Source organism: Pseudomonas fluorescens (assembly GCF_002022275.1).
Taxonomy (GTDB): domain Bacteria; phylum Pseudomonadota; class Gammaproteobacteria; order Pseudomonadales; family Pseudomonadaceae; genus Aquipseudomonas; species Aquipseudomonas fluorescens_AJ.
In genome coordinates this window covers 6,367-50,032 of the sequence record NZ_MSDF01000064.1, presented here as the reverse complement: position 1 = coordinate 50,032, position 43,666 = coordinate 6,367, and the positions used below count along the sequence as shown (strand labels likewise).

Genomic DNA, 43,666 nt, shown 5'->3' with positions numbered 1-43,666 from the left:
TGGATGGCGCGTGGCGGCGGCCCCCCAAATCAATGTCGGATTACGGGCACACCGAAGCGTGAGCGAGGTGCCGAGTGTTGGGGCAAGAGCCCTTTGGTTACTTTGGGGCTCTTTTCCAAAGTGACCCGCCGTAAGGGCGGAACCATACGAAGCCATCACCCAAACAACGGATCTACCCCCCGAGAATCTCAAAAAGACATTACACATATGAATAAAACAACCAAAAAATAATGAATTCCAAGAATATTAGCTTATGCCCAAATAGCATTATATTTTTAAAATCCATTCCGTTATGTTTGATCGCAACAGCCTACCCCTGACCTCGGATGGTACCAATCGTGATTCGGATTCTGCGCTGCACCACCGGGTAACCACCCCGCAGCAGAATCGTTGGAAGGGAGTTCAACGTATGTTGCCAATTCAAACCCCGCACTCGCCCCACACCTAGCTCCAAATCGCCGACACACCCCCCGAAAAAACGAGCACCGCGCCCGCCCGCGTGACTGCCCGACTTCGCGATTTGGAACGTTTGGAGTGGCTATGAAGCAAGTCTTGCAACCCACCGCCGCACTGGCGCTGGCCCTGCTGGCAAACACTGCCCAGGCCCAGGACGACAGCACCCTGTCCACCGTGGTGGTCACCGGCAACCGTGGCGCCGAACAACGCACCGTCACCAGCAGCCCGGTGCCGATCGATGTGGTCAGCGCCAAGCAATTGCAAAGCACCGGCAAGCCCGGTCTGATGGAAGCCCTGAGCGCCGTAATCCCCTCACTGAGCCTGCCGGAAAAAACCGGTTGGGACGCCAGCGGCATTGCCCGGGCGCCGAACCTGCGCGGTTTGAGTGCTGCCGAAGTGCTGGTGCTGGTCAACGGCAAACGCCGCCACACCAGCGCCACCCTGAACATCAATGGCATCAACACCGGCGCAGCGCCGGCTGACCTTGATCTGATCCCGATCAGCGCCATCGACCACGTCGAAGTCCTGCGCGACGGCGCCGCCGCTCAATACGGCTCCGATGCCATCGCTGGCGTGATCAACGTGATCCTCAAGGCTGACACCAGTGGCACCGCAGTCACCAACATCGGCCAGGGCTATGACGGCAAGAAACAGACCGTGCAGCAAAGCCTCAACAAAGGGTTCGAAATCGGCAACGGCGGCATCGTGCAACTGGCCCTCGATGCGCGCAGCCAGAATGACGACAACAAGGCTAGCGCCAATGGCTACAGCTATGCACAAGCCTTCGATCAAGCGGGCCGAGCGACCTATGGCGGTTATGGCACCCCGAAGACCAACCTGCTGACCCTGGGCTATAACGCCGAGTTGCCGGTCGACGACAGCTTCAGCCTGTACTCCTTCACCACTTACTCACGGCGCAAGGCCGAGCAGGGGCAGAACTTCCGCCTGCCGACCATCACCAACACCATCACCACCGGGCCAAATGGTTACCCGGCCGGCTACACGCCGACCTGGTACATCGACGAGGACGATTTCCAGGCCGCGTTCGGCGGCAAAGGCACGGTCGGCGAATGGGACTGGGACCTGTCCACCACTTACGGGCGCAACGAGGCGGAGCAGGGCACCACCCACAACCAGAACCCGTCCCTTGGCGAATACACGCCGAACAGCTTCACCTCCGGCACCTGGATTTCCACCGAGCTGACCACCAACCTCGACTTCAAGCGCGGCTTCGACATCGGCCTGCAAAAGCCGCTGGACCTGTCCTACGGTTTCGAGCACCGGCGCGACACCTATGAAGTGCAGGCCGGGGACTACGCGTCCTACGCCAACGGCGGCTACTGCGTGGCGCCGGGCAATTGCGCGTCGTCCGGGGCCCAGGTCACCAACGGCATCTCGCCGGACGAAGAAAGCAGCGCCTCGCGCAACAGCTTGGCGAGTTACGTCGACGTGGGCTTCAACCCGCTTCCGGATTGGTACGTCGGCACCGCGTTGCGCTATGAGCATTACAACGAAGGCGTCGGCGCCACCCGCAGCGGCAAGCTGACCACCCGCTACGACTTCACCCCACAATTCGCCGTGCGCGCCACCGTCAGCAATGGCTTTCGTGCGCCGTCTCTGGCCAACAGCCTGTTCAGCGCGCGCTCCACCACCTATGGCGTGGTGGACGGTGTGTATCAGTCGATCAACTACGGCGTGCTGCCGGTCAGTTCGGCAGCGGCCAAGGCCCTTGGCGCGCAGGATTTGAAACCCGAACGCTCGACCAACTTCAGCCTCGGTTTCACCCTCACGCCCACCGATCGCCTGAACTTCACCGCCGACGCCTACGTGATCAACCTGCGCGACCGCATCACCCTCACCGGCACCTTGCTCGGCCCTGAAATCACCCAGGTGTTGCAGAACAGCGGCATCAACTCCACCTCCGGCGGCCAGTACTTTCTCAACGGTGCCGACACCCGCACCAAGGGCGTGGACCTGGTCAGCAACTACAACCAGGACATCGGTCAGTACGGTTCACTGAAGTGGACGGCGGCGTTCAACTGGAACCAGACCAAGATCCTCAATTACAAGGAATCCACCACCATCCTCGGTACTTCCTATGACTTGATGGACCGCCAGGCCCGAGGCTTGATCACCGACGTGCAGCCCAAGACCAAGCTGATCCTGGGCGGCGACTGGAGCATCGACCGCTTCAACCTCAACCTGGCCCTGACGCGCTACGGCTCGTACAAAGAGGTCAACGTCTCCGCCGACCGCAGCCTGGACCGGGTCTACAGCGCCAAATGGATCACCGACCTGGACCTTGGCTACAACCTCACCAAAGACCTCAACATCGCCATCGGCGCCAAGAACCTGTTCGACCAATACCCCAAGAAACAAGGCGTTCCGAGCAGCACCATGGTCGCGAGCTACGGCACCTATTCGCCCTACGGTTTTACCGGCGGGTACTACTACACCCGCTTGACCTATGCCTTCTGAGGCCGAGGAATAAAACATGCCCATTGTCGCCAAATCCTATGACCTGATTGATCAGCCCGGTGTGGCTCGCCAGGCGCGTGTCTCCACACCGATCAAGACCCTGCAAGTCGTGCCCGCGCGGCATCCGTGGCGCTGGGCCGGGTCGATCTTTGCCGCGCTGGTGCTGTTGGCTATCGCCCATTCCCTGGCCACCAACCCGCGTTGGGAGTGGGGCGTATTCGGCCAGTGGTTTTTCTCGCCGTCGGTGCTGCGCGGCCTGGGCCAGACGCTGTTGCTGACGCTGCTCAGCACCGTATTCAGCGCCATCCTCGGCACTGCGCTGGCCTTGGCGCGGTTGTCGGGTTCACCTCTGCTGGCGGCATTGGCCTGGGGCTATATCTGGTTCTTTCGCTCGATGCCGGCGTTGCTGGTGTTGATCATCCTTTACAACTTTGCCTACCTGTATGACCACATCGTGCTGGGCATTCCGTTCACCGAAGTGGTGTTCGCCGAGTGGTCCACCGTGGACGTACTCAGCCAGTTCACCGTAGCCGTATTGGGCCTGAGCCTGATGCAGGCGGCGTACGCGGCAGAGATCATTCGCGGCGGCCTGATCGGCGTGGACGCCGGCCAGCATGAAGCGGCGGCGGCGCTGGGTTTGCCGGCCTCGCGACGGATCTTCCGGATCATCCTGCCACAGGCGCTGCGCTCGATTCTGCCCTCGGGCTTCAACGAAATCATCGGCCTGGTCAAAGGCACGTCCATTGTCTACGTGCTGGCGCTGCCGGAGCTGTTCTACACCGTGCAGGTCATCTACAACCGCACCCAGGCGGTGATCCCGCTGCTGATTGTGGCGACCGTCTGGTACTTGATCATCACCACCGTGCTGACCAGTGCCCAGTACTACGTCGAGCGCCATTTCGCCCGTGGCACTGCGCGGGTGTTGCCGCCCACGCCGCTGCAACGCGTACGCCGCTGGCTCAAGGAGCACACCCATGAGTGAAGCCCGCGCCGGCCGTATCCAGATCCAGGGCGTGGGCAAGCGCTTTGGCAACCAGCAGGTGTTGAAAGACATCGACCTGACTATTGATCCGGGCAAGGTCACAGTGATTCTCGGGCCATCGGGCTCGGGCAAATCCACCCTGCTGCGCACCATCAATCACCTGGAGAAAATCGACAGCGGGCACATCACCATCGACGGTGAATACGTTGGCTACCGACGCCAGGGCGACCTGCTCTACGAACTCAAGGAGCGCGAGATTCTCAAGCGCCGCATCGACGTCGGTTTTGTGTTCCAGAACTTCAACCTGTTCCCGCACCTCACCGCCTGGGAAAACATCGCCGAGGCACCGCTGGCCCACAAGCGCTGGAGCAAGGCCGACGCGCAGGCCAAGGCCTCCGAACTGCTGGCCAAGGTTGGCCTGGCAGACAAGGTCGACGCCTACCCGCGCCAGCTCTCCGGCGGCCAGCAACAGCGCGTCGCCATTGCCCGCGCGTTGGCGCTGGACCCCAAAGTGCTCCTGTTCGATGAACCCACCTCGGCCCTCGACCCGGAGCTGGTGGGCGAAGTCCTCGACGTGATCAAGGGCCTGACCCAATTGGGCGTGACCCTGGTGATCGTCACTCACGAGATCGGCTTTGCCCGCGAGGTGGCCGACCACGTGGTGTTTCTCTGCGACGGCCAACTGATCGAAGAAGGCCCGCCCGAACAGATTTTTCGCCAACCCCGACACCCCCGCACCGCGGCCTTTCTCGGCAAGGTGCTTTAGTTCAAGGAGTGACTGCCATGTTTATCTCTACTGCCCGCGTGGCCTTGCTGACGCTCGCCGTCAGCACCGCGCAAACCGCGTTCGCCGTGCAACAGGTCGACCTCAGCCCAGATCGCCCGCGTATTCATGCACCGCGCAATGACGCGGCCATTGCGCAGATCCCGCCGGGCTTCAAGTTCGCCCAACCCGGCAAGTTCACCGTGGCCGTGTCCGGCGTGGCCGGGCCACCTTTGGCGCTGCTGGCCAACGACGACAAGACCACCATCGGCAGCGAAGCCGACACCGCGCAGTTGGTGGCCGACAGTCTGGGCCTGCAACTCAACGTGGTGCAGACCAGCTGGGAAGACTGGCCGCTGGGCGTTAGCTCGGGCAAATACGACGCGGTGATCAGCAACGTCACCGTGACCGAAGCGCGCAAGAAGCGTTTTGACTTCGCCACCTATCGCCAGGATGTGCTGGGGTTTTATGTCAAGACCAGCAGCAAGATCAGCGAGATCAAACAAGCCTCGGACATCGCCGGGCTGAAGATCATCGTTGGCTCCGGCACCAACCAGGAAAAGGTCCTGCTGGCCTGGAACGAGGCGAATGAAAAAGCCGGGATCAAGCCTGCGCTGTTGCAGTACTTCGACGACCAGGCCGCCGGGCAACTGGCGGTGCAATCCGGTCGCAGCGATGCGCTGTTCGGGCCCAACTCGGTGTACGCCTATTCCGCCGCGATCACCGGCGGCATCAAGCTCGTCGGCACGGTGAACGGTGGCTGGCCATTGAAGGCGGATATCGCCGTGACCACGCGCAAGGACAACGGCCTGGTTCAGCCGATCCACACCGCGCTGCAAGGCGCGATTGCCGGCGGCCAATACGAGCAGGTGCTGCAACGCTGGGGCCTGGATATCGAGCGCGTCGACACGTCGCTGATCAACCCACCCGGCCTGCCGGATTAAGGAGTCGCGATTATGGGACTGACACGACGTGAAGCGCTGTCGAGCATCGCCGCGGTGGGCGGTGAAAAGGCCGTCAAGGATGCGCTGGCGGTATTGGGTTTGGGGCCGTCGTCACACCGCCGCCCGCAGCCATTGAAACTCAAGGAAGGCCTGGGGCAGGGCACCCGCGTGCTGGTGCTGGGCGCCGGGATTGCCGGGCTGGTCACCGCGCTGGAGCTGACCCGCGCCGGGTTCACGGTGCAAGTGCTGGAGGCCCGTGACCGCGTGGGCGGGCGTACCTGGACGCTGCGCAATGGCGACCGCGTGGACTACAAGGATGGTCGTACGCAAACCGTGGCATTCGATAAAGGCCACTATTTCAACGCAGGCCCGGCAAGGATTCCCAGCCAGCACCGGACGATTCTCGACTATTGCAGCGAACTGGGGGTGCCGCTGGAAGTGCTGGTCAACAGCAGCCATGGCGCCCAGGTACGCCCGGACGTGCAGCAACCGGCGTTCACCGTTGGCCAGGCGATCAACGATGCGCGCGGTCATCTGTCGGGCTTGCTGGCCAAAGCCGTGCAGCGCGACGCCCTTGATGACGTGTTGAGCAGCGAAGAGCGCACGCGCTTGCTGGCGTTTTTGCAGGTCTATGGCGACCTGTCGCAAGAGCTGGCGTTTGAGGGCAGCCTGCGTTCCGGTCACCTGGAGTCGCCTGCGCATCCGGGCGCATTGCCGCCCAGCGCCAGGCCGATCAGCCTGGAGCGTTTGCTGCACCCGGAACTGTGGGGCGCGTTGTTGCACACCGAGTTTCCGGAGTTTTCCGCGACCATGTTTCAACCGGTCGGCGGCATGGACCGCATCACCGATGCGTTCTACGGGCGCGTGCGTGAGCACGTGCAACTGGGCGCCCAAGTGCGCCGGATCCGCCAGCGGGAAGATGGTGTGGCGGTGACTTATCACGACAATCACACCGGGCGTGAACAGGTAGTACGCGCTGATTACTTGATCTCCACGCTGCCATTGCCGCTGCTGGCCAAGCTCGACACCGACTTCAGTGACCCGATCAAGGCCGCGCTGCTCAGTACGCGCAGCGACCAGGCGACCAAAGTGGCGTGGCAGTCCCCGCGCTTCTGGGAAACCGACTACCGCACCTACGGCGGCCTGTCGTGGATCGAACACCCGGCGCACCTGTTGTGGTACCCGAGCAACGACCTCAACACCCGCGACGGCGTGCTGGTGGCGGGGTACGTGACCGGGGAGGGCGCCGACGTGTTTGGCGCCCAAGCGTTCGACCAGCAGTACGCCACGTCCAGGGAAGCCGTGGAGCTGCTGCACCCCGGCTATTCAAAGCACCTGCGCAACCCGCTGGCGGTGTCCTGGGAACAGATCCCCTACAGCGAAGGCCCGTGGCTGCAACGCGAACACTTCCCGGCCGACGCCAGCGCCTTGCTCGAAGCAGGCCACGGCCGCGTGTACTTCGCCGGAGACGGCCTGGTGCAAAGCGGCGTGGGCATCTGGCAGGAATCGGCCGCCAACTCGGCGCGCCACGTAGTCGGGCAACTGGCTGAACGCGTTCGCCAGCAACGGCACAGTGCGGCACATGCCGTGTCCTAGGCCACAAAGGGGTTTGCAGTTTTTGAAAGTTGTTTAGAAACCCATACATCATTAAGGAGATACACCATGAGCGACAGTATTCAACGCACCAGCGTCGGCGACTTTCCGATCTCGCAGACCGTCACCGTCCCGGCCTCGGCCAGCCTGATCTTTGTCAGCGGCACCTTGCCAGACCTGCACGACGCAAACGCCCCGGCAGGCACGCCCGCAGCCTATGGCGATACCGAGGTGCAGACGGTTTCGGTGTTCAACAAACTGCGCAAGATTCTTCAACAGCAAGACCTGGACCTGGGCGATATCGTGCAGTTACGCGTGTTTCTGGTCGGCGCCGAAGAGACCGGCGGCAAACTGGATTTCGCCGGGTTGCAGCGGGGTTATACGCAGTTCTTTGGCACGCCGGAGCAGCCGAACAAGCCGGCGCGTACGGCGTTGCAGGTGGTGGCGCTGCCTTTGCCCGGTGCGTTGGTGGAAGTTGAAGCCGTCGCCGCCCGCCCAGCCTGAGTCACGCGATAAAAACTGTGGTAGCGGGCTTGCTCGCGAATGCGGTGGATCAGCCACTGAATTTATCAACTGACCCACCGCATTCGCGAGCACGCCCGCCATCGCCATAGAGTACTTAATCGCCTGTTCCACCTAAGACCTGGAAAGGGCTGGCAGTAAGAGCAAAACCCATCTGGACAGTGGCTTAATCCGTCGCACATTCAAGGCGCACACACCAGCGCCTGGCGCTCATAGTTCAACGCCTTGTTCTGCGGCGCCAACGCATATTTCGCCGTGCACTGCTGCTCGCCCCATTTGATGATCAACGTGCCTTGGTCCTGCTCCACCAACGCCAGCGCATTGCCATTCGGATCAGCGATCGCCAGTTGCTTGCCGGCGGCGTCTTCCAGCGAGGCACCAAACGATAACGGCTGGTGCTGCGCGTCATACAACTCGAACAGCACACGTCGCCCGGTGGTCCCGCTGTAGTGTGCGACCACAATGGCGCCACGGCGCGGGACCAGTTGTTGGGAGGCGTTGGTGATTTCTACATCGCCGCCCAGGTCGCGGGTGTCCAGGCTGATCCAGTTGACCCGATACGGCTGCGCTGTGGGGATTACGGCATAGCCGTTGTAGCCGGTCTCGACCCCGCTGTAGCTGCTGATCTTCGCCCCGGAAATACCCGGCACTTCGGCCAGTGCGAAGGTCTCGCTGACCGTCTGCCCCAGGTTGATGCCCCCCGCGTGCGCCACCACGGAACCGGCGAGGTTGAGGTTTTGCGAGTTGTAGCCCTGACCCTGGCTGTAGCCGAGGCTGACATCCGCCACGGAGGTGCGGCTGTTGATATTCACCGAGCCCGAGTCGCCACTGGTGTCGCTGTGACCGGCTTGCACCGAGTAGAACGTGTCGCTGGTATCGGCCACGTAGCCGTTGATCCCGGCTTGGGTGGTGGTGTCGCCATGGGTGCTGCTGGTGGTGACAAACGCCCGTGGCGCGCGGGCCTGGCTGCCCAGCGGGAACGAAATGGACAGGTTGACCTGGGTGTCGCTGCTTGGCTCGCCCCAGGTGACGATTTGCTTGGTGCGCGTCACGCCCAGGTTGTAGCTCAAGTCGCCCCAGTTGCTGGTGTAGCCGGCGGAAAAACTCTGCGAGCCGCCACGGTTCCAGTAGCGCTGATCGCTGGCGTTCATGTACAGGCTGCCGAATTCACGGTTGCGCCCGATACTCTGGTTGATGGTCAGGTCGGTGCGGGTTTTTGAGTTGCCGGTGCGCACGCGGGCGCCTTCGCTGATGTCTTCGACATGGTCGGTGAGGCTGCGGTAGCCCTCAGTGGAATAGCGGTAGGCGGCCAGGGTGAAGTTGGTGTCGGTGCCGGCAAACGTCTTGGCGTACAGCGCGCGCACGCTATTGCCTTGCGTGGTTTGCCCGCGCGCCTTGCTCGAAGAATGAGTGACATCCAGCGACACCGCGCCCAGCGAGGTGTTTCTGCCGGCACCCAGCGACAGCGCGTTGTAATCCTCGCTCGCTTGTACGCCGACGATGCCGCTGAGGTTGCTGGTCAAACCATAAGCCACGGTGCTGCTGATAAAGCGCGGCGTGGCCAAGCCGTCGGCGTTGCTGTTGAAGGTACCCGCCGAGACGCTGTACTTGATCTGGCCTTCACGCACCATGATCGGCAGGCTGGAAAACGCCTGCATCGTCACGCGGCGGCTGCCGTCGGCTTCGATCACGGTGATTTGCAGGTCGCCGTTGGAGCCGCTGGGGTAGATATCGTTGATCTCGAACGGGCCCGGCGCCACGTTGGCGGTGTAGAGGATGTAGTCGTTCTGGCGGATCTCCACCGTCGCGTTGGTCTGCGCCACGCCACGAATCACCGGCGCATAACCGCGCTCGCTGTCGGCCCGCATGCCTTCGTCGGAGGCCAGTTTCAGACCGCGATAGCGCACGCTGTCGAACAGGTCAGTGTCGGAGAAAATCTCACCGGCGCTGAACTGGCCCTTGATCGCCGTCACGTCGTGTTGCAGGTACGTGCGGTTGCTGGTGAAGGTGTTCGGGCGCCCGGTGCCGCTGCTCAGGTTGGACTCGTTGCGCAGCCGCCAGGCACCCAGGTTGATGCCGTTGCGCAGGCCCAGGTTGTTGTTGATTCGCGTCTTGTAGTCGCCGGCAGTGCGGCTGCTGTTGAGCTGGTAGTTGATGAACGCAGCTGGCACGCCTTCGTCCCACAGCTGTGGGTCGACATAGCCGCGCAGGCCCCGTTGCATGGCCGCTTGCGGGATGCTCGCCATCAAGCGCAGGCGGCTGCTGTCGTAGCGCACGCTGGCGTCTTTGATCATGTCCGCCAGGGGGTAGCATTCCAGCGGGTGCTGCGGGTCGACGTGGCCTTCGGTCTGCAAGCGGGTCATATCAACACCCAGCTGTTTAAGCAGGTCGAGGGTCAGGCAGGCTTCCACCCGGCCGTTTTGCGGGTTGCGCTTGAAGTCGATATCACGCCGCCCCACCAGCACTTCGTTGCTGTACAGGTCGACGCGGTAATTACCCGGCAGCACGCTGTTGGCAGAGAGCAATTGCTGCAAGTCGACGGGTGACTGCGAACCCTGCAAAAACGTGGTGTTGAAGGTTTCCGCAGCGTCATCGGCCAGCGCCAGCGCCGGCAGGCTGGCGGCCATCGCCAGCGACAGCGTCTTCAACTTCAGTGCGCAACGTGCGGGCCGGGTGCTGGAAAGAAAAGACATGCGAAGACCTGTGGCATCCCTGTTCAGCGCACAGCCGGGCACGCAAGCGCGCCCGCGAAGTAGGCCTGAGGGTGAGCGGAAATTCTTAAGGGTTCAGACGTGACTCAGTCGCGTAGACGGCGGCCGATACGCCGCGGGTCAGGCGTGCGCTGTACTGATTTTGCGCACCGTAGTCATTGATGCTGAAAAACGACAGCTGTACCGGGCCATTGTCGGGCAGGGCGCCGAGCGGAAACTGCTTTTGCTCGCCGGGCGCGATCATCGTGGAGTCACTGGCCAGTTGCGCCTGCACCTTCACGTCGGCCATCGACACGTGGTACAGCGTCGGGTTTTTCACTTGCAACAGCGTCTGCGCGCCGTGATGCACCAGCGTCCACTCCAGCTGCGCCGGGGCCTGCAACGCCGTACCGGGCAAGCCGGCAGGCCGGTAAAAGATCTTGATGCGTTGGCGGATCGCCAACTGCAAGGTGTTCTCAGCCGCACTGGCCTTGGGGATTTCCTGCACGTTGAGCCACACCACCGACTCGCGGTCCGTGGGCATACCTGTGCCTTCGTACAGAATGCGCAGCAGTTGTTGTTCCTTGGCAAACACACGTGCCAATGGAGGGGTTACGGCAAACGGCGCGCGGCTGCCGCTGGCGTCGTTCATGTCGACCCAGGACTGCACCAAGACCTCCTGATTGCCGTTACGCACGGTGATATTGGCTTCCTTGTGGTCACCATCAAACACGATTCGGGTGGCATTCAATGAAATGCTGGCGCCTGCCGGGGTCGCCAGAAGCAGGCCCAGCAGCCCCAGGCACGCGGCAAAAGAACGAGGCAGCATGAGGTTTATCCGGTGAAGTCAAAAGAAATGGCGAGGCCGCAGGGCCTCGCGCGTTCGGTGCCCAGGCGCCGAGTTATTCGTATTGCAGGATGAACGGCAGGGTAGCATCACCGCGACCTGCGACGGCCGAACCGGCAGCACCGGTGGTCACGTAGGCGGCTGCGAAGCTCAGGGTGGCGTCGCCGCCCTCGGTGCCTTGGCCGTGCATGGTGCTTTCAATGCGTGCGGTGGTTGGCGAGCTGAGGTTGATCAGGCCACCGTTGCTGTCGAGCAGGGCGATACCGACGTTTTTAGCCGACGCAGAACCGGCGTTCAGGGCCAGTACGTTCTTGCCGGTCACCAGGCCCGAACCGCCATTGTTGGCATCAAAAATCATCGCGACTTTGGTGCCTTGGTTGCAGTTGACGTTCAGGTTGAAGTCTTTGGCAGTCACGCGGCCGGCGGTCGGGTTTTCTGCGGTGCCCATGTCCTTGATCGAGACGTTGCCCATGTCGACCGAAATGCTGCGATCGGAGTTGGCGCCGTCTACCGAGCATGCGTCGTTATTGATGATGCCGGTGAAGGTGATTTTACCGCTGCCACCCAGGGTCGGAGCAGGCGCTGTTTCTTCGGCAAACGCACTGCCGGAAGCCGCGATAATGGCCGAGGCGATAACAGCCAGGGAAAACTTCTTCATGATGATGTCCGTAAGTGTTAGTTGAAAAAATGCTGTTGTTGAACTGCCAGGAAAGAGTAAGCGACAGAGGCGGGCAGGCGAATAAGACGATTCTTATAAGCCGCGGAGCAGAGGGCTCGAAGGGCCCTGGACTGCGATGAATCCGGGGCAAAGCCATTGCTGGGGAATGGCTTGCGAAGGGTGTGTCAGTTGAAAATATTGCGTGCCAGACAATAGGCCAGCAGGTCCTGATCACTGCTGACTTCCAGTTTGCGCATGGCCGAAATTTTCTGCGCGCTGATGGTTTTCGAACTGCGGTTCTGGCTGCGCGCAATGTCACTCACGCTCATGCCGGAGATAAACAAGCGCAGGATTTCAAACTCTTTGGGCGACAGCGTGGAAAAGCGTTCGTCGATGGCCGTGAGTGTCTCGATCACTGAGGTTTTCGCCGGCTCCAGGCTGCGATAGACACCCTGTAGCGCAATCGCTTTGAGGGCGAGTTGAATTTCGGTGTGCAGCTGGCTCTTCTGGATGATGCCGACCACGCCCAACTCCTGCAGACGGGTGAGGATCAGGTGGTTGGAGATCATCGTCAGGATCAGAATCTGCACCTGTGGAAAGTGCCGTTTCAGGTACTCCACCAGCTTCAGCCCATCGCCATAAGGCGAGTCGCCCGGCATGTTGTAGTCGGTGATCACAATGTCGGCGCCCTGACGCTGCAACAGCTCGATCAGGCCCGCCGAGCAGACGGCCTCACCCACGACCTGAAAGCGCGTATCACGCTCCACCAGTTCGCGTACCCCGAGCAGCACGATCGGGTGATCGTCCGCGATAACCACGTTGAATGTTTTCATAAAGGCCGTCCGTAATGCCGGTTCAAGTGAGGGAAGCGTTCCCGGGCTGAAGGTCAGTGCGCAGTCGTCACGTGAGTGTCTCCAGAACGGCCGACAGGCGTTGTGTCAGCGCCTTGACCTTGAGCCCCAGCGCGGTGTCCAGGCTGCCACGGTTGAGGGCGTTTTCCAGCTCGATGCAGGCTTGGGCCAGGCTCAGTGCCTGCACTGCGCCGAGTGCGCCGGCGGTGGCGTGCAGCAATTGGCCGAGGACGTGCGCATTGCGTTGCTCCAGCGCCTCATCGATGCGTTGCAGGTCGTGCCTCAGGCTGCTGATGAACAACGGTCGCATCCTGTCTGACATCTGCACGTTGTCGTCGAACTGCTCGGCCGGCGGCTCTACCGGTAGCCTGATTTTGCACAACTTGATCAGATGAGCGCGCAAGGTTTGCAGGCTCAAGGGTTTGACGATCCACGCATTCATGCCCACGGCCAGGCAACGCACACCTTCCTCACGCATCGCGTTGGCGGTGACGCCAATGATCGGCAGTTGCGGGTCATGCTCGCGCAGCGTTCTGGCGAGTTCATAGCCGTTCATCAACGGCATGTTCACGTCGGTCAACACCAGGTCAAAGGCCTGCGGTTGCCAGCGCTGCAGCGCCTGCTCGCCATTGGCGGCCAGGGTGACCGAGCAGCCAAGCGCCTGCAGTTGTTCCTTGATCACCGCCTGGTTGACCGGGTTGTCCTCGGCCACCAGGATACGCAGGCCCAATTGCCCCGCGCTTTGTGGCCGGGCGGTAGGCGGTGGCTCATGCCGGCCATGTTGTGCCAGTGACACGGTGGCGGCAATTGCACGCACGTCGTGCAGATCCACCACCCAACCCCGTTCAGTGCGCAGGGGCGGGCTGTGTGCACCCGGCACGCACAAAACGCGCTGGCCTGCCCATGGGCGGGCGCGATCGCCGGGCAATATGTCCACCAGCACGCCGTGCTCTCGGTGCTGATCCTGTGCAGGCGCGGCGAGGGCCGCGGCCACGCCCAGGCGGTTGAGCCAGTCACACAGCGATTGTGCCAGCTCTGGCACCGGCGCCTGCACACACACCGGCGTCGCGCTGGGTTCCATCAGGGGAATGTTCGGCAATACGCCTGCGCACAACGGCAAACGCATTTTGAGGGTGAAGCTGCTGCCCAGGCCGGGCTCACTGACCACCCGGATTTCGCCGTCCATCATTTGCGCCAGCCACCGGCAAATCGGCAGGCCCAGGCCGGCACCGCCTTCACTGGCGGTGTCGGGAGCCTGATAAAACAGGTCGAACAGCTTGGCTTGTTGCGCTTCGGGGATGCCCACGCCGGAGTCGGTCACTTGCCATTCCAGCTCGACGCTCCCCGTGTCGCGTGCAGTCACCCGGGCCCGCAGCACCACGCGCCCGACGTCGGTGAACTTGAGCGCGTTGCTCACCAGGTTGTTGAGGATCTGGCGGATGCGCATCGGGTCGCCCATGACACAGTCCGGCAACTGCGAGTCGATACAACTATAAAGTTGCAGGCCCTTGCGCTGGGCGAATGCAGCATAGGTGTGCAAGGTGTCTTCGAGCATGTCCAGCGGGCAGAACTCCACGGCCTCGATTGCCATCTGCCCGGACTCGATTTTTGACACGTCGAGCACATCGCTGATCAGCTGGAACAGCGTCGCCGACGAGCGCTGGATGGTGTGCAGATAAGCGTTCTGCTGCGGGTCCAGTTCGGTCAGGCCAAGCAGTTCAAGGGTGCCGAGCACGCCATACAGCGGTGTGCGGATTTCGTGGCTCATGGTCGCCAGGAACAGCGTCTTGGCTTCGTTGGCGGCATCGGCGGCGCGGCGCGCATCTTCCAGGGCGGAGGCGTCGTCAACGTGCCGGGTGATGTCATTGAATGCATACAGGCGCACGTCTTCGGATTGATAGCGCGTGGACACAAAACCGATCTGCAGGTGCCGGCCTTCGATTTCGAGGTGGGTCTCGCCGCTGTCGGCGCTGTCGTGCACACCGGCCAGGGCCGCCACCAGGCGCTCGCTACCCGGCCACTGCTGGGCGCGCTGGTTTTCGATCAGCACGTTGTTGTCGCTGCGCCGGACCACGCACAACCCGGTGGGCGCGGTGTCGATGATCACGCGGCTGAACGCCACGCTCTCGGCAATGCGCTCGTGCGCCAGGCGGGCAGGCGTTATTACCTGGCGCCGGTACCAGCGGCTACCGGCCCAGCCCAGGGCAATCAGGCTGGCAAACAGCAGGGCCAGGCTGCTCAGCGGCCACAAGGCGTAGTGGAAAAAATGCGCGTAACTGAGCGCATAAACCGCACTCCAGGGTTGCTCACTGGCCTGGGTAATCTTGAATTCGAAGCCGTTCGCCTTGAAGTGCACGCCGTCGCTTTGGGCAGTCTCCAACGCTTGCGTGCTGTTAAAGGTCGTGCCGTCGGGGGCAATCAGGGTGAAGCGGTCGAACGCCGAACGGTCCAGCGCGCGCTGTATGTCATCGACTTGTGCCAGGTCGAGCAGGGTGCCAACCACCGCCTGGCTCTTGCCGTCGAGGGGCAGGCCGATGTACGCCAACAAGTGTTCGGGTGCCGGGCCCGCCTGCCAATACACGCGGTCCTGTTCCAGCACCCGGGGCGTCTGCGCGAGGGTTTCCTGAACTGCGTTGACCAACCCCGCCGGGTTGTCGGCGTCTGTCGGACTGTCGCCGTGGCGGTAGCCCACCGACGGAATCGTGAGGGTGTAGTGGGCTTGGCGATTGAACACAAACGTCTGTGGCGCCTCGAAGGGCGACGACGACCAGAACGCACTGTAGTAGCTGGTGAGGTGCGCGCCGAGGGCAAAAATCTGCGGTCGGGCGGCGATATCCACGAGCTGTTCATCGAACTTGATGCTGAACGGCACCGAGAACGAGTATTTCTGGCCTTCGTACAACGTGCGGCGGGTGTCGATCATGCGGCTTTTCAGGCTGACCTGAACATGGGTTTCCCGCAGCAGCTCAGCCTGAATGCCCGGGTGCGCCAGGGTTTTGAGGTACGTCTCCTGCTGCTGGAGGTTGTCCATCAGGCGCACGAAATGAAAGCGTATCGCGCCGTAACGGATATCCACCGCCCGTTGCAGCGACCAGATATTCGTAAGGCCGAGCAGCAACACGAGCCCGAGCATCACCATCAGGCCTTTGTTCAGGCGCGAGGAGCTGCGGGTAAAGGCTTCGAGAATCGCGTTGTTGTGCTTCATCAGGGGGTTCCGCAGGCGCAGGAAAAATCGGCACAGGATGGAGCTTACTCCTTAAATCGGGCAGATAATCCATGGCCGGCTGCTAGTGAGATGTCGCGGGGCCATCATTGTTCAGCAATTGCTGAAATTGTTCTGAAGAGACTGCGTGAGAGATCAGAAAACCCTGCACTTGATTGCAGTCGATCTTGCGCAACAGCGCCAGTTGCTGGGGCGTCTCGACCCCTTCGGCAACCACGGTCAACCCCAGTTTGCGACCCAGCGCGATGATGCTCGCCAGCGCCTGGGCGATGCCTTCGTTGTCGTGGCTGCCCTGGACCAGTGCCTGGTCGATCTTGAGTTCGGTAAACGGCGTGGACACCAGGTTGAGGTAGGAGCTGTAGCCTTTGCCGAAGTCGTCCTGGGACAACCCGAAACCCTTGATGCGCAAGCGACAGGCGCCGGCGTAGAAGTTGCTGATGTCCTGCGGTACCGAACACTCCATCAGTTCAAAGCAGATCATCCCCGGGATGCCGTCGTAGTGCAGCACGAATTCCAGCAGGCGGTCGGCCAGGTCATGGCTGTTGAGCAGGTGCGTGGGCAGGTTGATCGACACCGGAATTTCATACCCGCGCAGGCGCCAGCGTTCCTGGGCATGGATGGCCTGTTTGAGCACCAGCCACAACAGGCGCTCTTCCAGTTCGAAGGCCTTGATGGCCGGCAGGAACGCAGCGGGGAGCATCACGCCTTGCTCGGGGTGCATCCAGCGCACCAGGGCTTCGGCGGCGACGATGCGCCCGTTGGCCAGGGATTTTTTCGGTTGGAACCACGCGTGAAACTGGCCGTTGCTCATGGCCTGCACCAACGTGTGGCGGTCGATATCCAGGTGTTCGGACGCGCTGGGGGAAGGTTTGCGCGCGGTGTTTTTGAGCTGGTCCACCACACTGCGCAACGCGTCGGCAGCGACCGGCTTGGAGATCAGTCCGATCACTTCCACGTCAAGGTTCTTGGCCACCAGGCTGGCCGCCATCAGCATGCGCCGCGACGCGGCGCTCATGATCGCCAGGGCCGGCTTGCAGCGCAGGTTTGCCAGGCACTGGATAAACTGCACGCCGTCCATGCCGGGCATCAGCAGGTCGGTCAGTACCAGGTCGAAATCCCGTTGGCGCAAACGCGCCAGCGCTTCCTTGCCATCCTGGGCGGTTTCGAGCATGAAATCCCCCAATTCACCCAGCAGGTGCTGCAGGTAGATGTGCTGCAGGGGATGGTCCTCGACAATCAAAATACTAAGAGGCTTCATGGGTGATCCGTGCATAAGGCGCCAGGGAGTTGAATAGAGCTCGCAACGCAAAGGGTTTGACCAGGCAATGGTTCATCCCGGCGGCCAGGCACAGGTCGGCCTCGCCGCGCATGGCGTTGGCGGTGGCCCCGATAATCGGCAACGGGCATCCCTGGCGGCGCAGTTCGCGCGCCAGTTCATAGCCGTTGATGTGGGGCATGTTGACGTCCGTCAGGACCACGTCGAAATGGCCGGCGGTGAAGAGCTGCAGCGCTTCCTGACCATCGGCCGCGAGCTCCACGGTGCAGCCGAGTTCCTCGAGTTGGTCACGCAATATCAGCTGGTTGATGATGTTGTCTTCGGCCACCAGCAGATGCAGGTTGAGCTTTTGCAGATCCCGCGGGTGCGTCGGCTCATCATTGCGGGCCACCCACAACCCTTGGGCCTGGCTGACTGCCTGGTGAATCGCACCCAAGTGGTTGAGGTTGACGTGCCACGCGCCCGCGTCAGCCTCCGGGGTGTTGCAAGCGTTGCCGCTCACGTGGATCACCGGGCCGGGCCAGTTCGGCGCCAGCAACGGGTCGACGCTGCCGGGGTGCAATTGCAGCAACAGGTGATTGTCTGGCAACGTCGGCAGGCCGCTCTGCGCGCGAGCGCCCCAGCGGCGCAGCCAGCCGCTGATGGCGTGGGCCAGCTCCGGGATCGGAGAGGCGACGTAAATGGTCTCGGCCAGCAACGGTGTCATCGGCGCGGTGGGCGCTTCTTCCAGTGGCAGAGTCAGGCTGAAACTGCTGCCCAGTCCCAGTTCGCTGACCATGCGCAGAGTGCCATTCATGAGTTCGGTCAGGCGCTGACAAATCGGCAAGCCCAAACCGGTACCGGCCACCACATGGGTGTTGCCTTCGCTCTGGTAGAACGGCTCGAAAATCAGCGCCTGGTCTTCCTGGGTGATGCCTTTGCCGGTGTCCGAGACTTGCCACAACAGGCTTGAGCGCTCGCCGTCGCGGCCGAGTACTTTGACTCGTAGCACCACACGCCCGTAATCGGTGAACTTCACCGCATTGTTGAGCAGGTTGTTGAGAATCTGACGAATACGCGTGACGTCGCCCATCAGCCGCTCCGGCAGCTTGGGATCAAAGCAGGCGTAAAGTTGCAGGCCTTTGCCCTGGGCGGCTGCGGCGTGGCCCTGGATGATTTCGTGCACCAGGTCCAGCGGCGAGAACTCGCTCAACTCCAGGGCCAGTTGCCCGGCCTCGATTTTTGACACGTCGAGGACGTCGCAGATCAATTGCAGCAAGGTCGAAGATGAACCCTCGATAGCGTGCAGGTAGTCTTTTTGCTGGGCATCCAGCTGCGTGCGGGCCAACAATTCGAGGGTGCCGAGCACGCCATACAGCGGCGTGCGGATCTCGTGGCTCATGGTCGCCAGAAACAGCGTTTTCGCGGCGTTGGCCGCATCCGCCGAGTGCCGCGCTTCTTCCAGCGCGGCCTCGACTTGCTTGCGTGCGCTGATGTCACTGAATGCACAAAACAGCACGTCTTCGCCTTTGTAGCGGGTCGGCGCGCTGCTCAGGTACAGGTGGCGGCCGTCGACCGTCTCGAAGTAATCGGAGCGCTCGCCCGGCTCGCCAACAAAGGCCTGTTCGATCCAGCCCGCGCGCAAGGCTTCGCGTTCGGGACCGTCGCCCAGCCATTGCTGGGCCAGGGTGTTCTCCAGCACCACCTGGCCGTCGGTACGGCGCAGCACGCAGAGCGCGACCGGAGCGGTCTGGATCACATCGCGGCCGAACGCCTCGCTTTCGATCAAGGCCTGGATGCGATGGATCGACGGAATGATGAAGCGCTGGTCCACGCGGCGCATCACCAGCCAGATCAGCGTCAGGCTGAACAGGCAGAACAGCAATGAACCGAGCAGCTGTTTCCACAAACCGCTGACCACGGCGCGCAAGTCAATGGAATACATCAATTGCCAGTCCGAGGATTTCAGGTGTTTGCGAATCACCAGGTGGTCGGGCAGGAAACCGTTGCCGACGAAGCCGAAAAAGCTGTCTTCCCCCGGCCTCAGGCGTTGCTGGCTCAGGCGCGCGTCATCACTGTTGGTGAACACCAGCATGCCTTGGGAGTTGAGCATCATGAACTCGCCCGCACTCTGGTCGCTGAGGGTGGTGGACACCTCGCGGCTCTCCATTTCCAGGCCCAGCCAGCCCGACTCGGCGTCGCTCTCGTCCAGGCGGATGAAAATGTACAGGTGGGAATGCTGCTCGGTCCTGTCACTCAGCCATAACTCGTTGAGTGTGGCCGGGTCACTGTGTTGCAGGGCCTTGAGGCGGTTGAGCATGCACTTGGAAATCGGTAGCACCTGCGCGGTCGCGTCATACAGCCGCGTGACCTGCGGGTTCGGCCCGGCGTTCACGTAGAGCAGGTTGAGCTGCTTGGCCTTGAGGTAGTCGCGCATGCGTGCGGTCAGCCAGAGGCTCCATTGGTTGCCCGGCGTGTCACCCAGCAGCACGTGTTGTTCTTCTGCCGACGGCGGGTAGAGCTTGGACTGCTTGCGCACGGCCGACAGGCTGAGGCTTTCGAGCAGGGCCTCGCGGTTGGTGAAAAACGTGTGGGCCTCGGCAATCGCGCTGCTCATGTAGCCGCGGCGCTGGGAAATGTCGTTATTGAAGGTCGACAGCAGAAACGTATAGACCCCGCTGAGGATGCCGATCAATAAAACGGTAGCAAAAATACGAAGCAGCCTTCTGGCTGCTTCGGGTCGGGAAAGGACGGGGTTGATCTGGAGCAGATAACTTTTCAATCGCATCGGCAGACTTTATTCGCCCGCCGGTGCGGGTGGCATAAGACGATCCTTAAAAAACCTCTACTTGTAGTACATATCCACCACCACGGCGGCGTCGAATGCACCGGGTAAAGGCAGGGTTCGCCATTTCAGGTCGGCGCGAAATTCATCGTGGCTCTGACCCAGCCCCATCAGCTCCTGCAGCGTGAACCAGTTGTTGAACGGCAGTTGCTTGTCGCTCTCGGCGCGGGACAGCGAAATGCCTACAGAATTATTGTTGGCCGGCACCAGCAACCCGTCGATCAGGCTGCCGCCGCCCGGCGTGGTCGCAAAGCGTGCGCTGACGGTGTAGGGCGTGTCGCAGCCCTTGCGCAGGTTCAAACTGAAATTCGCCGTGCTGGCAACCTCACCGATCGACGCCTTGCGCGAGGGTGTGGGGAAAATCACCGTGCTGGGGCTGATGGTCAGTTCGGGTGTGCACGGCACGAAGCGGATCTCGTTCATGCCGGTGACCACGTAGTTGAAGTTGCTGTTGGGCCGTGAGTTAAGCCCGCGCACGCCGTCCAGCTGGAACACGCGGTACGAAGTCAACTGACTGGCCTGGCCGCTGGGCGGTGTGGGGTCGTACTTTTCGATGAATACGCTGAAGTTGAGGGTGAACCGGGCCTTGTCCCAGCCCACACAGCTGGACGCGGTGCAGCCACGGTCGGAAAAGAACCCGGTGCCGACCTTGCCGGTGCTTTGGGTGATCGGCATGTTGTTATAGCGGATGCCCACGCGAATACCCTTGCCAATGCTGACGCCCGCCGGGTTGACGTAGAAGTACACTTCTTCGCGGCCGTGAAAGTAGTCGTCCTTGCAAATCACGTTTGTGGAGCGTGGGCCCGACTCCCAGATGATGGAGCCGTTGGGCGCATCGGCGGCGACTGCCAGCGCGGTACCCAGCGCCTCGGAGGTGATGATCGAATCGGTGCCATCCTCGCGGCAGGCCAGTGCATAGCTGGTGCCGGGCAGGGCGACGCAGCCCCACAGCAGCAGGGGTAGAAAACGTTTGGTGAGTGTCATAGGTGCAAGTACCCCGCGAGCTATCACTTGAGTGCCGCGCTGTGGCGGGCCTGCAAGCCGATGTCAGTGATTTCGGTGAAGTGGAGGGTGGTGCCGGTTGGCAGCGTGCCGGGCGCGCTCAGGGTTTTGCTTTCCCGTGGCTTGAGCAGCAGGTAGTCGCTGAGCACTTGGGTGTCGGTGTGCAGGTCCACCAGCGACAGGTGGAACACGCTGGGGTTGCGCACGGTGAGCGTCTGCCCGTCGCTGCTCCAGACCAGTTGCTGCACTGCCTCGGCCGAGCCTCCGGTCAGTTGCGGCGGGCGATAGAACAGCTTCAGGCGTTGGCGTATCGCAAACTGCACAGCATTGGGATCGTCCGGCTTGCGCGGGATTTCCATGATGTTCAGCCACAACAGCGACTCGCGATCGGCCGGCAAACCTTCGCCAGCGTACAGAATCCGCAGTGGGTGATGCTCCTCTGCGCCGAGTTGCACCAGCGGCTCGGTCGCCGCAAATGGCACGCTGCGGCTGGCCGAGTCGTCTTCGCCGGTGATCCAGGTTTGCACCACCACGTCTTGTGACCCCTGGTTGACCACGCCAATCGTGGCCGCCTTGTCCTGGCCAAAATAGATCAGGCGCGTGCCTTCGATTTTCAGCGCCGCACGGGCGTGCGGCGCGAGGGCGAGCATCAAGCCGGCGAGCAGCAGCATTCTGAACAGTGACATCAACACAGGGCAATTCCAGGGGTACGTTGGGCGACGCAAACCATGGTAGGGGGCGGGGAGCGCCAAGGCTTTCAGGCGATTCTTAAAAGTCGGAGGGTGCCCCCGCTTACCGTTTCAGAATCGCCTTAAAGTCATCGTCGGCGCCTGACCGTTACCGTGTTCACCGTTGAATGATCGACGTTGATGCCCAACTGTCAGGTTTACCCTATGTCCAATAAAGCGTTACGCCTTCTGATTGCCGATGCGGATTTCCTGCAACGACTCAAGATCGAGAAAATGCTCAACCAGCTGGGCTATCACCGCATTGCCCCCCTCAGCTCATTTGACGAATTGATGGGGCTGACGCGGTCGGTGGGCGTGGCGTTCGACCTGTTGATCATCAACACGGCGCTGGTGCGTTCCAGCCAGGTCAACCTGCTGAAGTACTGCCATGACAACCCGCTGATTCGCCACACACTGATCTATGACGGCCAGTGCGCATTGAGTTCGGTGGTGTCGGTCTCGGTGAGCCAGACCCTGCATTTGTCACTTTCGCAATCGCCCGACTTCAACTCGTTGCGCCGTTGCATGGAGATTGTCGACCCCGCGCACAGCCTGCCGACCGTCGAACGCCCTGTGTTACGTGCGGTTGACGGCGGCAGCGTACCGCCGTCCATTAGCCCGCGAGCAAAATGCGAGGGTGACCCGGCGGTGGTGGCGTGCGCGATCGGGCTGGTGCCCAAGCGCTGAACCGGCGTCGGTCAATCTCGCCTTACGGGTCGGTTGCTGTCGCCTATTGCCCAATGGGGCTGGCGGGGTTTCAGGCAAACGCCGCCGACCCAGCGCTCGTGACTGGCGTGATCGAGCCAGTAAGCGTCTGCGTTCAGTACCGCGTGCCCTAACGGCGTCAACGCCAACTCACGTCTGGGCCAATCGCGGTCAATACCGCTTTCGGTCAATAAAGGCTGCTCGCCATCGATCAAGGGGCGCAGCAACGCGTGGAACATCATGTCCCCCAGAAACGGCAACGGCTCGCGCTTGGCCATCAACTCGGCGAACACTCGGCCGAAGGGCACCGGCCCGGCTTCGGCGATATAGGTCAGGGCCAGGCGCTCGGTCAGCGACACGCCGTCCTTGATGCCTGGTAACTCCTGCAACTGACGCCTCAGCGCGGGCGCGAGAAAGGGCAGGGCAGGGTGCGTGCCGTGAGCCAGTTCCGCCAGCTTGACGGGCGAGCTGGCGCAATAGGCGCTCCATGCCTGCTTCGCCAACTGCACAGCCTCGTCATTAATCAAGCGCCGCTGCGGCCAAAGCCACGCCAGCACGTCGGGCGCCAACTGGCCGATGCCGATAAAACGCTCGACGCCTGGAATACGGTCCACCTCAATCAGCTCAAGCTTTTTAGGCGCCCGTTCAAGCCCCGATAGCGCGCGAATCAGGAACAACTGGTCATAGGCATCCGCCTCGCACCACAACACGCTGTGTTCGGAGTCGGCCAGTGCTTCAAGCTGATCGTATTCATCGGCGAGCCGCTGCGTCGCGTCGGCTGGGTTCAAGGCAAACGCCTGGCTGATGAACGCGCTGCGCATCGCCCGATAATCTGCCGTGGGCACCTCACGCACCGGGCCCATGCAAAGAGGGTCGGTGAGCATCCGGAATTGCCCCTTGAACCCGGCCAACTGCAGGCTGTGGGCAATGTCATTGCCACAACGCCAATGGGTGGTGCGCGCCTCATCGCTGGCGTGGAAGTCGGGGTGTCGGGCGGCAAAGTCGAGTGCGTCGACATGCGCCTTGAGCTTGGACCAACTGCTGAAACCCAACTGCTTGGCGATCTCCCATTGCGCCTGGGACAGGGTCGCGTTCGGGGCCTGGATTTTCAGGCGCGGCAACCATTCCTTGGCGCGCTTGCGCTGCTGCTCAAGGTTCAGCCGGCCATTGGTGTTGGAGGGTAATGGGCGTTGCGACATACGATCTCCTTGTACACACCTTGTCCGCTTTAAGGGTGGGAGTCGTAGAAATGGGAGAATTCAGTCAAGATCCTGGGCGCAGCCCTTTCCGCGGAAGGTGGCGTAGAAAGCGCCAGGCACGAAATATAGGCAGTGGGGTTGTTGATTGCAAGCCGATAAACCGAGTACCGAGTTCATGACTGAAACGCCGTTAATCGAGACCCAGGGCCTCACGCGCAACGACGAGCGCCGAGAGGTGCTCTTACTCCGGCCGACGAATTTCACCCTCCACCGTGCCGACCGCGTGTCGATCACCGGCTCCTCCGGCTCCGGCAAAAGCGTGTTCCTGCGGGCGCTGGCCTTGCTCGACGCGCCGACCTCGGGGCAAGTCCTGTGGAATAACCAGCCGATAGCCAACGCACAGATTCCCGATTACCGCAGCCACATCAGCTACCTGTCGCAACGCCCGGCCTTGCTCGAAGGCACGGTGGAAGACAACCTGCGGTTTCCGTTCAGCCTCAAGACGCTCCGCGCGCGCAGTTTCGATTTGCAGGCCGTCACCACGCTGCTGGGGCATGCCGGTAAATCCCCGGATTTTCTCGGGAAAAACGCCGGTGATCTGTCGGGCGGTGAATCCCAGGTGGTTTCGCTGATTCGCACCCTGCAATTGAATCCCGAAGTGCTGCTGCTGGACGAACCCACCGCCGCCCTCGATCCCGCGTCTTCTCGCGACGTTGAAGCACTCATCGACGCCTGGTTTGCCGCAGATAAAGCCCGCGCGTATATCTGGGTGTCCCACGACCTGGACCAGGCGCAGCGCATGAGTGACATCCACTTGCACATGGATGCCGGGGTATTGAGCGGAGCGGCCCAGCCATGAACTATCAAAACCTCACGGCGCTGGACATGGGCATCGCCGCCTCGCTGATCCTGATCAATGGCGCGCTGTCGCTGCTGCTGCGCCTGGGCCTGGAGCGCCAGTTGCTGTGGGCGGCAGTGCGTACGGTGGTGCAGTTACTGGCGATCGGTTACCTGCTCGGCTGGGTGTTTGAATTCGCTTATTGGTATGTGGTGCTGCCGTTGATGTGCGCGATGACCTTGATCGCCGGCATCTCGGCAGCCGGGCGCGGGCGGCGTACGTACAAGGGGCAGCGCGTCGACAGCATTCTGTCGGTGTGGGGCAGTTCATGGTTGGTGACGGCGGTCGGCTTGTTTGCGGTGATCCGCATTCATCCGTGGTATGAGCCGCAGTACGCGATTCCGATTCTTGGGATGATCCTCGGGAATACCCTGACGGGCGTGTCGTTGGGCATTGAACGCATGACCCAGGAGCTGACCTCGGGCCGCAACACCATCGAGATGATTTTGGCTTTGGGCGGTTCCCGATGGGAAGCCGCGCAGGAAGCGATTCGCCAAGCGGTGCGCGCCGGGATGATCCCGACGCTGAACCAGATGACCGTGGTCGGCATCGTCAGCCTGCCCGGCATGATGACCGGCCAGGTACTGGCAGGGGAGAGCCCGGTGGACGCGGTGCGCTATCAGATCGTGATCATGTTTTTGATCGCCGCGTCGTCGGCGCTGGGCACGGTGGGGGCGGTGTTGCTCACCTACCGGCGATTGTTTTCGGCGAGCCACCGGTTTTTGCGCGATCGGCTGGAAGAGCGCTGACCCCCTCAAGAACACTGCAGATCAAATGTGGGAGCTGGCTTGCCTGCGATGACAGTGGCTCAGGCGACATCTGTATCGACAGTGCCGCCGCCATCGCAGGCAAGCCAGCTCCCACACTCGGTCAGCGAACAGATGTTAAGTCTGGTCCGGCACGCCGAAATCCAGCACCACTTTCATCGCCTGCGTTTTATCCGCCGCCAATTCAAACGCCTGCACCGCATCCCCAAACGGCACGGTATGAGAAATCACCGGCCGCACATCAATAACCCGCCGGTTAAGCAAATCCACCGCCTGCGCAAACTCCGAATGAAACCGGAAGGTACCGCGCAAATCGATCTCACGGCTCACCAGCAAGTTCAGCGGCAGCGATACATCGCCGCCCAAACCTACCGTCACCAATACGCCGCGCGGGGCGATGCATTCCAGCCCGTTGCGCAGGGCCTGGGCGCTGCCGGACACTTCGAACATCACATCAAAGTAGCCTTTCTCGGCGGTGTAGCGCTTGAGCGCGTCGGCCCCGTCGGCAATGTTATGAGTGCGCGTGGCGCCCATTTTTTCGGCGCAGGCGAGGGCGCTGGCAGACAAGTCCACCGCGACAATTTCACCCGCTCCGGCGGCGCGCAGGCTGCCGATCAGCAGGTTGCCGATCGGGCCGCAGCCGGTCACCAAAACGCGTTTGCCGAACACGGCACCCGCGCGCTGGATCGCGTGCAAACCCACCGACAACGGTTCGGCCAATGCACCTTCGGCGAGGCTGACGGTGTCGGCCAGCCGATGGGCCTGATGCGTCTCGATCACCAGACTCTGGCGAAACGCACCCTGAATGTGCGGAAAGGGCATCGCACTGCCGTAAAAACGCATGTTCAGGCAGTGATTCGGCAAACCCTGATGGCAATACCGGCAACCCCCGCACGGGCGCGACGGCGACACCGCAATGCGCTGGCCCACCTTGAACAACCCGGCCTCACTGCCCACGGCATCGATCACCGCCGACACTTCATGGCCGAGCACCATCGGCTCGCGCAGGCGCACGGTGCCGAAACCGCCGTGCTGGTAGTAATGCAAGTCCGAGCCGCAGATGCCACCGCGGGCGATGCGTACGCGCAGTTGGTCGGGGGCGAGGGTTTGCGGCTCATCCTGGGGGTCGACCCGCAGGTCTTTCGAGGCGTGGCAGACAATGGCGTGCATAAGGTTCTCCAGAGTTACAGCGACGCGGTGATGCCACCGTCGACGTACAGAATATGACCGTTAACGAAACTGGCCGCATCACTGGCCAGAAACACCGCTGCGCCCGCCAGTTCCTCTACATCGCCCCAGCGTCGGCTCGGGGTGCGCTGCACCAGCCAGTCGCTGAATTCAGGGTTGGCCACCAGGTTCGCATTGAGTTCAGTCTTGAAATAGCCAGGGCCGATGCCGTTGACTGTCAGCCCGTGCGGGCCCCAGTCGATGGCCATGCCCTTGGTGAGCATCTTCAGCGCGCCCTTGCTCGCGGCATACGGCGCGATGCCTGGGCGACCCAACTCACTTTGCACCGAGCAGATATTGATGATGCGCCCACGCTTGCGCGGGATCATCGCCCGCGCCACGGCCTGGCCGACCAGAAACGCGCTGTCGAGGTTGGTGCTGATCAATTCTCGCCAGTGCTGCTCGCTGTAGTCTTCCAGTGGGCCACGGCGCTGCATGCCGGCGTTGTTGACGAGGATGTCCAGCGCGCCAATGCGTTCTTCGATATCGGCCACGGCGGCCTGAATCGCCGCACTGTCGGTCACGTCGAACGCCTGGGTGTGCACCTGCAAACCTTCCGCTGCCAGCAGCGCCGCCGCGTCACGCAAGGTGCTGCGGTTGCGCCCGTTGAGCACCACCCGCGCACCGGCCTGGGCCAGCCCGCGGGCAATCGCCAGGCCAATACCGGCGCTGGAACCGGTGACCAGCGCGAGCCGGCCATCAAGGCGGAAGTTGTCTAAAACGCTTTTCATGGGTTATCTCTCCTAACGCTTCACACCACTAACGACAGCAGCATGATGAACCCCAGGGCGGCGAAGGAGAGCACGGTCTCCATCAGCGTCCAGGTCTTGAAAGTTTCGACGACGGTCATGTTGAAATACTGCTTCACCAGCCAGAACCCGGCGTCGTTGACATGCGACAGCACCAGGGACCCTGCGCCTGTGGCCAACACCAGCAGCTCACGGTTCACCCCGGGCATCAGGCCGATCACCGGCGCGACAATCCCGGCGCCGGTGATGGTCGCCACGGTGGCTGAACCGGTCGCCACCCGAATCACGGCTGCCACCAGCCACGCGAGCAGGATCGGCGAAATCTCGGCACGCACCGCCATGTGCCCGATCACATCACCGACGCCGCTGGCCACCAGCATTTGCTTGAAACCACCGCCAGCGCCGACGATCAGCACAATCGCGGCCGTCGGCGCGAGGCTTGAATCCAGCAGCTTGCTCAACTGCTCCCGCGAAAACCCCCGCGCCGCCCCAAAGGTATAGAACGCCAGCAACAAGGCCGCGAGCAGGGCGGTGATCGGGTGGCCGATAAAGTCCATCCACACGCGGAACGTGCTGTCGGCGGCGAAAGCCACATCGGCGAAGGTCTTGAGCAACATCAACACCACTGGCAGCAGGATGGTGATGACCGTGATGCCAAAGCCCGGCAGGTTCTCGCCGGAAGATTCCTTGGCCAATTGCTCCATCAATTCATCCGAGGCTTTGCCGGGCACGTAGCGTGAAATCAGGTTGCCAAACAAGGGGCCGGCGATCACGGCCGTCGGCAGGCCAACAATCAACCCGTAGAAAATGGTTTTGCCGATGTCCGCGCCAAAAATACCAATCGCGAGCAGCGGCCCGGGATGTGGCGGCACCAGCCCGTGGACGACCGACAACCCGGCGAGCAGCGGCATGCCGACCTTGATCAGCGACAGCCCGGTACGCCGCGCCACGATGAATACCAGCGGAATCAGCAGCACAAAGCCGATTTCAAAAAACAGCGGAATCCCCACCAGAAACGCAGAAAACATCATTGCCCAGTGCACACGCTGTTTGCCGAAGGCGCGAATCAGCGTGCGCGCAATCTGGTCAGCGCCGCCGGAATCGGCCATCAATTTGCCGAGCATGGTGCCCAGGCCGAGGATGATGCCGACAAACCCGAGCACGCCGCCAAAGCCGTCCTGAAACGACTTCATCACCTTGTCCACCGGCATGCCGGACGTCAGGCCGAGAAAGCCTGCGGCCACGGTCAGCGCGACAAACGGGTGGACTTTGAGGTGGGTGATCAACAATATCAATCCGATAATCGTGACCAGTGCATCCAGCAGCAGATAAGTGTCATTAGCCATGCCGAGCATGGTGCCTCCTTGTTCTCATTGTTATAGGCCAAGCCCTGTCATATCGTGTATGACGGGGTGTTACTTCACCGCAGGCGCGGGTCAGCGTCCAATTTTCATTTGTGATCGGGTGATCAATGTTCGTGATAACCGGAAGGGTTTAATGGAACTCAAACACTTGCGTGCCTTTGTGGTGTTGGCTCAAGAGCTGCATTTCGGTCGTGCGGCCGTGCAGTTATCCATCGTGCAGCCGGCGCTGAGCATGCAGATAAAATTGCTCGAAAGCGGTTTGGGTGTACGCCTGCTCGACCGCAACCGCCACTCGGTCACGCTGACCGACGCAGGCCGCGCCTTCCTGCCCGAAGCCCAGGCCACCTTGCACCAGGCGGCCCGCGCAGCCGATGCGGCGCGGGCGTCCAACCGAGGGGAAATTGGCCGCGTGCGCCTGGGTTTTGTGTCCTCGGTGCTGCCGCAGCTCTTGCCGCAACTGATTCGCGCCGTGCACCAGCGCTACCCGCGCATCGAGCTGGAACTCAAAGACATGCCCGGCCCCGATCAAGCGGCGGCGTTGAAAAACGGCTTGCTGGATTTCGGCCTGATGCGCCTGCCCGCCGCTCACCCCGGCGTGCAGACCCGCGCCGTGCTGCGTGAAAGTTTTTGCGTGGCCTTGCCGATGGATCATCCCCTGGCGGCCCGGCAAACCATCCAGCCCGCCGACTTGCTGGACGTGCCGGTGTACATCCTGGCGCGGCGTTACGCGCCGGGGTTTTATGATGAGTTTATTCAGGCCGTGGGCATCACGCTGGACATCGCTTCGGAACTCGGCGAGTTCACCACCATGCTCGCACTGGTCTCCGCCGGGCTGGGCGTCGGCGTGTTGCCGCTGCAGGCAGCGCGGGCGTTACCGGCCAATTGTGTCTCGCGCCACCTTGAGTTGGGGGCGTTTGAGGCCACGACGGGCCTGGCCTGGACCGAGTTGGACAGCGCCGTGAAGACCACGCTGTACAACTTGATCGTCGAATTGTTTGGCGAGTGATTGTTTCGTGAAGTGAAATGCTGGATTGTGATTTCTGGTGATTCCATCGATCAGGGCAGCGGTGGAACATGCATGGCGTCGATAACTTCACTTTTGGAGCCTTTCATGTCCCAGCCTGCGATCAAACTCTACGGTTTTCCCCTGTCCGGTCACTCCCACCGGGTCGAACTGATGCTGTCTCTGCTGGGTTTGCCCAGTGAATTCATTCTGGTCGACCTGAAACAAGGCGCCCAAAAGGCCCCGGCATTCACGTCTACCATCAACCCGTTCGGCCAAGTGCCCGCGATTGACGACAACGGCACCGTGCTGGCGGACTCCAACGCGATTCTGGTCTACCTCGCCAACACCTATGGCAAAGGCCAGTGGCTGCCGAGCGATCCAGCCGGGCAAGCCCGGGTGCAACGCTGGTTGTCGGCGGCTGCGGGGCAACTGCACGCCGGGCCGGCTGCTGCGCGACTGGCCCTGGTGTTTGGTGCCGAGGTCGATACCGTCACCGCCATCAGCCGCTCCCACGCACTGCTTCAATTGGTGGAGCAACAGTTGAGCCACAGCCGTTTCCTCGCCAGCGAGCAACCCAGCATCGCCGATGTAGCCTTCTATACCTACGTGGCCCATGCGCCGGAAGGTAATGTGTCGCTGGCCGACTACCCTCATGTACGCGCCTGGCTGGCGAGCATCGAAGCACTGCCGGGCTTTGTCGGCATGCCGCGCACGGCGGTGGGCCTGCAATCAGAGTAACCATCAAAAGGGGCGCCGATGGACCGATTCCATGAAATGCAGGTGTTTCTGGCGGTGGCCGAGGAGGAAGGTTTCGCCGCCGCCGCGCGCCGCCTGAACACCTCGCCGCCGAGCGTGACCCGGGCCATCGCCGCCATGGAACAACGCATCGGCACCCAACTACTGGCGCGCACCACGCGCAGCCTGCACCTGACCGAAGCCGGCCAGCGTTACCTGGAAGATTGCCGGCGCATCCTCGCTGAACTGGACGAGGCGGAGGAAGCGGCGGCGGGCAGTTATTCAATTCCGTGCGGGCATCTGACGGTGACCGCGCCGGTGCTGTTTGGCGAGCTGTATGTGGCGCCGGTGCTGGGTGATTACCTTGACCGGTTTCCCTTGGTGACGATCAACGCCTTGCTGGTGGACCGGGTGGTCAACCTGACTGACGAAGGCGTCGACGTGGCCGTGCGCATCGGCCACCTGCAGGAGCCGGGGCAGCAGGCGATCAAGGTGGGCGAGGTGCGCCGGGTGGTCTGCGCCTCGCCGGCCTATCTCGATCAGCAGGGGCGGCCTGAACATCCTTCGCAGTTGCGGGAGGCAAAGATTGTCACTTCCTCGTCCAGCTCACTGGTGAGTGAGTGGGCATTTGTTGAAGGCAGTCAGCTGCTGACAGTGCCTATCGAACCGCGTCTGGTGGTTACGGCAAACAACGCGGCGATCAACCTCGCCCGGCTGGGCTGGGGCATGACTCGGGTGTTGTCTTATCAGGTCGCCGCTGCAGTGGCGGCGGGCGAGCTGGAAATTGTGCTCGAAGCCTTCGAGCCCGCGCCGTTGCCGATTCAGGTGGTGTTGCAAAAAAGCAGCCGCATCCCGGCCAAGGTCAACACCTTCGTGGACTTCCTCACCCACCGCCTGGGCCAGGACGCCGCCCTGAACCCGGCCATGAAGCGGCGCGGCTGATGGAGCGATATCGCGACATGCAGCTGTTCGCCGCACTGGCCGAACAGCCAAGCCTGGCGTCGGCGGCCCGCAGTGTCGAGGTGTCGGGCCCGACCGTGGTGCGCGCCATCGCTCGCCTGGAAGCGCGCCTGCGGGTGCGGTTGCTGCACCGCAGTACACGCGGCGTGAGTCTGACCGAAGCCGGCAGCGCCTACATGGCCGACTGCGTGCGCCTGTTGGCCGCCGTGGACGCTGCCGAAGCCTCGGCCAAAGGCTTGCACGTACAGGCCCGGGGCAACGTGCGGGTGTTTCTGCCGTTCCTGTTCAGCCGCTATGTGATGGCGCCGATATTGGCCGGTTACATGGACCGCTATCCGGATGTGAACCTCGTGGCGCACTACCACGACTATTACCCGAACCTGCACGAAGAGGGCCTCGACGTGGCGATTCTTGTCGGTGAATTGCCCAACTCTTCGTTGATCGCCCGAACCGTCGGGCAGGTGCGGCATATTCTCTGTGCCAACCCTGAATACCTCGCCGCCCATGGCGAGCCTTACCACCCGGATGACCTCAAGCGCCATCGCCTGATCGCCAGCGCCGACCAGGTCTACTGGGATTTTCAGGGCTGCCAGCTCAAAGCACGCGCACGCTTGAACTGCACCACGGTGCAGGGCGCAATCAATGCGGCGGTGCACGGTGCCGGTCTGATTCGTTGCCAGAGCTACGCGGTTCACGAGCATCTGCTCAGCGGCCAACTGGTGCGCATCCTGCCAGGTTTTGAGTTACCCGCCTTGGCGGTGCAGGTGGTCTATCGCGAAGGCCGCAACGCGCCACTGCGTGTGCGCAGCTTTGTCGACCACTGTGTGACCGCGCTGCGCGAGCATCCGGCATTTCAGTTGGCGTAATAGTGGATTGCATCGGGTGGGTATTCTCACCCTTGCGTGCAGGGCGCAGCATCAACACACCCCACTTGAGGTGATCGCCATGAACTCCATCGAACAGTCCCCTTGGCACGCCGGCGAACGGCAGTTGCAGGAAAGCGCAGGCGCGGCCGAACGCATGGCCGTGGTCGGGCTCAAGGTCATTCGTGATCATTTGCCGGAGCAGCATCGCGACTTTTACCCGCTGTTGCCCTACCTGATGCTGGGTGTGGTGGACGAGCAGGGCATTCCCTGGGCAACCCTGATCGAAGGCGCGCCAGGGTTTGCGCACTCGCCGGATCCGCAGACGTTGCAAGTCGACAGCCTGCCCTCCAGAAGCGACCCCGCCTATGCCGCGATGGCTGAGGGGGCGTCGGTCGGCGTGCTCGGCATCGACCTCAATACCCGTCGCCGCAACCGCATGAACGGGCGGATTGGCGCGCTGGATCACGACGGGTTTTCGGTGGACGTGGTGCATACCTACGGCAACTGCCCCAAGTACATCCAACTGCGGCCGGTGGCTGCAATCGCACGCAAACCCGGCACCGCCGTTGAGCGTTTGGCGGGCCTGGACGAGGCGGCAAGCACGATGATTCGCAACGCCGACACCTTCTTCGTCGCCAGCTATGTCGACGTGGACGGTCAGCGTTCGGTGGACGTATCCCATCGCGGCGGCAATACCGGCTTTGTGCGGGTCGAGGGCAATGTGCTGACCATTCCCGACTTCGCCGGCAACCTGTTCTTCAACACCTTGGGCAATTTGCAGGTCAACCCGGTGGCGGGGTTGTTGTTTATCGATTTTGAGTCGGGGGATGTGCTGCAGCTTTCCGGGCGTACCTCATTGATTCTCGACGGCCCTGAAGTGGCCCGATTCGAAGGCGCACAACGGCTCTGGACGGTAACCGTGGACCACGTCGTACGCCGCCCGGCGGCACTCGCCTTGCGCTGGCAGTTCGCCGAGTTTTCGCCCCATAGCCTGGCGATGGGGCATTGGTAGCGGCTTTGTTATGGCAACCACCTGACTGTGGCGAGCGGGCTTGTTGTGGCGAGCGGGCTTGCCCGCGTTGGGGCTCGAAGCGGCCCTGAAACCAGGCGATGCCGTACATCAGCAAGAGCGCGGCGCTCCTGATGGGACTGCTACGCAGTCCAACGCGGGCAAGCCCGCTCGCCACAACAAACGGCCGGCAGAGATTTTTCAAACACCACAAATCCCCTGTGGGAGCTGGCTTGCCTGCGATAGCGGTAGCCCAGGCGACATCTATTCTGGCAATGCCGCCGCCATCGCAGGCAAGCCAGCGCCCACCTTTGATCTTCATTGCAGGTGAGAGAGTGCCCGACGGGACGGCCCTGTCAGTGAAGATTTTTCAAACACTGCAAATCCTCTGTGGGAGCTGGCTTGCCTGCGATAGCGGTGGGTCAGGCGGCATCTAATCTGGCAATGCCGCCGCCATCGCAGGCAAGCCAGCTCCCACCTTTGATCTTCATTGCAGGTGAGAGAGTACCCGGCGGGATGGCCCTGTCAGTGGAGTTTTTCAACCACCACAGATCCCCTGTGGGAGCTGGCTTGCCTGCGATAGCGGTAGCCCAGGCGACATCAACGCCGCGCCGTCACCACCGGCGCATCCGCCCACGCCCCACCCAACGCGGTGTACAAATTCACCTCGGCGATCAACTGCGCCAGCCGATCCACGATCAGTGCCTGCTGCGAGCTGAACAGAGAACGTTGCGCATCAAGAAACGTCAGGTTGCTGTCCACGCCGCTGCGGTAGCGATGTTGCGCGAGGTCGTAATAGGTCTGGTTGGCCGCCACAAAGTCGCGCTGCGCATCCAGTTGGTCGTTGAAGGTCTGCCGCGCAGCAAGGCCGTCGGCGACCTCCTGGAAGGCGGTCTGGATTGATTTCTCGTACTGGGCCACGGTGATGTCTTTTTGCAGCGTGGCGTAGTCGAGGCTGGCGCGCAGGCTGCCGGCGTTGAAGATCGGCAGGTTGATCTGCGGCTGAAAGGTCCAGGTGCCCGAGCCGCCCTTGAACAGCCCTGACAGCTCCGTGCTGGTGCTGCCGGCGTTGGCCGTGAGGGTGACCGATGGAAAGAACGCCGCACGCGCAGCGCCGATGTTCGCGTTGGCGGCTTGCAGCTGGTATTCGGCCTGGAGAATATCCGGGCGCCGTTGCAGCAAATCTGACGGCAAACCTGCCGGTACCCGTGCCACCAGGTCATCGGCCAAGGGGCGCGCGGGCAGGTTTTCATTGACTGGCGCGCCGACGAGCAAGGCCAGGTTGTTGAGGTCCTGGGCGACCTGGCGCTCATACCGGGCCACGCTGGCGCGGGTGCTTTCGACGGCTGTGCGGGCTTGTACCACGTCGAGTGCCGAAGCCTTGCCCGCGCTTTTGCTGCGGCTGGTCAACTGCCAGCTGTGGTCGTTGGCCACGAGGGTTTGTTGGGCCAACGCCAGCAGCTCCTGGTCGGCGCGCCAGGTCAGGTAAGCATTGGCGACGTTGGCCACCAGGCTCAATTGCGCGCTGCGCCGCGCCTCTTCGGTGCCCAGATAGCTGAGCATCGCCTGTTCGCTGAGGCTGCGCACACGGCCGAAAAAATCCAGCTCGTAGGCGCTCAGCCCCAGGGTGGCGGAGTAGTTCGAAGTGATCGCCGACTTGCCGGTACCGGTTACGTCGCCAGGTATTTTCTGGCGCTTGCCCAGGCCGGTGGCGGAGATGGCCGGGAACAGATCCGCACGCTGAATACGGTACTGCGCCTGGAAGGCTTCCACGTTCAGCGCCGCTACCCGCAAGTCGCGGTTATTGACCAACGCATGGCCGATCAACTGCTGCAAGGCCGGGTCGTGGAACAGCAACTGCCAGTCCGGTTTGACCGCCACTGTTCCGGCCTGCGCCTGACGGTAGACGCCGTTTTGCGGGAACTGCGCCGGCACCGGCGCCGCGGGGCGCTGGTAGTCCGGGATCAACGAACAACCGCCCAGCATCCATGCCAAGCCAGCGGTGGTGAGTATCCGTGTGTTCATCAGGCGCCAACCATCCATTTGGCCAAACCATGTCGGCCACTCACGCCCAGTTTGGCGGCGGCGCGTTTGAGGTAGGTTTCGATCGAGCTGTTTTTCACGCTGAGTTTTTCCGCCATTTGCGGCACGGTGCCGCCGGTCAACAGCCCGAGGCAGACCTCCTGCTCGCGCGCCGATAACGTGATGTCACTCAGCGACAGACGCTTGTAGAACTCGCGCTGCAACTGCGACTGTTCCAGCAGGTTGTGGACCGGCTCGGCCGCGGTGTGCGGCGCCTGGCGCAGGATCTGCGCATGGCGCTCCATCAATGGCAGCAGGGTGTCCGACAGGCACTTGAGAAACGACAATTCGGCCAGGGAAAAGCCACGCTGTGTAGGCGGGCGATAAAACGAAATGACACAACGGCGGTTGCCTTGGCGCGACACCAAGTTGCACTGGTGCGAGGTGCCGTGGGGGTGTGCGCTGTTGGTTTTGGCCTTCATCTGGATCAGCAGCGGGTCCTGCATGCGCAGCATCTCGCGCAGCAGCGGGTGATCGTTAAGCGCGTGCAGGGTTTGCGGCGCTGACAAGTCCTTTTTCAGCCCGGCGCTGCCCAGCAGCTTGATGTCGCGCACGCTGTCATGCAGTTCATCGAGGGTCCACTCACTGAGGTCCACCAGATGAATCGGCACCCACTTGTCCACCAGGTGCAGCATGTTGGCGGCGAAGTGTTCCTGGCCACTGTTTGAAATCAGCTCACCCATTTCGGCGTAGAAGTGCGGGCTGTGTGTGTCGGTAATGGTGCGGGTCAGACTCATAGCCATCTCATCCTTGATGTCGAAAACCGTCGACGCGCTCCCTGGGTCTGTGTGGGGCGGGCCGTACTCCTTGAATGTAGCTCCCGTTAAGCGAAGCTCGGCGATCGAGATTTCATTTAGCCATAGCGATTTATCCTACGTATGTAGCGGAAACGAGGGACACACGCTGCCATAAAAACCACGTCATTAATTCGACGTTTCTGACGGGGTATTCCGCCTACGAAACGCCATCAACTAATTTTATAGTTAATTAACCAATTGATATTTAACAATAAAAACTGCCCTACAAGATTTTAATGCCGCCTCGACATCGCCCAGATATAGCCAATTTCCTACAGCCCTTTAATCGTTTCAGCAACGAAGCATCAGCCAACCCCCTTTTTACCCGTGCGAATGTCCGGGTTTCGGGTGACAGACAGCCCCCGACCCCCATGCTCAAATCCGCCAATTTCGGCGTAATGGGCCTCCCCGCGCGGGCAGTGCCTGACCCCCATGAGAAGGATCTTATGAAGCATCTCTTAAGCCTGCCGGCCAGCTTCCCCCTCACTGCCGCCCAACAGGACATCTGGCTCGATCAACTGCGCGTGAGCGATTCGCCGCTCTACAACATTGGCGGTTATGTCGATTTTGCCGGTCCCATCGTGCCCGGTTTGATCCAGCGTGCCGTCGACCTGCTAGTGGCCAAACACGATGCGTTGCGCATCCAGCTGCACTGCGATGCACAGGGCTTGCCCCGCCAAACCTTAGCGCCAACGCTGGCGGCGCAGGTGGCGCTGCACGATTTTTCCAGGCTGCCCGACCCGCAAGCCGCCACCCAGGCGCTGATGCAAGCGCAAATGGCGCGGCCCTACGCCATGACGGGCGAGCCGCTGTTTCGCTTTTTTCTGGTCAAGCTCGACGACGACCATTACCGCCTTGGCACCCAGGCCCATCACCTGATCCTCGACGGCTGGGGCTTTGGCCAAATGCTGCAATCCCTGGCACGCCTGTACACCGCCCTCGAAAACGGCCAGAAGCCGGAGCCGTCCGCGCCGTCCTATATCGACTTTGTCGACGCCGATCAGCGCTACCACCAATCCCCTCGTTATGCCCGCGACCGCGCCTATTGGCTGGACAAGTACCAGGTGCTGCCCGAACCACTGTTGACGCCACGGCATAACGCCCAGGCGCCGAGCAACAGCCTCAGGGAACCGTTTCCGGTGGCGCTGCTCAACCGCATGGAGCAAGTTGCCAATCGGTATCAGGCCTCGGCGTTTCATGTGCTATTGGCCGCGATGTATGTGTATTTCACCCGCACGCACCAGCGCGCCGAGTGGGTGGTGGGGCTGCCGATTCTCAACCGTTCCAACGCGCAATTTCGCTCCACCGTGGGGTTGTTCACCCAAGTCAGCGCCGTGCGTTTTCAGTTCGATGAATCATTGCCGTTCAGTGCCGTGGTGCGCGGTGTGCGTGATCAGCTCAAGCAGGATTTTCGCCACCAGCGCTTCCCTCTGAGCGAGATGAACCGCGAGCTGGGCCTGCGGCGTACCGATCGTGGCCAGTTGTTCGATTTGTCGGTGTCTTTCGAGCAGGACGACCATGACCTGCGTTACGGCAGCGTGCAGGCGCGCGCGATCAAAGTCTCCAACCATCACGAGCCACTGCCGATTGCCATCCACCTGCGCAGCAACCGCTACCAGGACACCGCGACCCTGCACTGCGTGTACAACGAGGCCTATTTTCGCCACGACGAAGTGCAGGCGCTGGCGCAGCGGTTCACCTGGCTGCTGGAACAGGGGTTGGAAAACACCGCATTGACGGTGGCTGAGTTTTCCCTGGTGACGCCTGCCGAGCAGGTGCTGTTGCAACAGTGGAATGCCACCCAACAGCCCATGAATGAGCCGCAAACCCTGCACACGCGTATCGAAGCCCAGGCCATGCGTACGCCGCAGGCCATCGCGGCGGTGTACCAGGGCCAGTCGCTCACTTACGCCAGGCTTGATCAGCAGGCGAACGCATTGGCTCATCAACTGGTGGCGCTTGGCGTACAACCCGATGACCGCGTGGTGATCCTCGCCCGGCGTAGCCTGGACACAGTGGTGGGGCTGCTCGCGATTCTCAAGTCCGGCGCCTGCTACGTGCCCGTCGACCCGGCGCACCCCGCCGAGCGCCTGAATTACCTGCTGCAAGACAGTGCCCCGGTGGCCGTGCTGACCCAACAGGATTTGCTGCATCGGCTGCCCGCATCCGCCGTGCCCGTGCTGTTCCTGGACACTGCGGGTGTGCACCGCGGCGACAGCCCGCCAGTCAGCGTCAAGCCGTCGAACCTCGCCTATGTGATCTACACCTCCGGCTCCACGGGATTGCCCAAGGGCGTGATGGTGGAGCACCACACCGTGTCGAACCTGGTGGACTGGCACTGCCGTGCCTTCCACCTGCACGCCGGCAGCCACACCGCCAGTGTCGCCGGGTTCGGCTTTGATGCAATGGCCTGGGAAGTCTGGCCGGCACTGTGTGTGGGCGCGACACTGCATTTGCCCCCTGCACAGGATGACGCGCAGGACATCGACGCGCTGCTGGACTGGTGGCGCGCGCAGCCGCTGGACGTGTGCTTCCTGCCCACCCCGGTCGCCGAGTACGCCTTCAGCCAGCGTCTGGAACACCCGACCCTGCGCACCCTGCTGATCGGCGGCGACCGTCTGCGCGCGCTCAACCGCGCGCAGACCTTCGATGTGATCAACAACTACGGCCCCACCGAAGCCACGGTGGTCGCCACGTCCGGGCGTGTCGACGTGGGCCAGCCGTTGCATATCGGCGCGCCCATCGCCAATGCCTGCGTGTACCTGCTCGACGAGAAACAACGCCCGGTGCCTATCGGCGCGGCGGGGGAACTCTACGTCGGCGGCAAGGGCGTGGCGCGCGGTTACCTGAACCGCCCGGAATTGAGTGCCGAGCGTTTCCTTGACGACCCCTTCACCCCTGGCCGCATGTACCGCACCGGCGACCTTGCGCGGTGGCTGCCCGACGGCAACCTGGAGTACCTGGGCCGCAATGACGATCAGGTGAAAATCCGCGGCGTACGTATCGAGTTGGGTGAAATCGAAGCCGCGCTGGCGCTGCATCCGGCGGTCAAGGAAGCGGTGGTGCACTACCGCGACGGGCAGTTGCTCGCGTGGTTTATCGAGCATCACCCCATCGAAATCGAAGCGCTGCGTGCCCATCTGCAAGCGACCCTGGCGGACTACATGCTGCCCGCCGCGTACGTGAAGCTGGCGGTTTTCCCGTTGACCGCCAATGGCAAACTCGACCGCAAGGCCCTGCCTGCGCCGACCCAGGCCGCGTTTGTCACGCGGGTGTTCGAGGCCCCGCGCGACGGTGTGGAAACCACCCTGGCGCAGCTCTGGGCCGAGTTGTTGCAGGTGGAGCAGATTGGCCGGCATGACCATTTCTTCGAACTGGGCGGGCATTCGTTGCTGGCCGTGCAACTGGTGCAATGCATGCGTCAGGCCGGTTTGCGCGCCGATGTGCAAGTGCTGTTCAGCCAGCCGACGCTGGCGGCGTTGGCGGCGGCCAGTACCGGCGATGAAGCCGCGGTCGCGGCCAACCGCGTCGAGGCGGGGTGCAGGCATATCACCCCGGACATGCTCGTGCTGGCCGAGCTTGATCAAGCCAGCCTGGACCGCATCATCGCCGGCATCCCCGGCGGTGCGGCCAACGTGCAGGAAATCTACCCGCTGGCGCCGTTGCAGGAAGGCTTGCTCTATCACCACATTACCGACGAGCACGACCCGTACCAGCAACACGCGATGTTCAGCTTTGCCCGGCGCGAGCAACTCGATGCGTTTGCCCAGGCCTTGCAGCAGGTGATCAACCGCCACGACATCCTGCGTACCAGCCTGGCGTGGGATGCCCTTGAACAACCGATGCAGGTGGTGTGGCGCCAGGCCCATTTGCCTGTGGCGCCCCTGTGCGAACCCGCACAACCGCTGGACTTGCGCCAGGCCCCGCTGATGGCGCTCGATTACGCCGAGGAACCGCAGAACCAGCGCTGGGTAGCCCGGTTGCGCTTTCATCACTTGGTCAATGACGCCACCTCGACCACCGTACTGGTGGATGAAATTCGCGCCCATTTGCTCGGCCAGCAGGCGCAACTGCCCGCGCCGGTGCCTTATCGCAACGTGGTCGCGCAAACCCGTTCACCGGGGCACCAGGCTGCGCACGAGGCCTTCTTTCGCGAACGCCTGGCGGATGTCGACGAACCCACCCTGGCGTTCGGCTTTCAGGAGCGCCAGGCGGACAGGGCTGAAATCGAAGCGTTTGAGCAGCCGCTGAGCGATGCGCTCAACCTGCGCCTGCGCGAACAGGCGCGTGGCCTTGGGGTGAGTGCCGCCAGCCTGTTCCATTTGGCGTGGGCCCAGGTGCTCAGCCGTGTTGCCGGCCGCGAAGACGTGGTGTTCGGCACCGTGTTGCTGGGCCGCTTGCAAGCGGGCGAGGGCGCTGACCGCGCCTTGGGCATGTTCATCAACACCTTGCCGCTGCGGGTGCGCCTGGCCGGGCAAAGTGTGGTCGACGCGGTGCATCAGACCCACGCCCAGTTGAGTGCCTTGCTTGTGCATGAACAGGCATCGCTGGCGCTGGCCCAGCGTTGCAGCGGCGTGTCGCCGCTGTTCAACAGCCTGCTCAACTACCGCCATACCAGCGCTGACAAGGAGCTGAACCTGGTGCCCGGCATCGCCTTGCTCAGTAGCGAAGACATCCTCAGCTACCCGCTGATGCTCACGGTGGACGACATTGCCAGCGGCTTTTGCCTCAAGGCCAAGGCCCCGCGCAGAGTGGGTGCCGAACGCCTGCTCGGGTATCTGCACACCGCGCTGCACGGCTTGGTGCACGCCCTTGAACATGCGCCGAAAACACCTCTGCGCGAGATTTCCGTGCTGCCTTCCAGCACGTTGCATCAGTTGCTGGTCGACTTCAATGCCACCGCAACCGATTACCCCGCAGCCCTCACCGTGCAAGGGCTGTTTGAAGCCCATGCGCGGCATATTCCCCATACCATCGCGGTGCAGGCCGGAGAGCTGAAGCTGACTTACCGCGAGCTCAACGAGCGCGCCAACCGCCTGGCCTACCACCTGCGTGAGTGCGGCGTGCAGCCGGATTCTCGGGTGGCGTTGTGTGTCGAACGCGGGCTGGACCTGGTGGTGGGGCTGTTGGCGATTCTCAAGGCTGGCGGTGCCTATGTGCCGCTGGACCCGGGCTACCCGCGCGAGCGCCTGGCCTACATGCTCAGCGACAGCCAGCCCGTGGCGTTGCTGGTACACGCGGCCACCCGCGACTTGCCGGGTGACGTTGCCATGACGGTGATCGATCTCGACCAGTGCACCTGGAGCCAGGCGCCGAGTGGCAACCCGTTGGTGCCGGGTTTGAGCGTCGCCAACCTCGCTTACGTGATGTACACCTCGGGTTCCACCGGTACGCCCAAAGGCGTGATGATTGAGCATCGCGGCCTGGGCAACCTCATGCACTGGGGTTCGCAACTGTGCCCGAACGCCGAGGGCGGCGCATTGCTGCAACGCGCGCCGTTCAGCTTTGACGGCTCGGTGTGGGAGCTGTTCTGGCCGCTGACCAATGGCATGCGCCTGGTGCTGGCGCGCCCGGATGGCCATCGCGAGCCGGCGTATCTGGCGCAGGTGATTCGCGAGCAGAGCATCACCGTGATCAAGTTTGTACCGGCCATGCTCCAGCAGTTTCTGGAACTGGAAGAATCGGCACTGTGCACCAGCCTCACCGACGTGCTGTGCGGCGGCGGCGAACTCACCGAAGCCATTGCCCGTGGCGTACAGGCGCGGCTTCCTAACGTGCGTTTGCATAACGTGTATGGGCCCACCGAAGCCACCGTCGACAGCAGTGCCTGGACGCTGGAGCCGGGCGCGCCAGTGCCTGCGCTGCAATTGCCGATCGGGCGGGCGATCAACAACACCCGCCTGTATGTGCTGGACGAGCACGACGCGCCCGTGCCCCTGGGCGTCAGCGGGCAACTGCACATCGGCGGGGTCGGGGTTGCGCGGGGTTATCTGGGGTTGGCGCAGATGACCGCCGAGCGCTTTATTGACAGCCCGTTTGTGGCGGGCGACCGGCTGTATCGCACCGGGGATCTGGTGCGTTACCTGCCCGATGGCAACCTGGAGTTCCTGGGGCGCAATGACTTTCAGGTCAAACTGCGCGGCGTGCGCCTGGAACTGGGCGAAATCGAATCGCGCCTGGCCGCGCACCCCGCATTGCGCGAAGTGGCGGTGTTGATTCGCGACGAGCGTTTGGTCGCGTACTTCACCCTGCGCGGGCAGGCGCCGAGCCTCGACGCACTGCGCAACCATGTGCTGGAGCAGTTGCCGGAATACATGGTGCCGGCGGCCTTTGTGCAACTGGAGGCGTTGCCGCTCAACCCGGCCGGCAAACTGGACCGCAAGGCCCTGCCGGAACCGGGGCTGGACGCGGTGGTGAGCCGGGCGTATGAAGCGCCGGTCGGTGAGATTGAAACCTTGATGGCCGGCGTCTGGGCCGAGGTCTTGAAGCTGGAGCGGGTAGGGCGTCAGGACCACTTCTTCGAGCTGGGCGGGCATTCCCTGCTGGCGGTGAATCTGGTGGCGCGCCTGCGCAAGGCCGGGCTGGAGGTGGATGCACGTACCCTGTTCAGTCACCCGACACTGGCGCAACTGGCGGCCAGGACGGCGACTCAGGTGCAGCGCGTGGAGGTTGCGCAGACGGCCATTCCGCAGCTCAATCGTCGGCGCCGGATCTAGGGGGCGGCACAGGTTTACGGTGGGGGCCGGGTTTGCCGGCGCCCACATTTTTTAGCGCGTTCAGGCAGCGGTTTGGGTGGGTTTCAGGCATTCGATGGAGCGGTCTATGGTGGTTTTGGCGATTTCCAGTAGGTGCCACACGGCGAGGATTTTTGCTTGTTCGGGGGGTGGCAGGCGTTCGCTGCAGTCCAGTGCTGTGGCGGAGGCGCTGTTGAGGAGGCTGGCGGTGTAGAGCAGGGCATCTTCGAAGCTGAGGTCTTCGTTGATGCTGTGGAAGCCTTGGGTGGGCAGGTAGTGGTCGATGGCGCGGTTGAAGGCGGCGCGGTCTTTGGTTGGGTCGATAGGGGGATCGGGGACGACTTTATTCATGGTGTAACTCCACATGATTGGAGCTGACACCCGTCGCGACTAAGCGAATGGGTGGCGGCTGTACGCAGGTTAGTCGACCGGCCATATGGCAAACCGGCGCGCCCGAAGGCGCCCATACGCACAGCCACCATGAAGCTTCATGGAACCATGCGCCATATGAAATCCGGGCGACTAAACCCGATCACTGATGAGCAGTGACGGACCGCAGACTAGCCATCGGTTTCAGCAGGCACAAGGCGGCAGGGATTGTCTAGGAAACGTCCTGCAATTAAAAGGGACGGGGCTTGCTGGCCCTTTACAAGCCGTGACCAAGTGCCACCACGGGGGGGGTGTACATATCCGTTGTCTCGGTAACGGCGGCTTATGGTTCCGCTCTTACA

Annotated in this window: 31 protein-coding genes; 15 read left to right on the top strand and 16 right to left on the bottom strand. The window is 62.3% G+C overall.

Going from position 1 to position 43,666, the window contains the following annotated elements:
• Window positions 1–540: 540 nt before the first annotated feature.
• The 6 genes from BFW87_RS31300 to BFW87_RS31275 all read left to right on the top strand — a co-directional run bounded on the left by BFW87_RS31300 (window position 541) and on the right by BFW87_RS31275 (window position 7,720).
• Complete coding sequence (locus BFW87_RS31300) at window positions 541–2,934, top strand: TonB-dependent receptor plug domain-containing protein (RefSeq protein WP_078743574.1); 2,394 nt, start codon at window positions 541–543, stop codon at window positions 2,932–2,934.
• Between the two features lie 16 nt (window positions 2,935–2,950).
• Entirely contained in the window at window positions 2,951–3,916 is a 966-nt protein-coding gene (locus BFW87_RS31295) for an amino acid ABC transporter permease (RefSeq protein WP_078743572.1), read from the top strand.
• A complete protein-coding gene (locus BFW87_RS31290; protein WP_078743571.1) occupies window positions 3,909–4,682 on the top strand; it encodes an amino acid ABC transporter ATP-binding protein in 774 nt (257 codons plus the stop codon). Before BFW87_RS31295 ends, BFW87_RS31290 begins: the two co-directional genes overlap by 8 nt.
• Before the next feature lie 17 nt (window positions 4,683–4,699).
• A complete protein-coding gene (locus BFW87_RS31285) occupies window positions 4,700–5,623 on the top strand; it encodes an ABC transporter substrate-binding protein (protein ID WP_078743570.1) in 924 nt (307 codons plus the stop codon).
• 12 nt (window positions 5,624–5,635) lie between these two features.
• Window positions 5,636–7,219: a flavin monoamine oxidase family protein gene (locus BFW87_RS31280; RefSeq protein WP_078743569.1), complete on the top strand. Its 1,584-nt coding sequence runs from the start codon at window positions 5,636–5,638 to the stop codon at window positions 7,217–7,219.
• Window positions 7,220–7,285: 66 nt separating this feature from the next.
• On the top strand, window positions 7,286–7,720 hold the full coding sequence (locus tag BFW87_RS31275) for a RidA family protein (RefSeq protein WP_078743568.1): 435 nt from the start codon (window positions 7,286–7,288) through the stop codon (window positions 7,718–7,720).
• A gap of 200 nt (window positions 7,721–7,920) precedes the next feature.
• Here BFW87_RS31275 and BFW87_RS31270 read toward each other — a convergent pair whose 3' ends face one another.
• From BFW87_RS31270 to BFW87_RS31230, 9 genes are all read right to left on the bottom strand, one after another.
• The gene (locus tag BFW87_RS31270) at window positions 7,921–10,431 is read right to left on the bottom strand and encodes a fimbria/pilus outer membrane usher protein (RefSeq protein WP_078743567.1); all 2,511 of its coding nucleotides are present in this window, start codon (window positions 10,429–10,431) and stop codon (window positions 7,921–7,923) included.
• Between the two features lie 85 nt (window positions 10,432–10,516).
• Entirely contained in the window at window positions 10,517–11,257 is a 741-nt protein-coding gene (locus BFW87_RS31265; RefSeq protein WP_078743566.1) for a fimbrial biogenesis chaperone, read from the bottom strand.
• Between the two features lie 73 nt (window positions 11,258–11,330).
• Entirely contained in the window at window positions 11,331–11,933 is a 603-nt protein-coding gene (locus tag BFW87_RS31260) for a fimbrial protein (RefSeq protein WP_078743565.1), read from the bottom strand.
• Window positions 11,934–12,118: 185 nt separating this feature from the next.
• Window positions 12,119–12,766 carry a response regulator gene (locus tag BFW87_RS31255; RefSeq protein ID WP_078743564.1) on the bottom strand — a complete coding sequence of 216 codons (648 nt, stop codon included), beginning with the start codon at window positions 12,764–12,766 and terminating at the stop codon, window positions 12,119–12,121.
• A gap of 67 nt (window positions 12,767–12,833) precedes the next feature.
• Entirely contained in the window at window positions 12,834–15,989 is a 3,156-nt protein-coding gene (locus BFW87_RS31250) for a hybrid sensor histidine kinase/response regulator (protein WP_078743563.1), read from the bottom strand.
• 82 nt (window positions 15,990–16,071) lie between these two features.
• Window positions 16,072–17,265 (bottom strand): EAL domain-containing response regulator, encoded by a 1,194-nt coding sequence (locus BFW87_RS31245; RefSeq protein WP_078743562.1) that lies wholly within the window; start codon window positions 17,263–17,265, stop codon window positions 16,072–16,074.
• Window positions 17,252–20,050, bottom strand: coding sequence for an ATP-binding protein (locus BFW87_RS31240; protein ID WP_078743561.1), 2,799 nt, complete (start codon window positions 20,048–20,050; stop codon window positions 17,252–17,254). The genes BFW87_RS31245 and BFW87_RS31240 overlap by 14 nt, the downstream gene beginning before the upstream one ends.
• A gap of 57 nt (window positions 20,051–20,107) precedes the next feature.
• Window positions 20,108–21,091, bottom strand: coding sequence for a fimbrial protein (locus tag BFW87_RS31235; protein ID WP_078743560.1), 984 nt, complete (start codon window positions 21,089–21,091; stop codon window positions 20,108–20,110).
• Between the two features lie 23 nt (window positions 21,092–21,114).
• Window positions 21,115–21,795, bottom strand: coding sequence for a fimbrial biogenesis chaperone (locus BFW87_RS31230; protein WP_254865981.1), 681 nt, complete (start codon window positions 21,793–21,795; stop codon window positions 21,115–21,117).
• A 207-nt stretch (window positions 21,796–22,002) separates the two neighbouring features.
• Between BFW87_RS31230 and BFW87_RS31225 the strand changes: the two genes are divergently transcribed.
• Window positions 22,003–22,524 carry a chemotaxis protein CheY gene (locus BFW87_RS31225; protein WP_078743558.1) on the top strand — a complete coding sequence of 174 codons (522 nt, stop codon included), beginning with the start codon at window positions 22,003–22,005 and terminating at the stop codon, window positions 22,522–22,524.
• An 11-nt stretch (window positions 22,525–22,535) separates the two neighbouring features.
• Here the strand turns inward: BFW87_RS31225 and BFW87_RS31220 are convergent, their stop codons facing one another.
• Window positions 22,536–23,741 (bottom strand): DUF1835 domain-containing protein, encoded by a 1,206-nt coding sequence (locus BFW87_RS31220; RefSeq protein WP_078743557.1) that lies wholly within the window; start codon window positions 23,739–23,741, stop codon window positions 22,536–22,538.
• Window positions 23,742–23,916: 175 nt separating this feature from the next.
• Here BFW87_RS31220 and BFW87_RS31215 point away from each other — a divergent pair, with 175 nt between their 5' ends.
• Together BFW87_RS31215 and BFW87_RS31210 are read left to right on the top strand one after the other, a co-directional pair.
• Window positions 23,917–24,600: an ABC transporter ATP-binding protein gene (locus BFW87_RS31215; RefSeq protein WP_078743577.1), complete on the top strand. Its 684-nt coding sequence runs from the start codon at window positions 23,917–23,919 to the stop codon at window positions 24,598–24,600.
• Window positions 24,597–25,388, top strand: a complete 792-nt coding sequence (locus BFW87_RS31210; RefSeq protein ID WP_078743556.1) for an ABC transporter permease — start codon at window positions 24,597–24,599, stop codon at window positions 25,386–25,388. The genes BFW87_RS31215 and BFW87_RS31210 overlap by 4 nt, the downstream gene beginning before the upstream one ends.
• 135 nt (window positions 25,389–25,523) lie before the next feature.
• Here the strand turns inward: BFW87_RS31210 and BFW87_RS31205 are convergent, their stop codons facing one another.
• From BFW87_RS31205 to BFW87_RS31195, 3 genes are read right to left on the bottom strand one after another with little or no spacing between them, the layout of a single operon-like run.
• Window positions 25,524–26,576: an L-idonate 5-dehydrogenase gene (locus BFW87_RS31205; protein ID WP_078743555.1), complete on the bottom strand. Its 1,053-nt coding sequence runs from the start codon at window positions 26,574–26,576 to the stop codon at window positions 25,524–25,526.
• 14 nt (window positions 26,577–26,590) lie between these two features.
• The gene (locus tag BFW87_RS31200) at window positions 26,591–27,364 is read right to left on the bottom strand and encodes a glucose 1-dehydrogenase (RefSeq protein ID WP_078743554.1); all 774 of its coding nucleotides are present in this window, start codon (window positions 27,362–27,364) and stop codon (window positions 26,591–26,593) included.
• Between the two features lie 20 nt (window positions 27,365–27,384).
• Window positions 27,385–28,737, bottom strand: coding sequence for a GntP family permease (locus BFW87_RS31195; protein ID WP_078743553.1), 1,353 nt, complete (start codon window positions 28,735–28,737; stop codon window positions 27,385–27,387).
• 142 nt (window positions 28,738–28,879) lie between these two features.
• Here BFW87_RS31195 and BFW87_RS31190 point away from each other — a divergent pair, with 142 nt between their 5' ends.
• The 5 genes from BFW87_RS31190 to BFW87_RS31170 all read left to right on the top strand — a co-directional run bounded on the left by BFW87_RS31190 (window position 28,880) and on the right by BFW87_RS31170 (window position 33,325).
• Window positions 28,880–29,752, top strand: coding sequence for a LysR family transcriptional regulator (locus BFW87_RS31190; RefSeq protein ID WP_078743552.1), 873 nt, complete (start codon window positions 28,880–28,882; stop codon window positions 29,750–29,752).
• Between the two features lie 105 nt (window positions 29,753–29,857).
• The gene (locus BFW87_RS31185) at window positions 29,858–30,490 is read left to right on the top strand and encodes a glutathione S-transferase family protein (protein WP_078743551.1); all 633 of its coding nucleotides are present in this window, start codon (window positions 29,858–29,860) and stop codon (window positions 30,488–30,490) included.
• An 18-nt stretch (window positions 30,491–30,508) separates the two neighbouring features.
• Window positions 30,509–31,429, top strand: a complete 921-nt coding sequence (locus BFW87_RS31180) for a LysR family transcriptional regulator (RefSeq protein ID WP_078743550.1) — start codon at window positions 30,509–30,511, stop codon at window positions 31,427–31,429.
• Window positions 31,429–32,313: a LysR family transcriptional regulator gene (locus tag BFW87_RS31175; protein WP_078743549.1), complete on the top strand. Its 885-nt coding sequence runs from the start codon at window positions 31,429–31,431 to the stop codon at window positions 32,311–32,313. The genes BFW87_RS31180 and BFW87_RS31175 overlap by 1 nt, the downstream gene beginning before the upstream one ends.
• A gap of 79 nt (window positions 32,314–32,392) precedes the next feature.
• Window positions 32,393–33,325 (top strand): pyridoxamine 5'-phosphate oxidase family protein, encoded by a 933-nt coding sequence (locus tag BFW87_RS31170; RefSeq protein WP_078743548.1) that lies wholly within the window; start codon window positions 32,393–32,395, stop codon window positions 33,323–33,325.
• A gap of 597 nt (window positions 33,326–33,922) precedes the next feature.
• Here the strand turns inward: BFW87_RS31170 and adeC are convergent.
• Both adeC and BFW87_RS31160 read right to left on the bottom strand, forming a co-directional pair.
• A complete protein-coding gene (gene adeC, locus BFW87_RS31165) occupies window positions 33,923–35,347 on the bottom strand; it encodes an AdeC/AdeK/OprM family multidrug efflux complex outer membrane factor (protein ID WP_078743576.1) in 1,425 nt (474 codons plus the stop codon).
• Window positions 35,347–36,141: a helix-turn-helix transcriptional regulator gene (locus BFW87_RS31160; RefSeq protein ID WP_078743547.1), complete on the bottom strand. Its 795-nt coding sequence runs from the start codon at window positions 36,139–36,141 to the stop codon at window positions 35,347–35,349. Before BFW87_RS31160 ends, adeC begins: the two co-directional genes overlap by 1 nt.
• 506 nt (window positions 36,142–36,647) lie before the next feature.
• On the opposite strand from BFW87_RS31160, the gene BFW87_RS31155 reads away from it, so the two are divergent.
• Window positions 36,648–42,917: a non-ribosomal peptide synthetase gene (locus tag BFW87_RS31155; protein WP_078743546.1), complete on the top strand. Its 6,270-nt coding sequence runs from the start codon at window positions 36,648–36,650 to the stop codon at window positions 42,915–42,917.
• A 60-nt stretch (window positions 42,918–42,977) separates the two neighbouring features.
• Here the strand turns inward: BFW87_RS31155 and BFW87_RS31150 are convergent, their stop codons facing one another.
• The gene (locus tag BFW87_RS31150) at window positions 42,978–43,286 is read right to left on the bottom strand and encodes a DUF6124 family protein (protein ID WP_078743545.1); all 309 of its coding nucleotides are present in this window, start codon (window positions 43,284–43,286) and stop codon (window positions 42,978–42,980) included.
• Window positions 43,287–43,666 lie beyond the last annotated feature (380 nt).

What these genes read in the sequence shown, in the direction of transcription:
- BFW87_RS31300 (WP_078743574.1), top strand. Translation starts at nt 541, where the DNA reads ATGAAGCAAGTCTTGCAACCCACCGCCGCACTGGCGCTGGCCCTGCTG.
- BFW87_RS31295 (WP_078743572.1), top strand. Translation starts at nt 2,951, where the DNA reads ATGCCCATTGTCGCCAAATCCTATGACCTGATTGATCAGCCCGGTGTG.
- BFW87_RS31290 (WP_078743571.1), top strand. Translation starts at nt 3,909, where the DNA reads ATGAGTGAAGCCCGCGCCGGCCGTATCCAGATCCAGGGCGTGGGCAAG.
- BFW87_RS31285 (WP_078743570.1), top strand. Translation starts at nt 4,700, where the DNA reads ATGTTTATCTCTACTGCCCGCGTGGCCTTGCTGACGCTCGCCGTCAGC.
- BFW87_RS31280 (WP_078743569.1), top strand. Translation starts at nt 5,636, where the DNA reads ATGGGACTGACACGACGTGAAGCGCTGTCGAGCATCGCCGCGGTGGGC.
- BFW87_RS31275 (WP_078743568.1), top strand. Translation starts at nt 7,286, where the DNA reads ATGAGCGACAGTATTCAACGCACCAGCGTCGGCGACTTTCCGATCTCG.
- BFW87_RS31270 (WP_078743567.1), bottom strand. Translation starts at nt 10,431, where the DNA reads ATGTCTTTTCTTTCCAGCACCCGGCCCGCACGTTGCGCACTGAAGTTG.
- BFW87_RS31265 (WP_078743566.1), bottom strand. Translation starts at nt 11,257, where the DNA reads ATGCTGCCTCGTTCTTTTGCCGCGTGCCTGGGGCTGCTGGGCCTGCTT.
- BFW87_RS31260 (WP_078743565.1), bottom strand. Translation starts at nt 11,933, where the DNA reads ATGAAGAAGTTTTCCCTGGCTGTTATCGCCTCGGCCATTATCGCGGCT.
- BFW87_RS31255 (WP_078743564.1), bottom strand. Translation starts at nt 12,766, where the DNA reads ATGAAAACATTCAACGTGGTTATCGCGGACGATCACCCGATCGTGCTG.
- BFW87_RS31250 (WP_078743563.1), bottom strand. Translation starts at nt 15,989, where the DNA reads ATGAAGCACAACAACGCGATTCTCGAAGCCTTTACCCGCAGCTCCTCG.
- BFW87_RS31245 (WP_078743562.1), bottom strand. Translation starts at nt 17,265, where the DNA reads ATGAAGCCTCTTAGTATTTTGATTGTCGAGGACCATCCCCTGCAGCAC.
- BFW87_RS31240 (WP_078743561.1), bottom strand. Translation starts at nt 20,050, where the DNA reads ATGCGATTGAAAAGTTATCTGCTCCAGATCAACCCCGTCCTTTCCCGA.
- BFW87_RS31235 (WP_078743560.1), bottom strand. Translation starts at nt 21,091, where the DNA reads ATGACACTCACCAAACGTTTTCTACCCCTGCTGCTGTGGGGCTGCGTC.
- BFW87_RS31230 (WP_254865981.1), bottom strand. Translation starts at nt 21,795, where the DNA reads ATGTCACTGTTCAGAATGCTGCTGCTCGCCGGCTTGATGCTCGCCCTC.
- BFW87_RS31225 (WP_078743558.1), top strand. Translation starts at nt 22,003, where the DNA reads ATGTCCAATAAAGCGTTACGCCTTCTGATTGCCGATGCGGATTTCCTG.
- BFW87_RS31220 (WP_078743557.1), bottom strand. Translation starts at nt 23,741, where the DNA reads ATGTCGCAACGCCCATTACCCTCCAACACCAATGGCCGGCTGAACCTT.
- BFW87_RS31215 (WP_078743577.1), top strand. Translation starts at nt 23,917, where the DNA reads ATGACTGAAACGCCGTTAATCGAGACCCAGGGCCTCACGCGCAACGAC.
- BFW87_RS31210 (WP_078743556.1), top strand. Translation starts at nt 24,597, where the DNA reads ATGAACTATCAAAACCTCACGGCGCTGGACATGGGCATCGCCGCCTCG.
- BFW87_RS31205 (WP_078743555.1), bottom strand. Translation starts at nt 26,576, where the DNA reads ATGCACGCCATTGTCTGCCACGCCTCGAAAGACCTGCGGGTCGACCCC.
- BFW87_RS31200 (WP_078743554.1), bottom strand. Translation starts at nt 27,364, where the DNA reads ATGAAAAGCGTTTTAGACAACTTCCGCCTTGATGGCCGGCTCGCGCTG.
- BFW87_RS31195 (WP_078743553.1), bottom strand. Translation starts at nt 28,737, where the DNA reads ATGCTCGGCATGGCTAATGACACTTATCTGCTGCTGGATGCACTGGTC.
- BFW87_RS31190 (WP_078743552.1), top strand. Translation starts at nt 28,880, where the DNA reads ATGGAACTCAAACACTTGCGTGCCTTTGTGGTGTTGGCTCAAGAGCTG.
- BFW87_RS31185 (WP_078743551.1), top strand. Translation starts at nt 29,858, where the DNA reads ATGTCCCAGCCTGCGATCAAACTCTACGGTTTTCCCCTGTCCGGTCAC.
- BFW87_RS31180 (WP_078743550.1), top strand. Translation starts at nt 30,509, where the DNA reads ATGGACCGATTCCATGAAATGCAGGTGTTTCTGGCGGTGGCCGAGGAG.
- BFW87_RS31175 (WP_078743549.1), top strand. Translation starts at nt 31,429, where the DNA reads ATGGAGCGATATCGCGACATGCAGCTGTTCGCCGCACTGGCCGAACAG.
- BFW87_RS31170 (WP_078743548.1), top strand. Translation starts at nt 32,393, where the DNA reads ATGAACTCCATCGAACAGTCCCCTTGGCACGCCGGCGAACGGCAGTTG.
- adeC (WP_078743576.1), bottom strand. Translation starts at nt 35,347, where the DNA reads ATGAACACACGGATACTCACCACCGCTGGCTTGGCATGGATGCTGGGC.
- BFW87_RS31160 (WP_078743547.1), bottom strand. Translation starts at nt 36,141, where the DNA reads ATGAGTCTGACCCGCACCATTACCGACACACACAGCCCGCACTTCTAC.
- BFW87_RS31155 (WP_078743546.1), top strand. Translation starts at nt 36,648, where the DNA reads ATGAAGCATCTCTTAAGCCTGCCGGCCAGCTTCCCCCTCACTGCCGCC.
- BFW87_RS31150 (WP_078743545.1), bottom strand. Translation starts at nt 43,286, where the DNA reads ATGAATAAAGTCGTCCCCGATCCCCCTATCGACCCAACCAAAGACCGC.